This is a genomic window from Bartonella occidentalis (assembly GCF_037070875.1).
Classification (GTDB): domain Bacteria; phylum Pseudomonadota; class Alphaproteobacteria; order Rhizobiales; family Rhizobiaceae; genus Bartonella.
The window spans coordinates 74923-132593 of the sequence record NZ_JAYMZJ010000001.1 but is presented as its reverse complement, the minus strand read 5'-3'; the positions used below and the strand labels follow the sequence as shown (position 1 = coordinate 132593).

The following is a 57671-nucleotide window of genomic DNA, read 5'->3' as shown; positions in this document are numbered from 1 at the left end:
ACAGGTAAAGAGCTTCTGGTTGAATGGATGAATATGATTGATGCGTATGAGACTGGAGAGGTTAGTTGTTGCGTTTACCCCGCTAATTAATAGTCGCGAGCCAAATCCTTGTTGTAAAAGATCTAGTCCTGTCTTTATTCGATTTTCCCCACCTGTAAGAACAATGATCGCATCTGCTTTTAATAAAGGATTTGGTGGTTGAAGTTGTCCAGTTTTTTCAGAAAAAATAATAAAGCCGATGCAAAAGAGGAAGATGCCCACCAAAAGAGAAAGCGCTGTCGGTGGAAAATAGCAAAATAAACGACGAGGGCACCATATATTGAATATGGTTCTCTTTCGGGATGAAAACTCTAAATTGTTCTCTTTTAATGATTTTAGGTCATGTGAGTCGTGGGTCATAAATCAAAATAAGCCGTTTTCACATTGGTCGATGTTTTTCAGTTGTGCCAAAATTGTCATTCGATTTGTGAACATGGTAAGGCAAGAAACAAACAAAATAAGACAAATGATTTTCCCATAAGGAATGGAACTTATGGAAAGATGTCCAAACAAAGCAGTTACTTGGATGGCTTCAGCTTTGCTTAAGTTATAATTTGTCCAGAAAGAAAAAACACAAAATAGCAAGATGCTTGTGGCGCCGCCATATACTGCACCGCGTAGTGCAGTTTTAAAAAAATGCCAGTCAAATTGCCGAGCAATGAAAAGCGTTTCAGTGCCGAGGAAGTATAGTACATTGATAATATGAGAATTTTCTGCCAATGCGTTACACGTTGCAAAGATAATTGTGAGTATCAGAGATCCTAAAACCAGTATTAAAATTGAAAAACCGATAACAATAGTTGTATGTGCCATTGTTGTAAAACGATTTATCCAAACACGATGACTATCAAACTGAGCTCCTGGAATTTTTGTTTTGATTGCTTGAGTGATCTCGTGGAAATTAATCTTTTCATTCTTTTTCAGTGTGACGATGATGAGGCGCGGAATTGGCAATTCGTTTAAGTTAAGACCTGCTCCAAGCCATGGTTCAAGCAGTTTTTCAGTGGATTTTTCATCAACAATTGTAGCGTTTTGTACACCATGAAATGTTTTAACCAATTTAACTGCATCAAGAAGAGCTTTTTCGATATCAACATTTTCAATAGGGCGTATTTGGATTGTTGCCTCATGGCTAATTTGATTGCTCCAATTTTTGGCGGCATTTTGCACTAAATCAACACCGACCAATGTCAAACTGGATAGAAATGTCATAATCGCAATGACTGCAACCAATGCTTTTCCAGAAATGTTGTCTCTGGGAATAATAGCAGTTGCGGCTTTTGTATTTCTTGTAAAAATTGGAAAAATTTTATTCATGAATTGTCATCCGTCCGTTATGGAGAATCATACGTCGCGCTGCGACTTGTTCCATCAACGCGACATCATGAGTGGCAATGATGACAGCTGTTCCAAAGCGGTTTAATTCAATAAATAGACGCAACAAGCGTTTTGCTAAAGGTGGATCAACATTTCCTGTTGGTTCGTCAGCTAAAAGAATTTCTGGTTGATCAATGAGCGCTCTCGCAATTGCCACTCTTTGTTTTTCTCCACCAGAAAGAACTGGTGGTAAAACATGAATATGATTTCCAAGGCCGACCCAACGTAAAAGATCTTCCACTTCACTGCGATAAGTGGCCTCTTCTTGTCCTTTAATACGTAAAGGTAAAGCGACATTTTCATAAGTTGTCATGTGATCAAGCAAACGAAAATCTTGAAAAACAACTCCGATACGTTGCCGCAATGCAGGGAGCTCTTGTCGTCTAAGTAATGCTGTATCGGTTCCAAATAAATCAATATGACCTCTAGTTGGTCTGAGCGCCAAAAACATTAAGCGCATCAATGAGGTTTTACCTGCTCCAGAAACACCAGTTAAAAACTGAAACGATCCGGGAGGAATATAAAAGCTAATATCGCGTAAAATCTCAGGACCCATCCCATAGCGCAAACCGACGTTTTCAAAATGAATCACTTTTAGTTACCACTCCTGAATCTATATTGAATCATATTGTAGGGCATTTTGCTATCATTGCTTCAGATTCTTGTTAGTTTTTATTCAATTGTTTTCTGTTTATATTCAAAAACCCTGTTTATTTTACAAGACAGTGAAAATATTATTATTGCTCCGTTATTTTTTCACTCCACTGGCAATTTTAGCAGGAATATTAGGGCGATTCTAGCAAAAACACTTAAGATATTGTTAATACTTTGCATTAAACAGTACTCTCTTTGTTTTGGCGGTTGGCAATAAGATTGTCAATGACTTGTGGTTCGGAAATGGTTGAAATATCTCCTAAATTATCAAAATTATTTTCGGCAATTTTGCGCAGAATACGTCTCATAATTTTTCCTGATCGTGTTTTAGGTAGCTGTGGGCTAAACTGAATTTTATCCAAGATAGCAATGGATCCTATTTCCTTTTTGACATGCTGAATAAGATCTTGACGCAACTCTTCACTTGAGGTTGTGCCTTCCATTAAGGTCACAAAACTGTAAATACCCTGTCCTTTAATAGGATGAGGATAACCAACAACAGCTGCTTCTGAAACACTGGGATGAGAAACAAGTGCTGATTCAATTTCAGCTGTTCCTAATCTATGTCCAGAGACATTAAGGATGTCATCAACACGTCCTGTAATCCAGTAATAGCCATCCTTGTCTCGCTTACAACTATCGCCGGTAAAATATTTTCCTTTATACGTAGAAAAATAGGTTTGAATGAAGCGCTCATGGTCGTTATAAAGAGTGCGCATTTGGCCAGGCCATGAATCAATAATGCAGAGGTTTCCAGCTGCTTCGCCTTCCAGACTATTTCCTTTCGTATCAATAACTTGAGGTTGAATGCCAAAGAAAGGACGTGTCGCTGATCCTGCTTTAAGCGGTGTTGCACCGGGCAAGGGGGTAATCATATGTCCTCCCGTTTCTGTTTGCCACCATGTATCGAGAATGGGACAGCGACTGTTGCCAATCGTATGATAAAACCATTCCCATGCTTCTGGGTTAATAGGCTCGCCTACGGTGCCAAGAAGACGTAAGGATGTTCTTTGTGAGCGTTCAACAAAGGAATTTCCTGCACCCATTAAGGTGCGAATAGCAGTTGGTGCAGTATAGAGCGTATTGACTTGGTGTTTATCAACAATTTCCCAGAATCTGCTTGGGGTGGGAAAGGTTGGAGAACCTTCAAATATTAAAGTTGTCGTTCCATTACATAACGGTCCATAAATCAAGTAAGAATGGCCAGTAATCCAGCCAATATCAGCAGTGCACCAATAAATGTCTCCTAGATGAGAATCAAAAACATATTGATGTGTCATTGATGCGTAAACAAGATAGCCACCTGTTGTATGCAGAACACCTTTGGGTTTACCTGTTGAACCTGAGGTGTAAAGGATAAAAAGTGGATCTTCAGCGTTCATTTTTTCTGGTGGACAATCAGTTTTGGCATGGGGTATTTCTTCATGATACCAAAAATCACGTTTTTGAACCCAGTCAATTGCTCCACCGGTGCGTCGAATAACCATGACTTGATCTACATGTACGTGGTGGTGTGCTGCGATAGTGATAGCATGATCAATATTATCTTTTAACTTGATCAATTTTCCTCCACGCAACCCCTGATCAGCTGTAATGATGAAGGTTGATTCACAGTTGACAAGGCGTTCTGCTATTGCTTCAGGAGAAAAGCCGGCAAAAATAACTGAATGAATAGCACCAATGCGGGCGCAGGCCAGCATAGCATAGGCTGCTTCGGGGATCATTGGTAGGTAAATAGTTACTCTGTCACCTTTTTTTACACCGCGATCTTTTAAGATATTAGCAAAACGACAGACATGTTCATAAAGCTCGCGGTAGGTTATTTTTTTATCATGATAAGGATTATCTCCTTCCCAAATCAGTGCGATATGATCACCGTGGTTTTTTAAATGACGATCAATGCAGTTATAGGCAACATTTGTTACTCCATCTTCATACCATCGAATCGATACGTTATTGTTAAATGATGCGTTTTTTGCTTTTGTATAAGGTTTAAACCATGTAATGCGTTGGCCATGTTTTGCCCAAAAAGCTTCTGGATCATCGATGCTCTCCTGATACCATTGTTGATAGGTATCCTCATCGATTAAAGTATTTTTTTTGATATCAGCTAGGATTGGATAGATTTTTTCAGACATATTTCCCTCCCTAAATTTATTGTTTGAAAAAATGAACTATCGTATTTCTTGACAGAATCCTCTCGCAGGTTTCTCTTTGAAATCAAGGATTCACCTTTTAAATTAGGTTAAATTACCGCAGTTTGTACTGCCAATTTTCAAAATATTATGTTGATTATATCTAAAGGAATATTTTACGCTATCTTTTGGCGTTGCAACAATAATATTAGAAAAGAAAAATGAGATCAAGTAGAGCGTTTTCCAAATAAAGCTGAGCCAACGCGAAGAACATTAGAGCCGAATTGAAGAGCAGTTTCGAAATCGTTGGACATTCCCATAGACATTTTTGGTAGACAAGCTTTTTTTGCGAGCTTTGCTAACAAGGCAAAATAGGGGCCTGGGTTTTCTTGTGCTGGTGGTATGGCCATAAGGCCAATAATATCAAGCCCATATTGATTTTTGCATTGGGAGACGAAAGGGATCACTTCTTGTGGTGCAATGCCACTTTTTTGGGGCTCTAACCCAATATTGACTTGAACGTAGCAGGGAAGATACTTTTTTTGTTTTTGCATTTCTTCAGCTAAACACTTGGCTATTTTTTCACGATCAACAGTTTGAATGACATCAAAAATTTCAACGGCTTGTGCTGTTTTGTTGGATTGTAAAGAACCGATGAGATGAAGCTCAATGGAATTAAATTGTTGCCGCAAGCGAGGCCATTTTTCAGCGGCTTCTTGAACGCGATTTTCTGCAAAAAAAGATTGGCCTACTTGCAAAAGGGGGACAATGTTATCTGCAGATACAGTTTTTGAAACGGCGATAAGTTGAACTTCTTCTAAAGAACGGTGTAGATCTTGACATGTTTTAGCAATGTCTTTTTTAAGTTGTTTCCATGCTTCAATGGAAGATATGGGAGGAGTGGTGTGGAATGTACCCATGTTTTTATGCTTTCTGTTTTTGCTGAAAGATTGGCAATTCTTTGTAAAAGCTTTGAAATACTTAGTAAAATATTTACTGAAAATCTTGACGATGAGATTAATTCATGATGAATCATGAAACAAGTTTTTTGGTTCAATTTTATTTAAAAGAGTATCGCAGGAATGACAACCGAACGCTATAATCCACGTGTCCAAGAAAAAAAATGGCAAGCGATTTGGGATGAAAATAAAATTTTTCAGACCATACAGGGAGATCAGCGTGAAAAATATTATGTTTTAGAGATGTTTCCCTATCCTTCTGGTCGCATTCATATGGGGCATGTGCGCAATTACGCTATGGGAGATGTTGTTGCACGCTATAAAAGAGCAAAGGGGTTTAATGTGCTTCATCCCATGGGATGGGATGCTTTTGGTATGCCAGCTGAAAATGCTGCTATGCAAAATAAGGTGCATCCCAAAATTTGGACGTATCAAAATATTGAGGTGATGCGTGGACAATTAAAGCAGTTAGGGCTTTCTCTGGATTGGTCGCGTGAATTTGCGACGTGCGATGTGGAATATTACCATCGCCAACAAATGTTGTTCCTTGATTTGTATCAAAAGGGGTTAGTTGCACGCAAAGTGGCTAAAGTAAATTGGGATCCTGTTGATCACACTGTTTTGGCGAATGAGCAAGTTATCGATGGAAGGGGTTGGCGTTCTGGTGCATTGATTGAACAGCGTGAATTAACACAATGGTTTTTTAAAATTAGTGACTTTAGTGAAGACTTATTGGCAGGGCTTGAAGAACTTGAACAGTGGCCGGAAAAAGTCCGCATTATGCAAAAAAATTGGATCGGTAAGTCACAGGGTTTATTAATTCGCTGGGCTTTGAAGACAACAGATAGTGTTGATGGTATTTGTGAGGCATTTAAAGAAGTTGTCTGTTATTCGACACGACCTGATACGCTCTTTGGAGCTTCTTTTTTGGCGCTGTCTGTTGATCATCCTATTGCACAAGCCTTAGCGCAAAAAGATAAAGCTCTTAGTACTTTTATAAAAAATTGTCGGTGCGGTGGAGTGACAACTGAGGCACTTGAAACCGCTGAAAAACAAGGGTTTTGTACATCTCTTTTGGCTATTCATCCCTTTAATCCAACGGTGCATATTCCTGTTTATATTGCCAATTTTGTGCTCATGGATTACGGAACTGGAGCTATTTTTGGGTGTCCTGCTCATGATCAAAGAGATTTAGATTTTGCACGTAAATACAACCTTCCCATACGGCCAGTGGTTTTACCAGAAGGAATGGATGCTAAGGATTTCATCATTTCTGAAACAGCTTATACCGGTGATGGCGTGTTGATCAATTCAAGCTTTTTAGATGGTTTAACACCCAAACAGGCTTTTGAAATGGCAGCGAAACAGCTTGAAAAGCAAGTGCTAAATGGTCAACCTCAAGGAAAAAAAACAGTGCAATTTAGATTGCGTGATTGGGGTATTTCGCGTCAGCGTTACTGGGGATGTCCGATTCCTATGATCCATTGTACAACGTGTGGAGTCGTTCCTGTGCCGCGTGCCAATTTGCCCGTTATATTGCCTGATGATGTAACGTTTGATCAGCTTGGCAATCCTCTTTCACGTCATGAAGCGTGGCAAACGGTTGAGTGTCCTTCTTGTGGTCAGCCTGCTAAACGTGAAACCGATACCATGGATACATTTGTGGATTCTTCTTGGTATTATGCACGTTTTACTGATCCCTGGGCACAAGATCCTGTTGACAAAAATAGGGCAGTTGAATGGTTGCCTGTGCAACAATATATTGGCGGGGTTGAACACGCAATTTTACATCTGCTCTATGCTCGTTTTTTTATGCGAGCCATGAAAATAACTGGTCATGTAACTATCGATGAGCCTTTTAAGGGTCTTTTTACTCAAGGGATGGTTGTTCATGAAACTTATCGAGACGATAAGGGATGGGTTTCACCAGCAGAAATTGCAATTGTTGAAAAAGATGGAAAACGTCATGCTTATAAATTAACCGATCAAAGTGAAGTAACGATTGGTTTGATTGAAAAAATGTCAAAGTCAAAAAAGAATGTCGTTGATCCTGATGATATTATTGCGTCCTATGGAGCAGATACGGTGCGCTGGTTTGTGTTATCGGATTCTCCTCCTGATCGGGATGTTGTCTGGACAGAGGCTGGTGTTGAAGGAGCTCATCGTTTCATACAGCGTATTTGGCGTTGTGTGGCTTTGAGTGCTCCAGTTTTGAGAGAAGTGGTTCCATGTGCAGGGCGTCAAGGTGAAGCTTTGGAATTTTCAAAAGTAGTGCATCGGACGCTTTGCGCTGTGGAAGATGATTTGGAAAAGCTTGCATTTAATCGGGCGATTGCACGCCTTTATGAATTCTTGAATGTTATGACACCCTTATTAAATAAGGTGCAGAGTCTTGAAGATGAAATGAAAGCCTCTTTGCGTCAAGCAATCGATTTTTTTCTTGCTATGATCGCACCTATGATGCCTCACTTAGCAGAAGAATGTCATGTTGCTTTGGGAGGAAAAAAACTGATTTCTGAACTTCCTTGGCCTATTTATGATGCGGCGTTAACTATTGATGAGTTCTATACTTTGCCGGTACAGCTTAATGGGAAAAGACGTGGTGAAGTGACTGTTGCAGCAACGGCTAATGAGGCAGCAATTGAAGAAGCTGTTCTAGCTCTTGATTTTGTTCAAGTGCATCTGCTCGAAAAGCCAGTTAAAAAAATGATTATTGTTCCAAAAAGGATCGTTAATGTCGTTTTTTAAAAGTTGTATTTTTTCTCTTTTTGTTATCTTATTCACTTTATGCGGGTGTAAAGTTGAGCCGCTTTACCGTGAGGTGTCTGCTGTATCCCAGAATTCAACGGCGATGGATTCTGTTTCCTATGGTCAGCATTCAGGAAAGAATGCTTTGGGACTTTCTGCAAAGCTTGCGCAGATTGTCATTGAAGAGCCTTCAGATCATTTTAGCCAAATGGCACGCAATCATTTGTTATTTCTCTTATATGGCAACGGGAGTACACCTTCTGCACCAGCTTATAAATTAGCGCTGCAGACGTCAGTGTTCACACAGGCGTCTGTGCAGGTAGATATTGATAAAGAAAAGGGAGGACGCTCTTCTGTCGGAACTGTAATAGGCAGAGCTTTCTACACCTTACAAGATATAAAAAATGCACCTATTTCAAAGGGGCTGGAAACTGTAAGTGTATCTTTTGAGCGACTCCGTCAAGCATATGCGACGTTGCAGGCAGAAGAAGACGCACAAAGGCGTGCGGCTGAAGAATTAGCTGAACGGATTTTTATATCACTTTCAAGAGATCTGCTAAAGCACTAAGCGATATTTTGTCCGGTTTTTTTCCAATCATTTAAGAATATTTGTAAGCCTTTATCGGTTAAAGGATGATGGATCAAAGCTTTTAAAATTTTGGGTGGCATAGTTGCGACGTCTGCACCACTTAGCGCTGCTTCTTTGACGTGATTAATAGTACGAATTGAGGCGGCTAAAATTTGGGTTGTAAAGCCATAATTGTTATAAATTGTGCGAATTTCATGAATTAGTTTACTGCCATCTGTTCCGCAGTCGTCTATTCTACCGATAAAAGGTGAAATAAATGTCGCGCCTGCTTTTGCTGCTAATAAGGCTTGATTGGCAGAAAAACAGAGTGTGAGATTTGTTTTGACTCCTTGTGCTGTAAGAGCTTTACATGCTTTCAATCCATCAAGTGTTAAAGGAAGCTTGATACAAATATTATCAGCAATTTTTGCTAGCACAGCTGCTTCTTTCATAATGTTTTCAAATTCGGTTGCGGCAACTTCGGCAGAAATAGGTCCATTGACGAGGGTACAAATTTCTTTTGTAACATCAAGAATATTACGTCCCGATTTTAGGATGAGGGAAGGATTGGTGGTGACGCCATCAACCAAACCTAAATTTTGTAACTCGCGGATATCTTCAATATGAGCACTATCCACAAAAAATTTCATTTTAAATCTCCTTGGTTTTTAAGTCTCTTTTATTTAAAATCTTTGATGTTTCATTCGTGTTTTTATTATGCGCTTCTGTTTATCACAAAAGCAAGAGAAAGGAATAAGTGTGCTTGAATAATGAGTGGGAAAGGAAGAGTTTAAGTATTGGGAGTACGTAAAATGTGAGACGAATTTGTTTATGCTGCTTGTATTGAATGTGAAGTAAAAATGGTTACTGTCAATAGTGGTGTTATTGGGAAAAGACAAAATAATAGCTCATATAAAAGAGCTTTCTTACAAAGCGTAAGATGTCAAAGAATAAAGTGCAAGGGTAATGTTGCTATAAAAGGGCTTGTTAAGAAACTGATACAAAAGGTGAAGTAAAGCGTGACAGAGGAAAAAATTGTTTCGGTTTTGGTGCCCCTTCCTGTTGCTCATGCTTACAGTTATCAGGTTCCATTTCTTATGGAGATAGAAGTTGGCTCTTTTGTTCGTGTTCCAGTGATGGGACGTGAAGTTTGTGGTTTTGTGGTTGATGTTGGAGAGCAGACAGAAAAAGCTGGTAAAATGGTTGTTTCTGCGGGGAAGAAGTTACGTTCTATCCTCCATGTTTTTGATTGTCCTCCGTTAAAAGTGGAGACAATAAATTTCTTGCGGTTTGTTAGCCAGTATACAATGGCTCCTCTAGGTCTTGTTGCTCGATTAGTTTTGTGTGTACCAGCCGCTTTAGAACCAGAAGCGCAGACACCAGGATTGCGCTATTGTGGGGGAAATGTGGATCGTTTAACACCAGCACGGTCAAGGGTTTTGAAATTGGTGCGTGATGGTGAGGTTTGGACACGTTCTGGTCTTTCTCATGCAGCAGGCGTTTCTGGTTCTGTTGTTGATGGGCTAAAATCACTTGGAATTTTTGAAGAGGTTATGATACCAGCGCCTGACCTTGTGGCGAGACCTGATCCTGACTTTTGTCCTCCTGTGTTAGAAGGAAAACAGGGCGAAGCAGCAGCACTATTGCGGAAAGGTGTTTTATCTTTTCAGTTTCAAGTTTTTCTACTTGATGGTGTTACGGGATCAGGAAAGACGGAAGTTTATTTTGAAGCAATTGCTCAGGCGCTTATATGTGGCAAACAAGTTTTAATTTTATTGCCGGAAATTGCTTTAACACAGCAATTCTTAGATCGTTTTTATGCGCGCTTTGGAGCAGCAGCAGCAGAGTGGCATTCAGATTTAGCTCCGCGTCGTCGGGAGTGCGTGTGGCGGCAAGTTGCAGAAGGACGAGTGCGGGTTGTGGCAGGAGCACGTTCGGCGCTTTTTTTACCTTTTCAAGATCTTGGATTAATTGTTGTTGATGAGGAGCATGATGGTGCTTATAAACAAGAGGAGCGCATCTTCTATCATGCACGTGATATGGCGGTTGCGCGGGGATCTTTTGAGCATTTTCCTGTTATTTTATCTTCAGCTACACCATCAATTGAAAGTCAGGCAAATGTCTTATGGGGGCGTTATCAACAGGTAAATTTACCATCGCGTTTTAAGGCGGCAGAACTGCCACAATTGCAAGTGGTGGATATGCGTAAAGAAGCTATGCAACGGGGACGTTTTATTTCCTCTGTCCTTGAGAAGGCTTTAACACAAACCATCGAAAAGAGGGAGCAGGCACTCCTTTTTCTTAATCGGCGTGGTTATGCACCTTTAATTTTGTGCAGAGTTTGTGGACATCGTTTTCATTGTACAGATTGTTCAAGCTGGCTGGTTGAGCATCGTTTGCAAGGTCAGCTTAAATGCCACCATTGTGGTTATCATCAGCCAATTCCAGAAGCTTGTCCTAAGTGTGGGACTTTAGATCATCTCGTGGCTTGTGGACCCGGGGTAGAAAGAATTGCTGAGGAAGTACGGATGCTTTTTCCGCAGGTGCGATCGTTGATTCTGTCAACCGATCTTAAAGGTGGGATTCGTCAATTAAGAAGCGAATTGGAAGCTATTGCCAATGGGGATGTGGATATCATTATTGGAACCCAGCTAGTTGCTAAGGGACATCATTTTCCTGGGTTATCCTTAGTAGGAGTGATTGATGCTGATCTTGGTCTTGCTAATGGCGATTTACGTGCGGCTGAACGCACTTTTCAACTCTTGTCTCAGGTTACAGGTAGGGCAGGACGTATGGGATTAAAAAGTGTAGGGCTATTGCAAACCTACCAATCTGAGCATCCGGTGATACAGGCTTTGCTTTCACAACAACGTGAAGATTTTTATACGCATGAGCTTATAACGCGTCAGAATTATCATCTGCCACCTTATGGGCGACTTGCTTCTTTGATTATATCTTCAGAAAAGCGAGAAGACGCAGAGTATTATGCACGTACGTTACGCCGCACTGCACCACAAGAAAAAGCTGTTTCTGTGATGGGACCTGCGGAAGCGCAGTTGGCTCTTGTGCGGGGGCGTTATCGTTTTCGACTTTTGTTGCAAGGGCAGCGCTCTTTTGATATGCAGAGGTTTATTCGTGTAATGCTTGCAAATGCACCCAAAATGCCAAGTTCAGTTCGCATTCAAATTGATATTGATCCGCAAAGTTTTTTCTGAAAACAAAGCAATATAAGTGGAAATTTTTTCGTTTTACAAGTTGTTTTTAAGAGAAATATTTTTCTGTTTTGAATCATTTATAAAAAATAGAAATGTTTCAGAACTGCCAGATAGAGATACAGAAAAAACACTGTGATGACCTATATTCTAAGAAATTGTTTTCAAGAGTATTTTAAAATTTTATTTAGAATCTTTAGAAAGCTTCATTTGCGGTGTTGCGAGTCGGTTTTGTCTATGCTAAAAACCGAGAAGTTTTCTGTTCTGGGTTTTAAGAAAGATTCTTAAAACTTTGGATGTTTGGTTCATTTTATCTGGTAATTATCAGAGAGTTGCTCAAGGGAAAGAGGCGGTATTTCGTGTCGGATTCATTTTCTCTTATACCGCTGCCATTGGTATATCAACGCTATGCGCAGGCGCTTTTCGATTTTGTTCAAGAAGCTGGATCTGTTGGAAATGTTGAAAAAGCAATAGCGTCTTTTTTGGCTATGTTGGATCAAAATGAAGACTTAAAGCGCTTTGTTCAAAATCCATTTTCTTCAGTAAAAGAGCAAGTTGGGGTCATTCGTTCTGTCTGTAAAAGTTTCGGTTTTGCTGATAAGGATGCTGGACGGATTGTATGTGATTTTTTGTGTGTTATCGCGGCAAACCGTCGACTTTGTGCTTTGTCTGGTATTTTACACGCTTTTCAGCGTCGTGTTGCTTTTTCTCGTCGAGAAATTTCTGCACAGATTATTTCTGCGCGTGCGTTAAGTTCCGATCAAGAAGAGGAATTGCGGGTGACTTTGGAAGGTGTCGTAGGGGGAAAGGTTTTGCTATGTATTTCTGTTGATCCGACAATTCTTGGTGGACTGATCGTTCGCTTAGGATCATTTCAGATTGATACATCTCTTGTGGCGCAGTTATCTTCGCTTAAGCTTGCATTGAAAAAAGAGGTCAGCTGATGGACATTAGACCGTCTGAAATTTCAAAAATTCTAAAAGAGCAAATCGGAAACTTTGACCAAAAGGCTGAAGTTTCAGAGATTGGTTGGGTTTTATCTGTGGGTGATGGTATTGCTCGCGTTTATGGTTTGGATAATGTCCAGGCGGGTGAAATGGTTTCTTTTTCAAATGGCGTGCGCGGTATGGCATTGAATTTGGAAGTCGATAATGTTGGGGTTGTGATTTTTGGTTCGGATCGTGGTATTCGCGAAGGGGATTGTGTTAAAAGGTTGGGCACTATTGTGGATGTTCCTGTAGGTCCAGAACTTCTTGGACGTGTTGTAGATGCACTTGGAAATCCTATAGATGGTAAAGGGCCTATTAAGTCCGCAGAACGTCGTCGTGTTGATGTTAAGGCTCCAGGTATTATTCCGCGTCAGTCAGTGCATGAGTCAATGCCTACGGGATTAAAAGCTATTGATGCGCTTATTCCTATTGGACGTGGCCAACGTGAGTTAGTGATAGGTGACCGTCAAACAGGAAAAACAGCAATCTTGCTTGATACATTTTTAAACCAGAAACCTTTTCATCAAAAAGGTGCTGGGCGAGATCAGGATAAAGTGTATTGTATTTACGTTGCTATTGGTCAAAAACGTTCGACGGTTGCTCAATTTGTTAAAGTTTTGGAGGAACGTGGAGCACTTGAATATTCGATTATTGTAGCTGCTACGGCTTCTGATCCTGCTCCTATGCAGTTTATAGCGCCTCTTGCTGGTTGTGCAATGGGGGAGTATTTCCGTGATAATGGTCAACATGCTTTGATCGGTTATGATGACCTTTCAAAACAGGCCGTTGCTTATCGTCAAATGTCTCTTTTGCTTCGTCGTCCACCTGGTCGTGAAGCTTACCCAGGGGATGTATTCTATCTTCATTCTCGCCTCTTGGAGCGTGCTGCAAAGCTGAATGCTGAAAATGGTTCTGGATCTTTGACGGCTTTGCCGGTCATTGAAACACAGGCAAATGATGTTTCTGCTTATATTCCAACTAACGTTATTTCTATTACCGATGGACAAATTTTCCTAGAAACAAATCTATTTTATCAGGGAATTCGTCCTGCCGTGAATGTTGGTCTTTCTGTGTCACGTGTTGGTTCTGCTGCACAAATCAAAGCAATGAAGCAAGTTGCAGGATCTATCAAAGGTGAATTGGCGCAATATAGGGAAATGGCGTCTTTTGCGCAATTTGGTTCAGATTTGGATGCATCAACTCAGCACCTTTTAAATCGTGGTGCACGTTTGACTGAACTTTTGAAACAGCCGCAATTTTCTCCACTTAAAATAGAAGAACAAGTTGTTGTCATATTTGCTGGTGTGAATGGTTATCTTGATGCACTGGCTATTTCTGATGTTGGTCGGTTTGAGCAGGGTCTTTTGACACTTTTGCGGAGTGATCATCAAGACATTTTGCAAGAGATTGCTGGTCAAAAGCAATTAACAGATGTAATTAAAGAGAAATTGATTGCTATCCTTAATACTTATGCGAAAAAGTTTTCGTGATTATAATTGATGGAATGCTTAAATGGCGTCATTGAAGGATCTTAGAGACCGTATCGCCTCGGTTAAGGCAACGCAGAAAATTACGAAGGCCATGCAAATGGTTGCTGCTGCAAGGCTGCACCGTGCGCAAGAAGCTGCAGAGTCAGCACGGCCTTACGCTCAGCGGATGGCTACTATTCTGGCTAATGTTGCTGCTGATGTTGATGTTGTTGATTCTCCCCCTTTAATGCGTGGAACTGGGCGAGATGATGTGCATCTTTTAGTGGTTTGTACTGCTGAGCGTGGTTTATGTGGTGCTTTTAACGTGCAAATTGCGCGTCGTGCTCGCGAGCAGATTGAAACATTGCTTGCTGCTGGTAAAATAGTTAAGATATTAACTGTGGGCAAAAAGGGAGCAGATATTTTACTGCGTAATTATAAAGCTCTGATGGTTGATCACATTGATTTGCGTTTGGTAAAACGAGTTGGTTTCGCAGAAGCGGCAATGATTAGTCAGCGTATCGTTGACTTATTCAATGAAGGTGCTTTCGATGTGTGTACACTGTTTTACTCTGAATTTGTTTCAGTGATCAATCAGCGTCCAACGGCTTTTCGCTTAATCCCGACAATTTCTTCGACAGAACAGGTCGAAGAAAAGAATGTTGCTGAAAAAACAGGAAAAAATCAAGCTCTACAATCAACAGTTTATGATTATGAGCCTGATGAGGCCTTTCTCTTAGACGAGCTTGTGTCGCGTAATCTTTCAGCGCAGATTTTTCGGGCTTTGCTTGAGAATGTCGCTGGAGAGATGGGTGCTAAGATGAGCGCTATGGACAATGCATCACGTAATGCAGGTGAAATGATTAATAAATTAACCGTGACTTATAATCGTCAGCGTCAGGCACAGATCACTACAGAATTGGTCGAGATTATTGCGGGCGCGGAGGCGCTTTAAATTGAAAAGGTAAGGATTGATGGTAAAAGCAGTGACGTCAAGCAAAGGAACATCAAAAGCTGAAGAAAAGAAACCAGCTGCTCGTTCAAGCGTGAAGAAAACCGCCTCAAAATCTCAAGTTGGCGTAAAAGATTCTTCTACTTCTGTATACACTCCTCCTAAAGATGTGAAGGATAAAGGTTCAGTTGGTGAGATCAAGCAAATTATTGGTGCTGTTGTTGATGTGCAATTTGAAGGCGAGTTGCCAAATATTCTTAACGCGTTAGAAACAGACAATTTAGGGAATCGATTGGTATTGGAAGTTGCGCAGCATTTGGGTGAAAACACAGTGCGTACAATCGCTATGGATACGACCGATGGTCTTGTGCGAGGTCAAAAGGTTTTTGATACAGGAACACAAATTAGTGTTCCTGTTGGAGAAGAGACGCTCGGCCGTATTATGAATGTGATTGGAGAACCGGTTGACAATTTAGGACCAATCCCTTCAATAAAAAAACGTTCTATTCATCAAGAAGCTCCCCAGTATGTTGAACAGTCAACAGTATCAGAGATTCTTGTCACTGGGATTAAAGTGGTTGATTTATTAGCGCCTTATTCTAAAGGTGGTAAAGTTGGCTTATTTGGGGGAGCTGGTGTCGGTAAAACTGTTTTAATTATGGAGCTTATTAATAATATTGCAAAGGCTCATGGAGGTTATTCGGTATTTGCTGGAGTTGGAGAGCGCACGCGTGAGGGAAATGATCTTTATTATGAGATGATCGAAAGTCGTGTGAATGTAAATCCAAAAGAGAATGATGGTTCAACAAAGGGTTCAAAATGTGCACTTGTTTATGGGCAAATGAATGAACCACCAGGAGCTCGTGCGCGTGTTGCTCTTTCAGGTTTGACCATTGCGGAAAGTTTTCGTGATGAAGGTCAAGATGTTCTCTTTTTCGTGGATAATATTTTCCGTTTTACGCAGGCAGGTGCTGAAGTGTCTGCTCTTTTAGGACGTATCCCTTCTGCTGTGGGTTATCAGCCAACTTTGGCAACGGACATGGGAGCTTTACAGGAGCGCATTACCAGTACTAAAACAGGATCTATTACCTCTGTTCAGGCTATTTATGTTCCTGCTGATGATTTGACTGATCCAGCGCCCGCGACATCTTTTGCCCATTTGGATGCAACAACAGTTTTGTCTCGCTCAATTGCTGAAAAGGGTATTTATCCAGCAGTTGATCCACTTGATTCTTTTTCACGGATGTTAGATCCATTGATTGTAGGTGAAGAACATTATGCTGTTGCAAATCAGGTTCAAACTATTTTACAGCGGTATAGATCGTTGCAAGATATTATCGCTATTCTTGGAATGGATGAGCTTTCCGAAGATGATAAGTTGCTCGTAGGGCGGGCACGTAAAATTGAACGTTTTCTTTCACAACCTTTTCATGTGGCTGAGGCTTTTACTGGTTCGCCTGGAAAGCTTGTCTCTTTGGAAGATACAATCAAAGGGTTTAAAGGTCTTTGCATTGGTGATTATGATGATCTGCCGGAAGCAGCTTTTTATATGGTCGGTTCGATCGATGAGGCCATTGAAAAAGGAAAGCGACTTATTACAGAATCTTCTTCGTAAAAGAAAATTGATAATGATGCTACGATGAGAGATTCTCTTATATGGGTCTTTTTTTGGTCTTTGTGGAGGTCACCGTGGAAAACAATAGAGTAGAGTGTTTTTTGTTTGAGCTTATGTCGCCTGAAAAGCTAGTTTTTTCAGAGCAGGTGACATCTGTTGTTCTTCCTTCAGTTTCGGGTAATCTAACGGTTATGGCTCGTCATGCTCCTTTGGTAGCAAGCATTATGCTAGGAAGTATTCGCGTTTTATCTTCTTTAGGTGAAAAGTTGTTTGTCGTTAGTGGAGGTGTTGCTGATATTACTTCTTCAGGTTGCTTTATTTTGGCAGAAAAGGTTGTGGTTGTGGAGCATCTTACCTTTGATCTGTTAGAGCAGAAGGTTTTGCAAGTGCGTGCGGCATTAGAGGGAAAAACAAGCAATGAAGCAAATGGAAAAGTGGAAGAATTTTTGTGTCAATTGACAAATGTTGATGGTATTTCGATGAAGGCATGACGGATCTGTAGGAAGAAGCGACATGAGCGGTAAAAAAGATGCGGTTATGTCTGCTGAAAAATCTGAGCCTTTTCCTCATCCTAGGACTATTTTTGCGGGGTCTTTACCGAAGTGTTTTGTTTATATTTTCGCTTCGTTTATTTTGCAATGGGCTTATGGTCTAGGGGCGAATGTTGTTCAATCTAACATTATCCAGCTTACAGGAGATTTTCATGCAACCATGACTGAAACTATGTGGTTGGTTGCTGTCTATATGGCTCCAAATGTAAGTGTTGCAATTATGTTAATTAAAATTCGCTACCATTTTGGGCTTCGTGCTTTTGCAGAATTATCAATCCTTGGGTTTTTGCTGGTTTGTGTTTTGCAGTTATTTGTGACAGATTTGCGTTCTGCTTTGATCGTTCGTTTTTTTGCTGGTATTGCTGCGGCACCATTGGCTTCACTTGCCCTTCTTTATATGATGGAGGCTTTTGCACCAGCAAAGAAATTTACTGTTGGTCTTAGTTTAAATTATATGAATGCGAATTTAGCAGCGCCTTTGTCCCATTTAATTTCACCTAATTTGTTAGAAAATGGTGGATTTTTTGCTCTTTCAGCAGTGGAAATGGGATTAGTTCTTATCAGTTTAGGGTGTATTTTTTCTCTTCCACTTACCCCTGTTGCACGCAATAAGGTCATTATGAAATTGGACTGGGTGAGTTATGGTCTCATTGCACTTGGTCTTGGGTTAAATGCAGTGATTATGTCTGTTGGCTCATTGTATTGGTGGTATGAGGCTCCGTGGATTGGTTGGGGATTTGTACTTGTTATTTTGTCTTTAGTTACTGCAATTATTATTGAACTCAATAGAGAAAAACCATTAATTGATTTTCGTTGGCTTTTTAGTAAAGAAATGTTGCAACCCGTTCTTGTTTTACTAGTTTTTCGTGTTCTTTTATTGGAAAATTCAACTTTAGCACCGGCATTTTTTAATCTTTTTGGTCTGTTGAATTCTGAAATGGCTCCTATGTATCTTGCGGTTGTATTGGGGACTCTTGTAGGAGGGAGTATTTGTGTCTTTTTTTTACGTTCTGGCCGTGAAGATTATTTTTATCTTGTTTCTTTGAGTTGTTTGGCGCTTGGATCTTATTTGGACAGTTATGTAAGCCAGTTAACGCGTCCGCAAGATATGATGTTAAGTCAAGGATTGATTGGTTTTGCTTATACACTTTTTTTATCGCCTGCTCTTTTTAAGGGATTTATGATGTCCAGTGAAAGAGGACCTCGTTATGTTTTAAGTTTTATTACGATTTTTTTGCTGACGCAAATGACAGGCGGATTAATGAGTTCAGCCTTTTTTGGTAGTTTGCAGCTTTTTTTTGCTCACATGCATTTTGAGCGTTTAACGCAGAATATTGTTGTTACAGATCCTCTTATTTCAGGTGGTGGGATAGGTGCTTTATTTTCGCCTTTTTTTAGCGCTTCAGTCTCACATGCTTTTGGGGAGACTGGCCACGGCTTGTCTGAACTCATTGAGAAACTTAAGTTAACTGCGAATATCTTTGCCTATAATGATGTTTATCGACTTTATTTTTATATCTCAACAGTTGTATTTGTTATTTTTCTTACAAAAATGTGCTTAAAATCATGTTCTTTGATAACATTTAAACAGCAAAGTAATGTTAACAAAGAGGAGTAAAAATGATAAGATTAGTATTACGGTCGAAGAAAACAATTATTGCATTCTTATCAGGTGCGGCTGGCATTTTGTTGATTCTATGGGCTTGGAAATTGCCCCCTTTTGTCAGTGCAATTCAAATGACTGATAATGCTTCAATTAAGGGTAATGTTACTTTTGTTAGCCCGCAGATCGCCGGTGTAGTTGCACGGATTTATGTTCAAGATTATCAAAAAGTTGAACAGGGGATGCTCCTATTTGAGCTTGATGATTCTCTTTTTCAGCAACAACTTGCTCAGGCTCAGGCTGTTCTTAGTTCAAAAAATGCAAAACTTGCAAGTATTGTATTGCAGGATCAGATTTTGCAGGGAGAAATTAATATAGCTGAAATCGAGTTGGCTCGTTCCCAGACATTTTCTAATGCTCTTTCTGGAAACAAGAAGCAGAGCTTTGATGGTGCTTCTCGTCCTCTTTCACAATTATTGGCTGCCCTTGAAACAAAACGCCAATTGCAAAAGCAATTGAACCTTGAACGCCAAAGCTTACAGTCAGAAGTTGATGGAGCAAAAGTTGGTGTCGAATTGGCTAAACTTAATCTAAGGCATACTAAGATTTTATCTCCTCGAACGGGGCATGTTGGACTAGTTGGTGCACGGGTAGGACAGTATGTTTTGCCTGGTACACAATTGGTATCGGTTATTTCTGATGATATTTGGATTATTGCCAATTATAAAGAAACGCAACTTTATCAGATGCGTGTTGGGCAGCCTGTTGTTTTTTCTGTTGATGCATTGAATAATAAAAAATTAACAGGGCGGGTTGACCGTTTTGCTCCTGCAACAGGTTCAGAGTTCTCGTTGTTAAAAACAGATACTGCAATCGGTAACTTTATAAAAATTGCGCAACGTGTTTCTGTTCGTATCGTTTTAGATCCTGGACAATCTGGAACTGAGAAACTTATTCCTGGTATGTCTGTAGTTACATATGTGGATACAGCTAAACACGTTTTTGGAGGTTAAGTTCTTGTTTTTTTTAAATTTTCTTTTTATAAGTTTTTCTTACAACAAGTGGATTTTAACCTTAGAAGATTTTTTTTGGTTTTTTATGTTATATATCTTTAAGTACTGTTTGAATTACTTTTTTTGATGAAAAAAGAATGTGCTGTTTTGTAACGCTGATCTTAAGTATAGAAAATGCCCGCATTAGAGCGGGCGCTTGAAGATTTTGCGATTGGAATATTTTTAATTTTTGCGCGTTAACAAAAAACTAGCTAAAGCTATTCCTGCAGCTAATGCAATGGTTTTTTTAGGGTTTTCTTTTACTTGTTTTTTCAACTCTGTAGCATGTTTGTTTAAATGAGAGAGTGCGTGGCAGCTTTTTTGTTTCCATGTGTTAAGTATGCCAGATATGTTATCAAAATGCCAACTGTGCTCAGGGGTCAATTCATTTTTAAATTTTGTAATGCCTTTTTTAATTTCAGCATTTTGAGAATGGGTCAGAAATAGACGCATCTGTTTAGCTCCTTCATATTGTATACTGTTTGATGGCAGTTGGAATTGTATTTAGGTTTTGGTATAATAATGATTTTAAACTTGAAAAGTTGCATGGATTGCGCCGTGTATTGGCCAATGGTGGCAAGTCACGAACTCTGGTGAAATGAAGGAGTTTTCTTTAACATATTTCGCAAATTTTACTCTGACAAGCGTTGCCATAGTGATAATCGATAGCATAGATTTGAAAATTGAAGAATTTGGTGAATACAGTGTATTATTTATCTAGACCTTTGAAACGACGCCAATCTGTGGCTGTTTCTGTTGGCAATGTAATTGTTGGTGGTGATAGTCCAATTGTTGTTCAGTCGATGACCAATACGGATACTGCTGATGTTGAGGCGACAGTTACTCAAGTGGCTGCTCTTTGGCGGGCAGGTTCGCAATTAGTTCGGATTACTGTTGATCGTGATGAAGCTGCTGCTGCTGTACCAAAAATACATGAGCGACTGGAACAATTAGGTATGTCTATACCCTTGGTAGGAGACTTCCATTATATTGGTCATAAGCTCTTATCAGAGCATCCTGCATGTGCTGAGGCACTTGCAAAATATCGGATCAATCCTGGAAATGTAGGTTTTGGTGTAAAAAAGGATCGTCAATTTGCAGAAATTATTGAGTTTGCTTGTCGGTATCGTAAACCTATCCGAATTGGTGTCAATTGGGGATCTCTCGATAATGTCTTGTTGACACAACTTATGAATGAAAATGCTCAGAAGGAAAACCCTTTATCTGTCGTTGAGGTCATGCGGGAAGCTGTTATTCAGTCTGCTCTTCATTCGGCTCTTTTTGCTGAAGAAATAGGTCTGGGGCGTGACAAAATTATTCTTTCTGCTAAAGTAAGTGATGTACAAGATCTCATTGCTGTTTATAGCACTTTGGCAGAACGTTGTGATTATGCACTCCATTTGGGATTGACAGAAGCAGGGATGGGAACAAAAGGTATTGTTGCTTCTTCTGTAGCTTTGGGAGTTTTATTACAGCAAGGAATTGGGGATACGATCCGCATTTCATTAACACCTGAACCTGGCGGAGATCGAACACGGGAAGTAAAAGTTGGTCAAGAGCTTTTACAGGTAATGGGATTTCGACAGTTTTTACCCGTGGTTGCTGCTTGTCCTGGTTGTGGTCGAACGACTTCGACAGTTTTTCAGCAATTGGCACAGAAAATTGAATCAGATTTATATAAAAATATGCCAGTATGGCGTGAAAAATATCCTGGTGTTGAAGGGTTGAAGGTTGCAGTTATGGGGTGCATTGTGAACGGACCTGGGGAGTCCAAACATGCTGATATTGGGATCTCCTTGCCTGGGACAGGCGAAAGTCCAGCGGCGCCTGTTTTTGTTGAGGGAAAGAAGGTTAAGACTTTGCGTGGCGATCATATTGCTGAGGAATTTGAGGAAATATTGGGTGATTACATTCATACACGCTTTGGACAAGGCTAAAATAAAAAATGCTTTGTGTGGTTCTTATAGCTTTTATTTTGGTATTTAAAACACAGGTAAGCTATTAATTTTTGCGTGTTGCTATAAAATGGGTAGCTTGCCAGAGAGGTTTAGCTTTCTCTCCAAAGGGTTGTAACAGTGCTTCTGCTTGAGCGATGAGTTCGTCTCGTTTTTTTTGTGTTTCTTGGATGCCATACATATGAACAAAAGTGGCTTTGTGCGCTGCGACATCTTTACCTGCTGTTTTCCCCAGAACTTCAGTGCTAGAGGTGACATCAAGAAGGTCGTCTGATAGTTGAAAAGCAAGGCCAATGTATGTACCAAAATCAGCAAGTGTTTGAATAACTGTGTTGGATGCATTACCAATAATTGCGCCTGCTTGGCAAGCAAAGCTTATAAGAGCTGCTGTTTTCATGCGTTGCAGAGTGATAATACTGTTACAGTCTTGTGGTTTCTTTTCAGCTTCAAGATCGAGTAGTTGTCCACCTATCATACCACCAAGTCCTGCTGAGTGGGCAAGTGCTGTGATCAGATTGATTCTGGTTTCAAAGGAAAGCTCACAGGCTTTATGCGCAATGATTTCAAAGGCAAAAGTTAAAAGTGCATTGCCTGCCAGAATTGCTGTGGCTTCATCAAATGCTACGTGGACAGTTGGTTGTCCGCGGCGCAATATGTCGTTATCCATGGCGGGAAGATCATCGTGAATGAGAGAGTAACAGTGAACACATTCTAAAGCTGCTGCAACGTTGAGAGCGTGTTGAACAGGAACATCAAAAAGTGCTGCACTTTGAATAATAAGAAAAGGACGCAGACGTTTTCCACCATTCAGTGTACCGTGGCGCATGGCTTTGATTAATATTTCAGGGCGAGCAATTTCACCATTTTGGACTTTATCATTTAATAGCGTATCAAGTTGCTTTTCAATGCTGTGAGCATGATTTGCAAGAAGGGTTGTAAATTCATGCATTCTTGCTTCCCTTTGTATGTTTTATAAAATAAGACTTTGAGATCTATAGCATACAGCTGTGGTTTTTTGCTTATTTTGTTTGCACGGGCTTTAATTGCTTATTTTAGTTGATCAGCACTTTATGCGGAAGTCATATGAAAGCCAAACAAAAAATTAAATGAGAGTCTAGTCAAAAGGATTTAATCAGTGTATAGATAAATCAAGTTTTCTGATGTTTATTGATAAGGTTTGTGTCGTTTTGATGCTGCCTGTTTTTTAGTATATTTGGAGTATCTCTTTATGGCTGTACCTAAACGAAAAACCTCTCCATCAAAACGGGGTATGCGTCGTTCGGCTGATGCCCTTAAGGCGCCAGCTTATATCGAAGATAAAAATTCTGGTGAGTTGCGTCGTCCTCATCATATTGATTTGAAAACAGGAATGTATCGTGGACGTTCAGTTTTGCCAGCTAAGGACTAAATTTTGATCTATCATCGGTGATGGGTGAAATATTTGATTTCATAAGTGAGTTGCAAGGGGGGAAGGAAAGATTTTTCCTATCTTCTTTGGGCGTGTTCTTATTTGTGTAGAAGTTTGCTGATGATGTAGGAAATTTCTTGATCCGGTTATTGGCATTGTTTGCGATGGAAAGCTTAACAATTTTTTTAAAGCTTTTTATGGGATGCGGAAAAATTCGGTAAACTTCTATCGGAATCATTCAATCCGATTGATGATATGGTTTTTTATTGAGTAATATTTAATAGAGTGTTTTAAAATACATTTTATTAAAAGGATAAAATTGCGATCCAATTTTATCAGTGTATTTTTATACAGAAACCAAGTTAATCTATAAGCATTCTTCTATGTGATGGAGTTTCAAATAAAAAACCAGCTAGGCGCTGGTTTTTTATTTGTTATAATTACATCAATGCAATTTTATTATTATGCAGCATAGATAGTGTTGCTGTTTGCATTGGTATCCTTTATATCGGTTTTAAATTCGCGCTTCGATCTGTTAGAGAGATGCATTTCTATAAGATTAATAGTTTCTGTTTCAGAAAGACTATTGATAACAGCAATTTCGCGAGCCATCCGCTCAAGCGCAGCAGTATAAAGTTGACGTTCAGAATAAGATTGTTCGGGCTGCATATCGGAACGAAAAAGATCACGGACGACTTCAGCAATAGAGATGAGATCTCCTGAATTAATTTTAGCATCATATTCTTGAGCACGACGTGACCACATGGTACGCTTAACGCGTGCTTTTCCTTGTAAGATTTTTAGTGCTCTCTCAACAGAACCAACAGCAGATAGTTTGCGCATTCCAACAGAAATGGCTTTTGCAATTGGTACTTTGACATCCATTTTGTCTTTAGCAAAGTGAATAACAAAAAGCTTTAGTTTATGCCCTGCAACTTCTTGATCTTCAATAGCTATGATTTGTCCTACTCCATGGGTTGGATAGACAATGTATTCAAAGGTTGAGAATCCTTTAGCATCAGAAGAAGAAGTGCTATATTGGGATGCCATTTTAATTTACTCCCTTTATGACCAATAAATGCGCAAAAAAGCAGGCTAAAAGCCTAAATATGCTGAATATTCTTTGACCAAGTACATTATATTAATCTAGCGAGCATAAAAGTTGAGTAATTTTAAATGTAACAAAAAACACTCCGCTTTATAACTAAAAAGCAAAGAAAAAATACTTAGAAAGATAAATGTGTTAAAGCAACATTAGCATCAAAAATCAAAAAAATCAATCATTTCGCTTGGAATTTTTTATTTTTATACAACGCGATTTAAAGTTTTAAATGGTATATGGGTGTATGAGTATGCAATTATTATTCACCACTTCCTGGATTTTCTGAAAAATACTTCTCTAATTTATTAGGAACGCCGTCCATTTCTTTTGCTTGGGGAAGAGGATCTTTACGAATAGTTAAATTGGGCCATTTATTGGCGTAATGCAGATTAAGTTCCTGCCATTGTTCTAGCCCTGGCTCTGTATCTGGCTTAATGGCCTCGGCTGGGCACTCTGGTTCGCATACACCACAATCGATGCATTCATCGGGGTGAATAACAAGCATATTCTCACCTTCATAAAAACAATCAACGGGGCAAACTTCAACACAATCAGTATATTTGCAGTGAATGCAATTGTCGGTTACTACATAGGCCAAGATCAACCTCCATTTTTCACGCTAGTGATCTTTTTATAGAAAGTGTAGATGCGTCTTTTGTTATTTATTTGTAAGTTGGTGGCGTAGCTCCATTAGTTTTGCAAAAGGTGAATCAAGGTTAAGAGTTTTTTCTCTTTGAGATGATTTATTCTTTGGATACTTGTGGGGTTTGTTGTTAGACTTATAAGAATGGTGTGCATGTGATGCAGCTTTTTGAGAAGTATCTTCATTGGCAAATCCTTCTCTTTTAAAAGTCTTTCTGTTTTTGTTGTGCCATCCCTGTCCAGATTTATCACGGTTTTTGTGAGAATGATGGTGAAATTGATGATTATAACGCCATAGTAGAATAACTTTATCTTCTTGTGCGATAGGTTTTTGTTTAGCAAAATTGCCAACAGGTTCAGCTGCTGGTAAATAACCGGTAACATAAGACTGTTTTTCATCTAAAGCGTGTGATGTGTCATCTTTTTTAGTGATAGGCATTGCCTGCCATTGGTCTCCAACGCATTCAGCCTCTGGAATGTCTTTTCCCATTGTGTGTGCATGGGCAGAAGGTTTATTCTGGAGGAGGCTTTGTTCAAAAACAGTAATGTTACAAGGATGCGATTGGTAGCCTAGTCCTTTCAGAATTTCTTCCATATCAGTTCCGTTGGCACCAAGAATAGACATCATTGTTGGAGTGGAAAAGAAGCTTTTTCCATCATATGCTCCATCGGGTTTTGGTTCTGTTCCTTGCTTCCAATTAATCGCAGAGCGAATAAGGTTTGCAAGGCGTTCTAGAATATCAATCCGTACAGCACGGCGGCCTAAGATCCGATAACCGGCTAGTTGGTAAAAGCGGCGGTTATAAGTGGGGTCAACAGCAAGGGATGTTCGTCCAGCAGCTAGAGCAGCAAAAATTTCATGTAAACCAGTTTGATCGTGACCCTCATTTTGGAGATTCCACAAGAGAGTAATTGCTTGGACGGGGGCAGGTTTAAGCATTGCTGCAAGATAGATATGGAATGCACCAAAGCGAACACCTAACCGCCGCAACACTGCTCGTGATGCTTGATCAAGATTTTTGACAGTTTCAGCTATTTCTCGACGAGGCACAATTCCTAAAGAGTTGATGAGTTGTTGAGCCAGCCCCCTTGTTGAGTCTGTCAAGCTGTCGGCATTGCGTAAGTCAAATAATGGCTTTAAAGCCGTTTCCAAATGAAAAGTTACGAAACGTTCTAATCTTTTTACTACTTTATCGTGCGCTTCTCCCGTTAAGTACGTATCCGCTAAAAGAATAGATCTGGGGGTTAAAAAATCCTCTGTTGCAACTAGTTTTCCGACTGGTTGGCCAGTCCAGCGTACGATGCCATCAGAACTGAGTGTAAAGTCTCCATTCGCAGAAGCACAAAAACGCGTTGCACGTTTGTTAAAGGCAATGATGAGATTTTCATCGTTGGCTAAATTTTGCGTATTAGCTTCTTGATCGGTACTACTTTTGTTGTGGTAAAAACGAAAACCTTCAAATTTACCATTTCCATGTTTTTCAATAAGAATATCATCCTGAAGAATATCATTCTGTTGAATAATCTTGCTATCCATGATTATTTTCTTTCTTAAGTATTGTACCGGTAAAAGCTTATTGGCGACAATTCCATAATTGTGCTGCTCCTTTAACACGTTTGTTGTACCTGCTTCAATCATTCTTGTTGTTTTTTGATACTTCTTTAGACCAAATTAACCTTGATTTTTTCTTTTTTCTTCAATTTTGATGTTTCGTATGTATTTTACACGTGATAGTTGTGTTAAAGAATCAACAATAAAGACGTGTTGCTTACTTAAAGGATAAGCAAGCTGACTGTCAAATGAAACAGATGCTACTTTATTGATAGTATTGTTTTTTTACATTCATGTGTCAAAAAAATTATACAAAAAAGTTTTGACATACGTGATGACACGAATGCTGAAAATGCGGTTATGTTGTCGGTCAATATGCATCTTAAAGTAGTAACTTTTACGATTACACTAAAAAAACAATTGCGATTATAAAAATACACGCTAAAGTAGCGATTATTAAATAAACAACTTTTACGTTTTTTTTTAAAAACGGTGATGTCGTTGCCAAATTGATTTTGGTAATTTAAATCGCAAGGGGTTATTATGAGTAATCTTGTAAGCGCTGTTTATAAAAACGGCAAAAATTATGGCGATGCGGATAAAAGTTTGGGACGTGATATGGTGCGTTCTGCTATGCAAGCGCCTTATCTTGAACGACAAAAAGAGCATGATTTGGCTCTGCGATGGAAAGATAAACGTGATGACGATGCTATGCATCAAATTGCTGCGGCTCATATGCGTTTGGTGATTGCGATTGCTAATCGCTTTAAACGTTTCAAAATGCCATTAGGAGATTTAGTACAAGAAGGGTATGTAGGATTATTGGAAGCTGCAGCGCGTTTTGAACCTGATCGAGAGGTTCGCTTTTCTACTTATGCAACATGGTGGATACGTGCTTCTATTCAAGATTATATTTTACGAAATTGGTCAATTGTTCGAGGAGGAACAAGTTCTTCTCAAAAGGCGCTTTTCTTTAATCTCCGCAGGTTGCGAGCTAAATTGGTGCAAGATGATAGCGCTCTGACAAAGCAAGATATTTTTCGTACAATCGCCGATAAGCTTGGCGTTTCAGTTCGCGATGTTGAAACGATGGATTTTCGTTTTTCTGGTGCTGATAATTCATTGAGTGTTTCTATTTCTGATACCAGTGACAATTCCGTTGCGAAAATGGATGCCCTTGTGGATGAGAATCCCCTTCCAGATGCTTTAATTGAGCAAGTTATTGATAGCCAGAGACGGACACAATGGCTTTATGATGCTTTACAGATTCTTAATGAGCGGGAGCTTGAAATTATTCGTTTCCGCCGCTTAAATGAAGAGAGTGCTACTTTAGAAGTTTTGGGTGAAAAGTTGGGGATCTCTAAAGAAAGAGTACGGCAAATTGAAGCGCGAGCTTTGCAAAAGCTGCGCTCGGCGTTGCTGACTGCTAACCCGCTAGAAGCATACGAGGTGTAAAAACTCCTTTTAAGGAATCCTCAAAAATAAAATGAGAAGACGTATTTGCAAATGCGGCGTGAGCAATACATAATACCCCTTTTAGAAAGTTTATCATATCAGGGCTGAAAAATCATTGAGAATCAGAGAATGACAAGGATTTGTCATTCTGTATGATATTTTTATAAATATATCGGGACTTTCAAAAGAGCTGATTCTTTACTGTGTGATGATTTTAACACGTGTGCCTGCTGTTAAAGTTTGGGTTGGTGAAAGTTCATTAATAATACGAAACAGCTTTTCTTTATGCACTGTGCCTTGCATTTTATTAGCAAGGCTTGCAATGCTTTCTTGTGGTTTAACCCGTACGACACGGATCTTTAAGGGTTGCAGCTTTTTTAGTTGTAAAGATGAAAGAGGATGAAAACTTTGAACAGTGCTTTTTGCAACGGATTCAAAGTTTTTAAAATGATGGGGAGCAGCAGTGAGAAAGCGAAAGATATAATTATTGAACAAGATGACGACGACATCAAATTGCCATTGTTCATTGGCAGCGTGAGCATGGGCTCCATGCAAACTGTGTATCATAATTGGGTTAACAGATGATTCATCCAGTCCTATAATCCATCCGCTTTTTAAATAATCGCTTGCAGACATATTGGCAGGAAGCGGCACCGCATCAAAACGAATTGCAATTTTATTTGGATTACTGGCTAAAACAACGTTGGAGGAAGTGGTTATTTTAAAGCCATTGGGAACAGAAAAAGTGATGCCCAATTTGGGATGAATAAATTGGTTTTCTCGGACGTAACCTTCATGGGTATTTCCACCAAAAACTGTACCGTCAATGCTATTTAAGAAACTATCACGATCCTTAATTCCAGTATTTGGTGTACTGATTTCTTGAGCTTTTTTTATAGCAAGTTGAATTCGCTCAGGAGTTGTTGGGTGCGTTGCTAAGAAATCTAATGAAGCATTTATGGTTTCTGAAGTATTGCAGAAAGCATTATAGGCCTCGAGTGATTGTAAAAAACGTGGTGACGCAAAGGGATCATATCCAGCGCGGTTGAGTATTTCGATAGCGATCCAATCGGCTTGTAGTTCCTGGTTGCGCGAAAATTGCGCGAGTTGTTTCTCATCTTTAATGGTGTTTCGGTTGTTTGTTCTGGAATGTGATAATATATTTGTATAATTACGGTTTTTGAGTCTCAGTTCTGCTTTTTTTTGCAGACGCAAAATGCCATGATTGGCTATAATATGTGCTATTTCATGCGCTAAGACTGCTGCAACTTCTGAAGAATCATTGGCTAATGCCAGCATTCCACGTGTTACATAAATATAGCCACCTGGAAGAGCAAACGCATTGACACTTTTTGAATCTAAAGTTGTGACATGGTAGGTTTGATCAAAGCTTTTTGAGGCAATAGCAAGTTTATGCACAATTTTTTTTAACATGCTTTCAAGCTTTGGATTATTATATGCGCCGCCATATATTTGCAAAATGCGTGGGTGCTGTGTTGCACCTAAGGTATCATACACATTACTCTTGCCGTTGTGTTTGCTTGTTTTAGAAGAGAGCAAAGAGGAAGATATATCATTGGGGAGGGGTGTCGTGTGACAGGCAGAAAGAAAAAGCGTTAAGCCTATGAGAGGCGCTTGACAGATTCTGGCGTAAAAAAGGATTTTTTGTTGAAAAAATCTGATGCCTTGGATCACTGTATACCTCATTTGTTGATTGGATTTTGGGCAAATCTTGCGCATATTCTTTACAATGAAGAAGTTTTTTGGAAAAGATTCTTTTGGTTGTGCATGATTATTCTTTATAAAAAAATGAATATGAAAAAAGGATTACGAAAGGCATAATATGGCATGACAACATTTACAATATTGTTAAATGGAGAGATCTGTAGGACAGATCGTTTGCTCAACCAAATTCATAACAGTCGAGTTATTGCCGCCGATGGTGGAATGCGTCATGCTGCTGCATTGAATGTTATGCCTGAGTTATGGTTGGGTGATTTTGATTCATCCGACTCTGATTTAATGGCCAAATATAGCAATGTTCCCCGTGAAGTTTTTCCTTCTGATAAAGATAAGACTGATAGTGCATTAGCGTGTGAAAAAGCTCTACAAAATGGTGCTAAACGGCTTATTTTATGTGGTGCTTTTGGAGGTGAAAGGAATGATCACATTCTTTCTCATATGACTCAAGCACTCATTATGGCAGAAAAAAATATTTCAGTATTGTTAACAAATGGTTATGAAGAAGGATGGCCAATTTTGCCAAAGCCTTTTTCATGCGATTTACCTGATGGTTGTCTTTTTAGTATCATTGGTTTTTCTGATTTGCAAGGATTAACCTTATCGGGTGTTCAGTGGCCACTTGAGTGTAAAAATGTGCCTTTTGGATCTTCTTTAACACTTTCTAATCGTATTTGTGGAACTTTTTCTTGTTATTTATGTTCTGGAAAAGCTATATTGTTGGCGTCTGTACCTATTCCATGAAGCTATTCTGCTATGTTCGAGAAAAGTAAGGAAGAATGTTAAAGTGCTGACATGAATGATATACTTTATACTTTGATCTTTAATGATATATTTATTTTGATCTTTACAGGAAGAAAGGCTCTCATATGTTAAAATCAATTTTAAAAGTAACAGCTGTTTCAGCTGTCGGTGTCAGTTTAGTGGCTTGTTCGGTTAGTGAACAAAGAGTTGCACGGTATGGTGTTGGGGGAGCTGCAATAGGCGCTTTGGCAGGATCAGCAATTGGTGGAAGCACTCCTGATGCGGCACTTGCTGGTGCAGCAATTGGTGCTCTTACAGGGACAGTAACTGGCGTTGCTGTAAATCAAAAAAAGCAGGCTAAAGCGGCTGAAATTCAGCAAGCACCACTTTGTAATTATCGTAATCCTAGAGGATATGTTTACCAAGCACCTTGTTCTCAAGCGCCTCAGATGCCAAGATTGTGTACGTACCAAGGTAGAGGAGGTGTACTGTATCAGGCACCTTGTTCTCGACGTTGATAGGAGTACCATTACTGCGGCTTGATCGTGTTTTTCTAAGTTTTGGAAAAACACACTTGCTCAACGGAGTTTGCTTATCTGTAGAGCAAGGAGCGCGTATTGCGCTAGTGGGTCGTAATGGATGTGGTAAATCCACACTGTTAAAAATTGCCGCAGGGATGATAGATCCAAGCGAGGGGGAAGTTTTTCGTCATCCTGGGGTGATTATTCGTTATGTATCGCAAAGTCCTGATTGCTCAGGGGCTGAGGATGTACATACCTATGTGGAAGCTGGTTTGGATGACGTTCCTGATGTCCAATGGATTAATATGCTTCTCAGAAGTCTTGGTTTTTCAGGAACTGAGAAGTTGGCAACCCTTTCTGGTGGTGAAAAGCGGCGTGTTTCGTTATTACGAGCGATAGCTGTGAAACCAGATATTCTTCTCTTGGATGAACCAACCAATCATCTTGATTTACCAACCATTGAATGGCTTGAAAGTGTTTTATGTTCTTTGCGTTCGGCAGTCGTGGTGATTTCGCATGATCGGCGTTTTTTAGAAAATGTTACGCGTTCAACGGTATGGCTTGATCGAGGCACGACTAAACGGCTGGAAAAGCGTTTTTCTGAGTTTGAGCATTGGCGTGATAAGGTGCTGGAAGAGGAAGTGCAAAAACAGCATAAATTAGGTCGACAAATTGAACGTGAAGAACAATGGTTGCGCTATGGAGTGACGGCACGGCGTAAACGTAATGTGCGGCGTTTAGAGGCATTAAAAGAGCTGCGACAGATCCAGAAAACCTATAAACGACCACCTGGAACTGCACTTTTGGAAGCGGCTAAAAGTCAAAATTCTGGTCAATTGGTGCTTGAAGCTAAGAGAATTTCAAAATCCTATGGTGATCGCGTCATTGTGAAAGATTTATCCTTGCGTATTCAACGTGGTAGTAGGATTGGTCTTGTTGGTTCCAATGGGATAGGAAAAACAACATTGCTTTCCATGCTTATCAAGCAGGAATCAGTTGATAGTGGAATAGTGAAGCATGGATATAATCTATCCTTGGCATTGCTTGATCAGCAACGTATTTTAAATGAAGAAGAAACTTTAGCACAGTATTTAACAGGTTGTAGGGGTGATACGCTCGTAATAGATGGGCAAGAGCGGCATGTCACTTCCTATATGAAGGACTTTTTGTTTTCACCAGAGCAAATGCGAACCCCCCTCAAAGAATTGTCAGGTGGAGAAAGAGCGCGTTTAATGCTTGCTCGGCTTCTTTCACAACCTGCAAACTTTTTAGTTCTCGATGAACCAACCAATGATTTGGATATGGAAACATTGGATTTATTGCAAGAATTTGTTTCTGATTTTGCTGGTACAGTGTTGTTAGTCAGCCATGATAGAGATTTTTTAGATCGAACTGCGACCCATATATTGACACCCCAAGGCGATGGTCTTTGGATTTTATACGCTGGGGGGTATAGTGATATGATAGCACTACAAGCCAAGAACGAGATATCGTTACGGCATAAAGAACTGTCCAAACCTCGTGTAAAGAGCCATACAAAATCTATCTCATCGCGAGAAAGAAAGATCCTGCGCAAGTTGTCTTACAACCAGGTTTATGCACTGGAAAAACTGCCTGAACAAATTGCACTTTTGCAGAACCAAATTAAAAAAATTGAACAAGAACTCTCTGATCCAACGCTTTATCGCTGTGATAAAGAGCGTTTCGAGCGTTTATCAATAGCGCTGGAAGAAAAGAAAAGTCTTTGTATGCGAAAAGAAGAAGATTGGTTAGAACTTGAACTTTTACGCGAAGAAATAGAACAAGAAGCCCGTTCGTCTTAACTCATGCCAAGTGCATTTTTATAAAGTTGTATGATTGCTTCTTCTTCTAGCCGTTCATGATCTTCCTTTTTGCGCAATCTTATAATATTGCGGACAGCTTTACTATCAAAGCCAGACCCTTTAAGCTCAGTGTAAACTTCTTTAATATCATCAGAAATTGTTTTTTTTTCTTCTTCTAACCGTTCAATACGCTCTATAAAAGCACGCAATTGGTTTGCAGATATGGCGTGTATTTGATCTGTTACTGTGTCCATGTTTTTTTCTCCAGATTATATATTTTATGATGCTGTCAAGAAACGATAGGGGGATTTCTGAAAAACAGAAAATAAATCAAGACGTCTCATTTTTACAAATTGACTTTAAATATTTTGTAAAGGTTTATGGCTACATTGGCAAAAGAGCAATAAAAAGTGAAAATGTACCTGCATACAACATAAAAGCTCTAATAAATAAATGGGTGGGTGTTTTATTTTTGTAACTGACATCATAGGGGTGGATTTGTGATTTCTAAAAAACAAAAATGGGTATTGCAGAAAGGATTTTGGTTGCTTCTTTTGGGTACTCTTTGTTCGCTCTTGTTGGTTAATTTTGCAAAAGCTGACTTTCGTGTTTGTAATAGTACTCAACAGTCTGTTGGTGTTGCTCTTGGCTATCGTACATTCTCAGGTTGGGTGAGCGAAGGGTGGTGGGTGATCCCAGATGCAGAGTGTAAAACTTTGGTTGAGGGGGCGCTTTCTTCTCGGTTTTATTATTTTTATGCGGAAGGTGCTCACAAAAAGGAAATTTGGCCAGGCCCTGTAACAATGTGTGTGAAGGATGGTCAATTTACAATTAAAGGGGTTCATGACTGTTTTGCCAGAGGATTTCAAAAGGCTGGATTTAAAGAGATTGATACAGGGAATCAAACCAGTTGGATGTTGCAATTGACTGATAAATCATTATTTAATGATTCGGTCTTCCATCATTCTACTACTTTCCCGGGGGTTTCTTCGCCGTGAAATGTGCACGTAAAGTAAAAATTATTGCGACTCTGGGGCCTTCTTCTTCTTCAGTTTCGATGATTGAAAAACTGTTTAAAGCTGGGGCAGATGTTTTTCGGCTTAATATGAGCCATCTTGATCATGAGATGATGCGTATCCTGGTTAAGCGCATACGCGGTGTTGAAAAAGCTGTTCGTCGGCCAATTGGTATTTTGGTGGATATCCAAGGGCCAAAATTGCGGGTTGGTTGTTTTGCTAAGGGTCAAGAAGATTTAGTTATAGGGCAAAGCTTTACATTAGATGATCGTGATATTTTTGGCGATGGACAGCGTGTTTTTTTTCCGCATAAGGACGTTTTTTCTGCTGTTAAACCAGGAGATCGGCTGTTTATTAATGATGGAAAGCTGGAACTGTGTGCTGAGGTGTGCGACAGTCATTTTATTCAGTGTCGTGTGATTGCTGGAACCCATATTTCTGATAGAAAAGGAGTGAGTTTTCCCGATACAGTTTTACCTTTTGGCCCAATAACACCAAAGGATCAGGATGATCTGGAAGCTGTTTTGGAACAGCCAGTTGATTGGGTTGCTCTTTCTTTTATTCAGCGTCCAGAAGATATCATAGCAGTGCGTCAATTAACAAAGAGCAAAGTAGCTTTGATGGCTAAAATTGAAAAGCCTCAAGCTTTGGAGCATATAGAAAAAATTATTGATGTTTCTGATGGTGTGATGATTGCTCGGGGAGATCTTGGTGTGGAAATGCCATTGGAGAGAGTTCCTGCTATTCAAATGGAGCTCATAAAAGCGTGTCGTTTAGCGGGAAAGCCTGTAGTGGTTGCTACGCAAATGCTTGAATCAATGATCACATCACCTATTCCCACACGGGCAGAGGTTTCAGATGTGGCGACAGCTGTTTATGCAGGGACTGATGCAGTGATGTTGTCTGCTGAATCAGCGTCTGGTGACTATCCTGAAGAAGCAGTTCTTATGATGGATCGCATCGCGCGGCAAATTGAACAAGATCCTACATATACGACAATCGTTTGTGCGCAGCATCCTGTCCCAGAGTCAACAGGTACAGATGCTATTTCGCTTGCTGCACGCCAGATTGCTGCAACACTTCCATTATCAGTCATCGTTGCTTACACTGCTTCAGGGACAACAGGAATACGCGCATCTCGTGAGCGCCCAAGTAAACCAATTATTGCTTTATCGCCAATTGTGGAAACTGCACGGCGATTGGCTATTGTTTGGGGGCTTTATTGTGTTGTGACTGAAGATGCGCACGATTTGGAAGATATGGTTGATCGGGCAGCGGCAATTGCTTTTCAAGAGGGTTTTTGTCGTGGGGGAGATCAATTTATTGTTACAGCTGGAATCCCATTTGGAACGCCTGGTGCTACGAATTTATTGCGTATTGCTTCTATTTCTCGGGATGGAACGAAAAGTGCTTGATTTTTCTGTCTGATATTTTTTTTCTTTGACGGTATTTTAAATGTCTTGATTGTTTTTTGAAATTTGCACAGTTTTTTATGATCATCCAGATCGTTTGATAACGTGTCTTTCAAAAACAAGTCTGTATGCGATCATAAGTTGATGTAATGTTTGATTGACCTTATTTGTTCTTTCACCTTCAAAGCAGTTTTGTTGTTCTGTTAAGTGATACTCAAAAACATATGCAGTGTATGGTTGTTGTGATCTTCAATTGCTTGATGGATGCTTTCTATTATATTTTGACATTTTGTGTTTATCGCTATCATTTATAGTGGAATGAAAATGATGAGGAATTTTATAGAGATTTTTCAATGATCATGAATTTGTCATAAAATATTGTTCGTCTTTTAGATGGAATAGTAGTCTCTAGACATTCTACTTTTAAATTGAGTTTTCCTAGAGATCATTTTCACCCATAGTATATGTAATGTGACTTTTATTTTATCCTGTTTTGACAAGCATTTTTTCTGCAAAAAACACAACTCATCCATTTTTGTTCATGATAAGATTGAGGAATGGTTCTTTTTTAATAGATTTTATTTAGGCAAAAGGGCAATTACCATTTATAGCATGGCTTGACACTACGAATAACCATATGGATCTTTAAGTGCTTATGTGAACTTTGTATTTAATTTTCTTTAATGAATTCTTCTCCTCTAGTTTTTATTAGGATTGATTTCTTTTTATTTTTATAGAAAGTGAATTCCTTATACTGATGATTTTCTAAGTCGAAAAAATCAAAATAAGAATTGTACATAAATAGTGAGTTGCATAAGCATATTACACGTATACTATTATCGCTATCATGAAAAATTGTTTTGCATAGACCGATTAGTTTTTCAGATTCATAGATTTTCTTTTGCTGAAAGATCTATTGTATTATTCTCATTATCTTTGAGCAATTGGTGAGTGATCTTTTCAATTCGTTCAGTTGTGTCTCGCATAATTTTGCTCATGGTTCGCTCTTTTTCATGATGTTGTCGTAAAAGAGCATTATAATCTTCTTGCAATTTTTTATGTTCTTGTTTTATCTCCTCCATTTCATCGATAACCATAATGCCTGCCATAATCGATAAACGATTATCGCCGATTTCACCAAAATTTTCTTTTAGGTGTGCAATATATTTATCCAATTGAGCTGCAAGTCTTATGAGATGGTGTTCTTGTCCTTTATCACAAGCAATACGATAAATTTTACCATCAATTGTGACGGAAACGGTTTCCATGTGTTTAAACCCTTATCTATCAATGACGACGCGAATCGTTTCCATTGCTTTAATTAATCGTTTGGAAACTTCTTTATTGACTGCCTCTAGCCGCTCGATATGGGCTTCGGTTTTATCTAGTGCTTGGGCAAGACGGCTACGATCAGCGTTCATTTGTTGAATTTCTTCTTCCCATTCGTTGCTTTTATCAATAACAGCATTACGGTTTATAATAGCAATCTCTAAGGTTCTTAGTGCCTTTTCTAGTTGCTCTAAAGCATATGGCAGAACCGTAGTCTCTTGGTTCATGATGATTATATCCTTTGGATGATTATATCTTTATATCAGCACTTTATACAAAAAAGAATCATTTATTTTATTTTTAAGTATGTAAGATATTTTGGCAAGCAAAGCAGGGGATACATGTGAATTAAAAGCTGGATTTTTTAATATTGTTGGCATAAATGGTATGTGCGTGAAAATTTGTGAAGGCATTGTACTTATAAGTTGATCACAAAGGATAGACGCGAAAAACTGAAACATACTGAACACTATTCTTAAGTAAATAAAAAGCGCTAAAAATAACGAGTTTAATGAAATGGTTTATCATTCATGACAAATACCGAACAACAAAATCAGATGGCCAATGCTATCCGTTTCCTTGCTATTGATGCGATTGAAAAAGCAAATTCTGGTCATCCTGGTTTACCAATGGGGGCAGCTGATATTGCTACTGTTCTTTTCACAAAATTTCTTGCCCATGACCCTAAAAAACCTTGTTGGCCAAATCGTGATCGCTTTGTGTTATCTGCTGGGCATGGATCCATGTTGCTTTATGCTTTGCTGTATCTCTCTGGTTATGAAGATATCACCGTTGAGGATCTCAAAAACTTTCGCCAAATAAAGTCCAAAGTCGCTGGACATCCAGAATATGGGCATATCGCAGGAATAGAAACAACGACAGGACCGCTCGGGCAGGGGTTAGCTAATGCTGTGGGAATGGCTCTTGGAGAGCGTTTGTATAACGCGCGTTTTGGTGATTTAATCAGCCATTATACCTATGCGTTGGTTGGAGATGGATGCCTCATGGAAGGGATTTCCCAAGAAGCAATTTCACTCGCTGGCCATTTAAAATTAAGCAAGCTCATAGTGCTGTGGGATGATAATAATATTTCAATCGATGGAGATATCTCTCTTGTTGACAGTACAGATCAGATTGCTCGTTTTAAAGCATCGGGTTGGAATACGCTTGAAGTCAATGGGCATGACCAAGCAGCAATAGCGCAGGCTCTTGAAACTGCGCGAGATTCTGATAAACCAACTTTGATCGCCTGTAAAACAATTATTGGATTTGGTGCGCCAAATAAAGCGGGAACTAATAAAGCTCATGGTGCACCTTTGGGTGAACGGGAAATTGCTGTAACACGTGTTTCCTTAGGCTGGAATGCTGAGCCGTTCGTTGTCCCAGCTGATATTCTTGATAATTGGCGTTTGGCAGGTTTAAATGCCGCTAAAAAACGTCAAAAATGGGAAGAAAAATTAGCCAATATTCCCGTGTTAGAGAGGGTAGAATTTGAACGGTTGATGCGGGGCGATCTTGTGGGGGGGCTAGATAGCGCTATCGATGCTTATAAAAAGCAATTGGTTGAAGATTGTCCTTTCGTTGCGACGCGTAAAGCTTCTGAAATGGCTCTCGAGGTTATCAACGAGCTTGTGGTAGAAACTCTTGGTGGTTCTGCTGACTTAACTGGATCCAATAATACTAAAACTTCTCAGATGAAAGTTATTTCTGCTGATGACTTTTCAGGGCGCTATCTGCATTATGGAATTCGTGAACATGCTATGGCAGCGATGATGAATGGGCTTGCCCTTTATGGTGGCTTTATTCCTTATGGGGGAACTTTTTTATGCTTTTCTGACTATATGCGTCCTGCGATGCGTCTTTCTTCTCTCATGGGGTTGCGGGTTATTTATGTTATGACGCATGATTCAATTGGTCTTGGGGAAGATGGTCCTACACACCAGCCAGTGGAACATTTGGCTGCATTGCGGGCACTTCCTAACCATTTTGTTTTTAGACCCGCTGATGCTATGGAAACAGTAGAGTGTTGGCAGTTGGCTTTAAAATCACGCAAAACACCTTCTACTTTGGCTTTGAGCAGACAAAATTTACCGCTCTTGCGTCAAGAATATGAGGAAGAAAATTTATGTATGCTGGGGGCTTATGAATTATTGACAGCGAGTGATGATGCTCAAGTAACTCTGTTTGCTTCCGGTTCAGAATTGCAAATTGCTGTGAAAGCACATGCCGTGTTGGAAGCAAGCAGCATTCCAACACGTGTGGTTTCTGTACCTTGTTTTGAATTATTTGATCAACAGTCTCTTTCATATCAACGCGCTTTAATTGGTGATGCACCCATTAAAATTGCACTTGAAGCCGCAGTTCGGCAAGGATGGGATCGCTTTATTGGTCATAAAGGTATCTTTATCGGTATGGACGGATTTGGGGCGAGTGGAACAATTGACGAACTTTATACGCACTTTGGTATTACTTGTGAGCATGTGGTTTCTATCGTTGAAAATGAGCTTAAAAAAATGAATAAGGAAAATGTAAAATGACTGTTCGTGTTGCAATTAATGGGTTTGGTCGGATTGGGCGCAATATTTTGCGTGCTGTTGTGGAAAGTGGTCGACAAGATATTGAGATCGTGGCAATTAATGATTTGGGGGCGGTCGAGATAAATGCTCATTTATTGCGTTATGATTCAGTTCATGGGCGTTTCCCTGGAAGCGTTGAGGTTGCTGGGGATACAATTAATGTTGAGCGTCGCTTGATAAAGGTGACGTCAGAGAAAGACCCAACAAAACTACCTTGGAAAAATTTGGGTATTGATATTGCTTTGGAATGTACGGGTATTTTTACTGAACGTGATAAAGCCTGTGCTCATTTGGAAGCAGGTGCAAAGCGTGTTCTTGTTTCGGCACCTTCTAAAGGTGCAGACTTAACAGTGGTTTATGGGGTTAACCATCAGGATTTGAAAAAGCAACATTTGGTCGTTTCAAATGCTTCTTGCACAACAAATTGTTTAGCACCTGTCGCGCAAGTGTTGTGCAATACGGTTGGAATTGAAAGGGGCTTTATGACAACGATTCATTCTTATACAGGTGATCAACCTGTATTGGATACAATGCACCGCGACCTTTATCGTGCTCGTGCGGCAGCTCTTTCTATGATTCCTACCTCAACAGGGGCGGTGAAGGCTGTCGGACTGATCTTGCCAGAATTAAAAGAATTGCTCGATGGCGTGGCGATTCGTGTGCCAACCCCTAATGTTTCCGTTGTTGATTTTACATTTACAGCGAAAAAGTCCACAACCGTTGAAGAAATTAATGCGGCTATTGGTATAGCTGCACAGGGGTCGCTTAGGGGAGTTTTGGATTATACAGAAGAAAAACTTGTCAGTTCTGATTTTAATCATAATCCACATTCAGCTATTTTTCACAATGATCAAACGAAGGTAATCGATGGTAAATTCTGTCGTGTTTTGGTTTGGTACGATAATGAGTGGGGTTTTTCAAACCGCATGGCTGATACTGCTGTGGCTTTTGCTAAAACAATTTAAGAAAAAAGGCCTTTCTAAGCCTTTTATAGAAAAAACTAAAATGCGCTATTTTTAGGAAAAAAGCTTCTGTTATTTGTAAAGAGGGGGGATTTTCCTAAGAGAGTGATATACAGGATAAGGATTTAGAAGATACAAGCTATAATTTTAAGTAAAGAGAAAGTTGAACAGATACAGTTGTTGGAAACAACAGAAAGTGAAGAGGAGCAGTGATGGGTTTTCGTACACTTGATGATGTTGATGTTACTGGGAAACGTGTTCTCGTACGGGTGGATTTTAATGTGCCAATGGCGCAAGGCAAGGTCTGTGATGGAATGCGTCTTGAACGACATAAAGAGACAATCATGGAGCTGCAAAAACGTGGCGCTAAAATTATTCTTCTTTCTCATTGTGGTCGTCCCAACGGAAAGGTGAAACAGGAATTTTCATTGCGCCCTGTTGTTGAAGTTTTAGAAAAAATACTTAATCAACCGGTGATATTTACACCCGATTGTATTGGTTCTTCAGTGCAGACAGCAGTTGAAGGGTTGCAAAACGGTGCCGTTTTGCTGCTTGAAAATGTTCGCTTTCATCCAGGTGAAGAAAAGAATGATTGTTTTTTTGCCGAAGCTTTAGCTCATAATGCTGATCTTTATATCAATGATGCTTTTTCGGTTTCTCATCGTTCCCATGCTTCTGTGGACGGAATCACACGTTTATTACCCTCTTATGCGGGGCGTGCTCTGCAATGTGAATTGCGGGCATTAGAAAAAGGGCTTGGGAATCCAAAACGTCCAGTGGTCGCTATTGTTGGAGGAGCTAAAGTTTCAAGTAAGCTTTTTGTGCTCAATCATTTAGTTGAAAAGGTTGATCATTTGGTAATTGGCGGTGGCATGGCCAATAGTTTTTTAGCTGCACAAGGTATTTGTGTTGGAAAGTCCTTGTGTGAAAATGCTTTGGTGGAAACCACACTAAAGATCATGGAAAAAGCACGGAAATGCCAATGTTCACTTCTGTTACCGATTGATGCAGTGGTGGGGTTTCATTTTGAAAAAAATACGCCGCATCATCTTTATGAGATTGGTGATATTCCTGATAATGGAATGATTTTGGATATTGGTAAGCGCTCTGTTGATCGTGTTAATGCAGTGATTGATGAGGCTGAGACCCTTGTGTGGAATGGACCTATTGGTGTTTTTGAAATGTCGCCTTTTGATCAGGGAACGATTATGGTTGCGCGCCATGCAGCACAGCGCAGTAAACAAGGACAATTGGTTTCAATTGCTGGAGGAGGAGATACGGTTTTTGCACTTAACCATGCTGGTGTAGCTGATGATTTTACTTATCTCTCAACTGCAGGGGGAGCTTTTTTGGAATGGATGGAAGGAAAAGTGCTTCCTGGCATTCGTGCTCTTATGCAGAATTAAAGGGTAGATTTAAAGGGTAGTCCTATATTATGGGTATAAAAGCTGTGCTGTTGCGTTACTTACGTTTGAAAATTAAGGTAAAAAAAGGAACTTTTTATGAATGAACGTCTTGAAGATATTGCACTTGCTTTAGTTTACCCAGGTAAAGGTATTTTGGCGGCGGATGAAAGTACCGCTACGATTGGAAAGCGTTTTGAAAGTATTGGTATTGAATCGAACGAAGATAATCGCCGTGCTTACCGTGAAATGCTTTTTACAGCAAAAGAAGCAATGAAAAGCGCTATTTCTGGCGTCATCTTATTTGATGAAACAATTCGTCAGAAAGCATCCACGGGGCAAATGTTGACAGATCTTATTCGTGATGCTGGTGCTTTGCCAGGTATTAAAGTTGATACTGGTGCAAAACCATTGGCAGCATTCCCTCAGGAAATGATTACAGAAGGGTTAGATGGTCTTCGTGAGCGTTTAAAAGATTATTATGCTTTAGGAGCACGTTTTGCTAAATGGCGGGCAGTAATCGCAATTGATGAGCATGCTCTGCCAACCAGAGGGGCAATCAGACAAAATGCACAAGCCTTAGCGCGTTATGCTGCTTTATGTCAGGAAGCAGGTCTTGTGCCGATTGTTGAGCCAGAAGTCCTGATGGATGGACAATCGTGCCAGCATTCAATCGCGCGCTGCTTTGAGGTGACAAAAGCTGTCTTAAACACCGTTTTTAAAGAATTATCTGGAGCACGTGTCCTTTTAGAGGGTATGATTTTGAAACCCAATATGGTGATTGATGGAAAAAATGCGAGGGTTGCTTCAGTTGAAGAGGTCGCTGAAAAAACAGTTCGTGTTCTTAAGCAAACTGTTCCTGCGGCTGTTCCTGGTATTGCTTTTCTTTCTGGAGGACAGCCCGATGAAGAAGCAACGGCTCATTTATCAGCTATGAATGCTTTGGGAGAAGTATTACCTTGGAAATTGACCTTTTCTTATGGACGAGCGTTGCAAGCAGCTGCATTAAAAGCGTGGGCTGGGAAACATGAAAATATTGCTATTGCACAAAAAGCTTTTTCACATCGTGCACGGATGAATCATCTTGCTTCTTTAGGAGAATGGGCCAAAGAACAAGAAAAGTCTTACGCTTAAATGATACAAGTCTTGTGTTCAAATGCTGTGATATATTGATTTTTAAGGATAAGCGTATATTGTCTTTAATAGTTTTTCTATCGTATGCGTGATTATCTTTCATAAAAATATTTAACTGTAAGCTATAAAAGAGAGATTACAAAAGGGAGCTTATAAGTGGATTAAGTTCCCAGCTTATGAATCGTTTGATTGTAAGGGTAGTGTGAAACACATTAGGTGTTGTTCAATAACAGATAAGATTTTTTGTAGATCAATAGGGCGATGACCTAATGGTTTCATGGATGTAGGTCGTCATTGTGGAGGTATCGAGAAATGGCCTTGGAACAAGGAGAGAGTTCTTGATGCAGCAAGTGTCTATTGCCTATAATAGGTTATGAGTTGTGATGACAATTTTGTAAAATGACTTAAGGGATACAGTTATGATCGTCATAAATACGGTTGTGATCGTTACAGTTTTACAAGGATAACCGATTTTATCTCTATGTTTTCTCCGAATGAGTTTAAAATGTTTTTTTTAAATTTGTAAAGTATGTTTTGTCGTTTTGAAAGCGATAATGTGTGTGTGTTCTTTATGCTTTTAAAATTGGTTTACGGAAATTCTCGAGCGCCCTTATTATAAATTATTGTGTCTAAAAGAAATGGTACATGCTCTCTCTTATATTTATTATGTTACCATTTATTTTATACGAGCTGGTTCAAATAAAATTTTTTATGAATTAAAAGCTTTTTGAACGGGAGCCTGTCATCGGTAAAATAGGATGCTAAAAAAGATGAGAGCTCGACGATTTCATATCCTGCTCTTCTTTATTAATATCAGATTATGCTTTTTATAGCGTATCTTTTAGATGCCAGCTGTACAATTTACTCAACAAATGGATATGTTGAACAATAAATCATCTCTCCTAATAAATAATTCGATTTACTCGATAATACGTTTGCTAACTGCTGCTCAAGCATTAATAAGGAGAATACAGTTAATTCTCATACACTTTAATTTTTTATCTAATATAGAAAAAAGATAGCTTCTATATTATTGAATAGAATGCATGGCAGTAATCCGTAACATTTCAATATATCTTCTAAGCTCAGCACTTATATGGGGTTTTTAAATTGCTCTCCAAAATAAATTATTGAATATTTATAGATACGGCTATTTTCTATGTTATTATTTGACATCTTATTTTATCACGTAAAATAATAGCGCAGATTTTATGGAATTGGTAGGTCGGTATCCAATCATGATTGAGGGAGTATGTGGAGCGTCTCAAAAATTGAATGGTTTTCTTTGCAAGGATAAATAATAACGTTTGGAATAATCCTTTTAAAATAGTGTACCAGTTTGTTGATAGAACATGAGTATTTCGTATAATATTCATTAATGTTGCATGCATATCTTCATGGAAATCAGAAGAATTAATCATATGATGCGCAACGCAATTTCAATTTTTATATAGTCTTCCACAGTCTAAAATGAATTTTGTTTCAGGTGTCATCAGATAAGTTTGAAATTCATTTTGGAGAACGTTATCATAACATTCTTGAGCAAATGAAACTCTTCAACAGCGTTGAGAAAGCTTACCGCGAAAAATTCTCTTCATTCCTTTACATTTTTGAGTAAATAAAACCTAAAAAGGCTTGGCGGGTACGTGGTATGAGCTCTTCATTAGTTGATATTCTCGAGAAAATGAAACCCAACAGCACATTGCAATTCTATACATTTCTCTAGGTGTATGTGTACTAAAATAAGTACTCATGAGGCGGTGTATTTTCATGATTTTTTCAGAATTTTTGGGAATTGTTCGTTTTTTTTTAGCTAAAGTAGAACTTTCTTGTTCAATAAAATAATAGCTGTTTGAACGCTATTTGATTCAACTGCTGGAACTGCATGAGTCCGCTAATCCTTTGCTTAAATAACCTTCCCATTTATATGCATGACTTAATCAATGCAAGAATAAACATTTAAGTAATCAAGAAGAGGGAATAAAAAAGCTTATACCAAAAGCTGGAAAAAATCCAAGAAAACCTTTCAGCATAGCAAATTAACGTAAAAACTATCAAAATTAAAAGGAGGAACAGGTATTGTCTCCTTTTAATTAACATACAGATCTATAAATAATTTTTAAGGAATAAGCAGTGATTTTGAAATAAAAAAGTACTGCATGAGAGAAGACAGAACTTTATTGATCAGATCTATCTTCTTAAGAGCATATAAAAAAACACCTTGTTCCTAAATTACACTCTTCTTTAAGAGCAGAACACAAACCCTTCACGTTTCTAAAACGCGCTCTTCTCTCAGCCTTTTGCCATTCACGATTAAAAATAAAACTTTAAATACCAAGATTGCCAAAACGATTCTTGAACTTAGAAACACGTCCACCACGATCTACCAATGTTTGGGATCCTCCGATCCATGCTGGGTGTGTCTTGGGATCAATATCCAAATTAAGAGTATCCCCTTCTTTTCCCCAAGTGGAACGCGTTGTATATTGTGTACCATCTGTCATAACAACGTTAATTCTGTGATAGTCAGGATGAATATTCGCTTTCATACGGACAAACCTTCTGCTTTTATAGAACGAAATAGCGCATATTCTATTTTTTAAGTGCGTTCTCTTCGTCTTTTTGATAAGTTGATTACAATATTGTTCTTATATTGATATTGTTCCTATAACTGACCACGTGCTAAAAAACAAGTGTTCAAGGTGTATCATTAACTTTGAGAGTTAAAAAATCTAATATAATGAGAGACATTTAATGAAGCTATCTAATCATTCAGAAAAATCCGTGAATTCTCGTCATTCCAAGCTGTCTTTTTCCTCACTTTCAAGTCTTGTCCCTTATATTATACGGTACCGTTGGCTCATTATTTTTGCTTGTTTGGCTTTGCTTGTTGCTGCTCTTGTTACTCTGGCTTTACCTGTTGCTATTCGTCAAATGCTTGATCATGGTTTTTCCACTTCAAGTCGTGGCAATATCAATTTTTATTTCGGCATTTTGTTTTTATTAGCTTTGCTTCTCGCGCTTTCTTCGGCTTGCCGTTATTATTGTGTCATTACTTTGGGAGAACGGGTTGTTGCTGATTTACGACGCGATGTTTTTGCGCATGTTATGCAACTTTCTCCTGCTTTTTTTGATAAATCTCATTCTGGTGAAATTGTTTCACGGCTTTTAACCGATACAACTCAAATAAAATCAGCCGTTGGTTCAACTGCCTCTACAGCTTTACGTCACCTAATCGTGGTGATTGGAGCAATTGTGATGATGGTTATTACCAATGCCAAATTATCTTTACTGGTTTTGCTTGCCATTCCCTGTGTTGCCATTCCCTTAATTATTTTTGGACGTAAGGTTCGTACACGAACACGCGCTGCGCAAGATCGTTTAGCCGATGCTAATGCTTTAGCAACTGAACAGGTAAGCGCTATGCGCATTGTTCAAGCTTTTACCGCTGAAAGACAAATTTCTGCACGTTTTTCAGAGTTAGTGGAACGTGCCTTTCGAACAGCACGCTCTTCTGTGATTTTACGCTCTTTTCTGACTGGCTTTGCAATTTTTTTGGTTTTTAGCAGTGTTGTTGCTGTTTTATGGATTGGATCCCACGACGTTTTAAATGGCACTATGTCTGGTGGAACATTAGGTCAGTTTATTCTTTATGCAGTTTTTGGGGCTTCAACTTTTGCACAATTATCAGAACTGGGTGCAGAATTAATACAAGCGGTGGGTGCTGCTGAACGGCTTGCTGAATTATTGCAAGAAAAACCGGCTATTGTTGCTCCCAAAGCTCCCACACCATTGGCGCAACCTGTTCAAGGAGAAATTGTTTTTGACCAAGTTGATTTTAGTTATCCTTCTCGGTCAGAAGAAAAGATTTTGCGTTCTCTTTCCTTTTCTGTCAAAGCCGGCGAAACTGTTGCATTTGTTGGGGCTTCAGGGGCAGGAAAAAGCACAATTTTTTCTTTACTTCTTCGTTTTTATGATCCGATAAGTGGTCAAATCCGATTTGATGGTGTTGAGATTGACCACCTTTCGCTTCGAGATTTACGCAGCTCAATTTCTTATGTCCCGCAAGATGCTGTTATTTTTGATGGTACGTTGCGCGACAATATTGCCTTTGGAACCGAAAATGTTGATGAAGATCAAATCATCATGGCAGCTAAAACGGCCAATGCACTTGAATTTATCGAAGCTTTACCAGGAGGCTTTAACACGCAAGTGGGGGAACGCGGTATCATGCTTTCTGGTGGCCAAAAACAACGTATTGGTATTGCACGAGCAATTTTAAAAAATGCTCCGCTCTTGTTACTTGATGAAGCAACATCAGCTTTAGATGCCAGCAGCGAAAAGTTGGTACAAGAGGCCTTAGAAGGGCTGATGCAAAACCGAACAACATTGGTGATTGCCCATCGTTTAGCAACAATTTTAAAAGCAGACCGTATCCTTGTTATGGAGAAAGGTGTTCTTGTTGAAGAGGGAACACATGCAGAACTTGTTGCTAAAAAGGGGGTTTATGCGCACTTGGCTAAACTACAATTTTCGCCGGAGTAAGTTATTTTTATCAAAGATTAGTATCATCACTGATTTATCAGTGATGATCTACGAGGGTTACAAAAAGAGTGCTTTGATATTATACTGTTTTTTGAGTAGCCTTTTAAAAGGTTCAAATGCTTTTTTTAAGGGTTTTTTCTAATTTGGTATGAATATATTCATTGCCAGCAATGATATTTTTTTTGCGAAATATATTGGAACCGCCTTCTTTATCAATGGTGAAACCACCAGCTTCACGAATGATCAGTATTCCGGCAGCCATATCCCAAATTTGAAGATTTTCGCTCCAAAATCCATCTGTTCGTCCCGCTGCGACATAAGCTAAATCAAGAGAAGCGGCTCCAAAACAGCGAATACCAGCAACTTTAGCCATCACATTGCGCAATTCAACAAGATAGTCTCCATGGTTGGGGTGGCTTAAATGGGGAACTCCTGTCGCAATGACACAATCTTCTAATTTTCGCCTTGCCGAAACGCGGCAGCGTCTGTCATTAAAGAAAGCACCTCCACCGCGTTCAGCAGTAAATAGCTCATCACCAATGGGATTATAGACCACACCCGCAACGATCTGTCCTTGACTTTCTAAGGCAATGGAAACAGCAAAAAAAGGAATGCCATGTAAAAAATTCGTTGTTCCATCCAAAGGATCTACAATGAAACGATGTTGAGAATCTTCACCAATAATTTCTTCTGATTCTTCCATTAAAAAACCAAATTTTGGTCGTGCTTTGCTCAATTCATTGAAAATAATTTTCTCAGCCTTGCGATCTGCTTGACTGACGTAATTTGCAGGTCCTTTCAAAGACACTTGTAAATTTTGTACTTCACCATAATCGCGCACCAATGAGCGGCCAGCTTTCATTGCAGCTTGAACCATGACATTTATGATTGCAGAATGAGCCATGTTTTATCCCTTTATTTACCCTTTATCATTTGCACGGCGTAAATAAGTTAACTCGTTGGTATCAACAATGATACGTTCACCAGCATTAATAAAAGGTGGCACGAGAATTCGGATACCATTTTCAAGAATTGCTGGTTTATAGGAAGATGTAACCGTTTGTCCTTTTATTGCAGGGTCAGCCTCAGAAATTGTTACGCTTACTTGATCTGGCAGCGATATGCCAATGGGTTTTTCTTGATAAAGTTCAACGGTTACGGTCATGCCGTCTTGTAAAAAAGCGGCGCGTTCACCGACAAAGTCTTTTTGTAATTCAAGTTGTTCATAGGATTGTGAATCCATGAAAATCAAAGCATCACCTTGTTGATAAAGGAAAGTAAAGTCCTTTTGTTCAAGGCGCACCCTTTCAACAGTTTCAGCCGCGCGAAATCGTTCATTGAGCTTTGTCCCATCAATTAAATTTTTCATTTCGACTTGATTAAATGCCCCGCCTTTTCCTGGTTTCACAGCGTTGCATTTCACTGCGACCCATAAGCTTCCCTGATGCTCTAGTACGTTACCAGGTCGAATTTCATTACCATTAATTTTCATAATTTATGTCCAATTCTGTTCTTGCAAAAAAGCTTGCTTGTTGTCCTTATAGAGAAATTCCCTATTGTCTTTGTAGAGAGAAAAGCTAAAAAGGATTTTTTGTATCTTATTTTTGGTTCTTGGCAAGATCATAAAAACAATTCAAATACAAGCCCTTTAAAAATTTTCACAAATATTTTTGTGATTATTTATGTCATGAAATCCAAGAACATCACTTAACGTTGAGCACGTCTCTAAAGAACCGGAAGTAACTTTATTGCTTCTTTGCGTGCTTCATCTAATTGCGCATTATCCATACCTTGAAGCATAATTTCAAGGTCAGGTATTTGAGCTTTTGCTTGTTTTGCGACCATATACCATGCAGCGGCTGTCACAAGATTGCCTTGGGTTCCTATTCCATCTCGATAAAGTCTTGCAAGAAAAATCTGTGCTGGTGTAATCATATTAATAGCATTGGGAAGAAGTAACTGAAACGCACGTTGAAAATCATGCTCTCCTCCACGGCCTTGCACAAGCCACTGTGCTAAAATGATTTGAGCCATGGGATGTTTATTTTGAGCCGCAACTTCTAAGAGTCTGCGTGCATTTCGATCATCTTTTGGTCGTGTCATTGTCCCCAAGGAGAGAATTTTTGCAGCAGCAAAAGCTGCTTCGGGATCGCCTAGGGCAGCGCCTTTTAAGAACCATTTTAAGGCTTGTTCTGCTGCTTCGCTGTCTCGGCTTGGTGAGGAGACACCTGCTAAAACTTGTTTTTCGCTCTCAGCTTTGTAAAGAAACAATTGCCCATAATAAAAATAGGCTTCTTTTACACCAGCTTCTGCTGATTTGCGAATAAATTCTTCACCAAGCTTTTGATTTTGTGTAACAAAATTACCATCAAACAACATAAGACCATAACGCAGTTGCGCTTTTGGTTCTCCTTGTTTTGCTGCACGTCCAAACCATAAAGCAGCACGTGCTCCATCAGTGGGAACGGCACAGCCTTCCATATACAGTCGAGCAACCAAGGTTTGAGCGATAGGATCATTTTGTTCAGCACGTCTGAGTGCTTCACGGAAGGCTTTCAAATAATAGCCTTGGACGTAATAATCGTAGGCCTGATCATATTGTCCAGCTTTTAAAGGTTGAAAAGATTTTTCATTATGGCTTGAAGTATCTTGAATGGTATTGAAAGAATGTTCAAAATCTGAGATTTCCTCGGCGTTAACAGAATTTGCACAAGCTATGGTAAACCAAATAACTTTTAAGATTAGTAGTTTAACGCCTTTCTTTAGCATGGATGTTTCCTCTTCTCCAATAGGGGAAAATTTTTGCATTTTTCTTTTATCAATTTAAGTATGGTTAAAGGGTTATTATGGGTAAAAATTATTTCTTCAACAGCAATAAATTCGCATGCAGTGTTTATGACCTCATCAAAGGTTTCAAAATCACTTCCGGCTTGGATAATTGCTGGGGTTTCCATAATTTCTGCCCACCATTGGGCTAACTGAAGATTGCGGGCGTGTGCATGTGGTTTTTTATCAGCGCCTAATTTTCCAAATAACAGATAATCAGCATTAGCTTCTGCTGCAACCATTGCGCAATGGCGATCGCGTACATTTCCAAACCCTCTTATTTTTTGTTTATTGTTCTGATTTTTTAGGTTTTTAAGTGCGTCAAGATCTCTCTCTAGATGTAAGCCATCTGCTTTTATCCGTTCAGCAACTCTGTTCTCCCCAGCGATGAGAAGGGCAGCATCATTATGCTGAATGTCGTCAGCATAAGTTTGTGCTTGTTTTTGCAAAAAAGCATCATCACCTTGAGAGTCGTAAACGATAACACACGCAAAAGACTTTGTTTGCATAATTTGGCGCAAAGAGATGAGATGTAAAGGACGTCGAACATCCAGTGTCAAAATCAATTGAGGAAATGCATAAGGCTCAGTGGACTGATTCTTTTGGTGTGTCATACAAAATCCTTGACTCTTAAAGATAAAGATAATCTTATTAAGCGTTTTTTTTAACTATGCTACTCTTTTATGACTGATGGGAGTCTATTAATGAGATACCATGGTGTTTTAGGTCATGATACACGTCTTTCTAGCCGCAATACATGCATTGATGTTTTTCGCTCCTTCGCTTTGCTAACGATTTTCATTAACCATATTCCTGGAACTTTATACGAATATATAACACATAAAAATTTTGGTTTCTCTGATTCAACAGAAGTATTTGTTTTACTTTCAGGTGTTTCTCTTGGCCTTAGTTATCATGCTCACTTACATCGGCAGTCTTTCACATTTGTTGTCCGTAAACTTTGGAAGAGAGCTTTTCAGCTTTATGGGGCATATCTTTTCACGACTTTTGCAACTTTAAGCATTTTTTTGGGAGCTTTTTTATTATGGCATGTAGAACAGCTGTTATCGATGAACAATATTAAGTTATTTATAACGCAACCCTTCATTGCGCTTTTGAGTACATTAAGCTTTGGGCACCAATTGGGCTACAATAATATTCTTCCGCTTTATATTGTGCTCATGATTTTTGCGCCTTTTGTTCTTTATCTGGGCTGCAAACAGAAAAAACTACTGCTTTTAGGTTCGTTCATGCTCTACCTCGTCTGTGGATTTTATAAAATTGCTCCACCTTCTTATCCGTTACCGGGCAAGTGGTTTTTGAATCCTTTGTCATGGCAATTTCTTTTTATCATAGGGTTGACGAGTACTTTATATCTTCAACAAGAAAAAACAATTGCTTTTAAGCCTTTTTTGGTTATTTTTTCAGCGGGTTATCTTTTGGTTGCGCTGTTATGGGTTCGTTTAAGCTGGTGGGGGGTTTTGGGTTGGTTTCAGTGGTCTTCTCCGCTGATTAATTTTAATAAAACTTTTTTAAGCCTTCCTCGTTTGTTCCATATTATTGCTTTATCGTCTATTATCCTTTGCTTGCCTAGCTTGCACAATTGGTTTCGTGTATCGCCAAATCATCCCTTAGCAGTTTTGGGCAGACACAGTTTACCAGTTTTTGTGACCGGAACTGTTTTTGCGATGTTGGGACAAGTTTTGAAAACAGTGATGACGGGAACATTTTTTTTCGATAGTATATTGATTGTAAGTGGTATTGTTATGCAGTTTGCTGTTGCCTATTATTGTGAAAGACAAAGACACCGATTTTTTTATCGGGTTTATTCAAGAAGGCTTATTCCTTCATAATGTCTTTCTATGGGATATTAACCTTAGCGTAAAAAGCAGATTGCGCAGAAGTTTTAAGAGTTTTAAAAAGCATTTACACAATGAGGAAAGAAACTTTTTTCTGCTTTATTCGTTAAGTGTTATAATTTTTGTGCTGATATTGGAGTGTAAAGGCGTGAGCGCAAATAAACATCCATATGATCAAGATGAACCTATTATCATGATTGAGCACGGTGCTTTCGAAAATGCGTTCAATCGTCTCTATAAAGAGACGATGGCTTTGATTGAAGAAACCGCAGTTTATATTGATACAGAAGGGAAATTGGCTGCGCGTTCTCTTTCAGCAGAAGTTTCTGCAGTTTATGCAAAAGAAGCAATGTATTTAAGTACACGGCTTATGCAAATAGCCTCTCAACTCCTTCTTCTTCGTGCAGAACGTGAAGGAGAAATGACCCCAGAACAAATACAAAAAGAAATCGCAAAAGTATCTCTGCATACACCAACCTTACAATTTAAAAGTGTTTATTGGCAAGAATTGCCAGAAGCTTTTCGCCATTTTGTGGTTTGTTCACTTCGTCTAGAAGAGCGAATGCACTATATGAGTTACAGTAAAGAACGCCTTTCTTCCCGTGTTTTGGATGATGATAATCCCGTGGGAAAACAAATCGAATTGCTTAAAACCGCTTTTCAGGGTTCTTAAAGGATTTGAAAGTTCACTTTTTGCTCTTTTTTATTTATTTTGCTTTTCTTCTCTTCTCTTTTCATGGAGAGCCAGTTTTGAGACATTTCTCGTATGTTGTATCACTTTTATTGTTTTGTATCCTTCTTTTATCCCGTTTGCTTAAACCAGTCTCTATTCAAATATAAAAAAATAGCATAAAGTTACGTTTATGGCAGAGACGATTCGTATTATAGGTATTGATCCCGGGTTACGGCGAACAGGGTGGGGCGTTATTGATCTTTCTGGCAATCGTCTTCAATTTGTTGCAGCAGGGACTGTTACTTCTGATGCAAAGCGTGATCTTTCTTCTAGACTGTCTCAGCTTTATCAAGGGCTGTCAGATATTTTGCATAAATTTATGCCCCATGAGGCTTCTGTCGAGCATGTTTTTGTCAATAAAGATGCGACGGCAACTTTAAAGCTCGGTCAAGCACGGGCTATTGCATTGCTTGTTCCAGCGCAAGCAAATCTTCCAGTTTTTGAATATGCTCCAAATAAAGTTAAAAAGTCGGTTATTGGTGTTGGTCATGGAGATAAGCAACAAATTCACATGATGGTGAAAGTTCTTCTTCCACGCGCTGAATTTGACAGCAATGATGCAGCTGATGCTCTTGCCCTTGCTCTTTGTCATTCTTCCTACCGTTCTCATTTATATTCTCGTTCAGGTCTTATAGCATGATCGGTAAATTAAAAGGTATTCTTGAACATATTTTTGAAGATCATATCATTTTGAATGTTAACGGTGTGGGCTATATTGTTTTTATCTCAAATCGGCTTCATTCTTCGCTACCATCTCTTGGTGAAACTTTAAGCTTATTTATTGAAACATATGTTCGTGAAGATGCCATCCGCCTTTTTGGTTTTGCAGCAAAAGCTGAACAAGAATGGTTTTGTTTTCTGCAAAATGTTCCAGGTGTAGGGGCAAAAGTTGCTTTGACAGTTTTGGGCATTTTATCTCCAGAGGAATTGGCACGAGCAATTGCATTAAATGATGTTGCCATGATTAGTCGTGCTCCAGGGGTTGGCAAGAAAGTCAGTGAAAGAATTGTGAGGGAACTCAAAAGTAAAGCTCCGAAATTGGGTGAAAATACGCTTCATTCTACTTCTGCTCCTTCTCATCTGGAAGAGACAAACCAACCTATCAATGATGCACTCTCTGCTTTGATTAAGCTCGGTTTTGATCGTGATAAAGCAGCTGGTGCACTTTCTTCAGCGATGAATGATCTTGAAGGGGAAACGATTTCCTCAGCATTGCTCATTCGTCATAGTCTCAAATTGCTTTCTCTCCCACTTAATTCAAGGTAAAAATGTATAAAGATGATGAAGATCAACGCCTTCTTGGTAGTGTTCCCTTTCCTGATGATCCCGATCGTTCCTTAAGGCCACAAGTCCTTGATGATTTTATTGGTCAAGAGGCTGTACGGGCAAATTTAAAAATATTTATTGAAGCTGCAAAGACACGTCAAGAAGCGCTAGATCATGTTTTATTTGTGGGACCACCTGGATTGGGGAAAACAACCCTTTCACAGATTATGGCTAAAGAATTAGGAGTTAATTTTCGCTCTACCTCGGGTCCTGTTATTGCTAAGGCAGGAGATTTGGCAGCTCTTTTAACCAATCTAGAAGAACGTGATGTTCTTTTTATTGATGAAATTCATCGTTTAAGTCCGGCAATCGAAGAAATTCTTTATCCAGCGATGGAGGATTACCAGCTTGACCTTATCATTGGTGAGGGGCCAGCAGCACGCTCGGTTAAAATTGACTTAGCAAAATTTACCTTGGTTGCGGCAACGACGCGTTTGGGTCTTTTGACGACACCATTACGGGATCGTTTTGGAATTCCAATTCGGTTAAATTTTTATACCATAGAGGAATTGGAATATATTGTTCAGCGTAATGCGCGCATTTTTTCGGTGCAGATTAGTGATGATGGTGCCCATGAAATTGCACGCCGTGCACGTGGTACTCCACGGATTGCAGGGAGACTTTTACGCCGTGTTTGTGATTTTGCTCTGGTTAAACGTGCAGCAAAAATTGACCGTGCCGTTGCAGATGAGGCACTTTCTCGTCTTGAAGTTGATCATTTAGGACTCGACCCGCTTGATCATCGCTATTTGTTGCTGATTGCGGAAACTTTTTTAGGCGGACCAGTAGGTATTGAAACGATTGCTGCTGCCTTATCAGAACCGCGTGATGCTATTGAAGATATTATTGAACCCTATCTTTTACAACAGGGTTTTATTCAGCGAACTGCTCGCGGGCGAATTCTTACAGAAAAATCTTGGGGTCATTTAGGACTTTGTCCTCCAGCTACAGCAAATTCAATACAAAAACGTGCTCAGCTATCTGGTACACAAGATCATTTACCAATACAAACAACATTATGGGAGGGAGAAGATGATTAAAGTTGTTTTTTATCCAAAAGCTTGAACTTATTTGGAAATTTGTGTTTAACTTTCCACGATTTTAACACAAAAACACGCTCAATTGCTTAGTATACAAGATAATCCTTTGATATAAATAACTTTATGGGACAGGCAGATGATTGGAGAAACTCCTTTCGATAGTAATAATACAAGCCATTTTTGTGATGTTCAGGCGCGCGTTTATGTTGCTGATACTGATTTTTCAGGTATAGTGTATCATGCACGCTATCTAGAATTTTTTGAGCGGGGACGTTCAGAATTTTTGCGGGATATGGGTTTTAATAATGATGTGTTAGCAGCAGGCTCCCAGGGTGAAAAGGTGTTTTTTGTCGTGCGTCATATGGAAATTCATTTTTCCAAACCAGCTCAAATCGACAATCTTTTGACAATTAAAACACGAGTCAATCGCATTCAAGGAGCACGTTTTTTCATGGATCAACATATTCTTCATGATAAGATAATGTTGGTTACTGCAAAAGTTGAAATTGCTCTTATTAATGAGGAAGGAAAACCACGACGTTTGCCCAACGATTTTTTGTCAAAAGTCTTTGCTTAAGAGTACCATCCGTTTAAAAAACAAGATTGTGTGATCCAGTTGTAGACAAACTGAAATTTGTTTTTTTTATAATTTTAAAACTGTTATTTTAATAGATGAATTTTTCATTTAGAGGGACAAAATTATGCCGCACGTAGAACTGACGAATCCAGAAACGATTGGAGTTTTGCACTTGTTTATGCAAGCCAATTGGATTGTTAAAGCTGTTATGATTGGGTTACTTTTGGCTTCTATATGGAGTTGGGCAATTATTTTTGATAAGATATTGACTTATCGGAAAATACGGTATGATATAAAAGAATTTGAGCGTGCATTTTGGTCTGGAAGGTCGCTGGAGGACATTTATGTCGCTTATAAAAGTCAGAAAACCAGTAGCATAGCAACGGTTTTTATCGCAGCAATGGGAGAGTGGAAAAAATCCCTTGCGAAAGGAATCCATACATCAATCAGTCTCCAGAGCAGAATTGAGAAGGCCATGGATCTTGCTTTAGGACGTGAAAGTGCAAAAATAGAATCAAAATTAGGATTTTTAGCAACGCTTGGGTCAGCTGGTCCGTTTATCGGGCTTTTTGGAACGGTTATTGGTATTATGGGTTCGTTTCTGTCTATTTCGGCATCTCAAAATACTTCCCTTGCGATTGTCGCACCAGGTATTGCAGAGGCTCTTTTGGCGACCGCTATTGGGTTGTTTGCGGCAATCCCAGCAGTTATTTCTTATAACAAGTTGATTCATGAAAGTGCCCAGATCATCGCACAAATAGAAGGTTTTGCTGATGAATTTTTGACAATTATGTCACGGCGGATTGATGAAATACGAACACCTCAGTCACCATCATAAAGGAGAATATCTATGGGATTTTCTGTTGCTTCTTCTTCTCGAAAAAATATGCGCAAGCGGAATCATTCGCATAGTCAATTAATGAGCGAAATTAACGTAACACCTTTTGTTGATGTAATGCTGGTTTTATTGATTATTTTTATGGTTTCTGCTCCGCTTTTGGTCAATGGTGTTCCCCTTGATTTACCCCATAGTCATGCTGGATCTGTGCAAATGGATAGACCTCCACTGACGGTTTCTCTTGATGAACAAGGACGCTTAGCTATTGACCAAGATTATTACGATACGCCAGACGCTTTAATTGCGCAGCTCAAAGTAGAGTTGACGGCCGATCCTGCACGAAAAGGACAACGTATCTTTGTGCGTGCTGCTAAAACTATTGAGTATCAACGTGTCTTACAACTACTTGCCGATATTCAAAAAGCTGGTTTTTCACAGGTTGCTTTGGCCAGTTTGGCACAGTGATTAACAATAAAAAGTGCAAGGTATAGAGATGGAAAAAAATTCTCATCATGGTATGAAACGAGGGCTGCTTTTATCCCTTATCATCCATACAGTTTTTTTTGGCCTTGCCATTGTTCATTTTCACAGTCCCGTCTCTTTGCCGCAACAACCTCTAGATGCCATTTCTGTCACTATCGCTCCTCTTGATCAGGAGTTTTCTTCTCAACAAGGGGTGTTAGATGCTCATGTAGGTGTCATCCCTGTGGTAAAACCAACTTCAAAACCACAAGAACAAGAAGAGGCGCATCATTTTGGTGATGGACAGGTCGATGTTCTTACACCCTTAAATCCGAAAGAAAAACCGCGTTATGTTGAGGTAACGCCTATGCTATCGGGGAAAGAAAATGGACTAGAAACCAATCCGGAAGCTCCACAAGAGACTGTTGAAGAGGTCACGCCAGAGGCACCCCCAGAAGCTCCACAAGAGGCTGCTGAAGAGGTCACGCCAGAGGCATCCCCAGAAGCTCCACAAGAGACTGTTGAAGAGGTCACGCCAGAGGCATCCCCAGAAGCTCCACAAGAGGCTGCTGAAGAGGTCACGCCAGAGGCACCCCCAGAAGCTCCACAAGAGACTGTTGAAGAGGTCACGCCAGAGGCATCCCCAGAAGCTCCACAAGAGACTGTTGAAGAGGTCACGCCAGAGGCACCCCCAGAAGCTCCACAAGAGACTGTTGAAGAGGTCACGCCAGAGGCACCCCTAGAAGCTCCACAAGAGACTGTTGAAGA

The 57671-nt window shown here is 39.4% G+C and carries 51 protein-coding genes and 1 pseudogene (1 of these 52 running past the window's edge); 32 read left to right on the top strand and 20 right to left on the bottom strand.

The window, feature by feature from the left end; translation table 11 throughout:
- The 5 genes from WCP78_RS00600 to WCP78_RS00580 form a co-directional block, all read right to left on the bottom strand.
- Positions 1 to 399 carry the 5' portion of a YdcF family protein gene (locus WCP78_RS00600; protein WP_336278581.1) on the bottom strand. 285 nt of this gene lie to the left of the window's left edge, so 399 of the gene's 684 nt are visible here — the first part of the coding sequence; it begins with the start codon at positions 397 to 399; its stop codon lies beyond the left edge, outside the window.
- 3 nt (positions 400 to 402) lie between these two features.
- Positions 403 to 1356 carry a cell division protein FtsX gene (locus WCP78_RS00595; protein WP_336278580.1) on the bottom strand — a complete coding sequence of 318 codons (954 nt, stop codon included), beginning with the start codon at positions 1354 to 1356 and terminating at the stop codon, positions 403 to 405.
- Entirely contained in the window at positions 1349 to 2008 is a 660-nt protein-coding gene (gene ftsE, locus WCP78_RS00590; RefSeq protein WP_336278579.1) for a cell division ATP-binding protein FtsE, read from the bottom strand. Before ftsE ends, WCP78_RS00595 begins: the two co-directional genes overlap by 8 nt.
- A gap of 241 nt (positions 2009 to 2249) precedes the next feature.
- Positions 2250 to 4208, bottom strand: coding sequence for an acetate--CoA ligase (gene acs / locus WCP78_RS00585; RefSeq protein WP_336278578.1), 1959 nt, complete (start codon positions 4206 to 4208; stop codon positions 2250 to 2252).
- 224 nt (positions 4209 to 4432) lie between these two features.
- Positions 4433 to 5125: a YggS family pyridoxal phosphate-dependent enzyme gene (locus tag WCP78_RS00580; RefSeq protein ID WP_336278577.1), complete on the bottom strand. Its 693-nt coding sequence runs from the start codon at positions 5123 to 5125 to the stop codon at positions 4433 to 4435.
- A 162-nt stretch (positions 5126 to 5287) separates the two neighbouring features.
- Here WCP78_RS00580 and leuS point away from each other — a divergent pair, with 162 nt between their 5' ends.
- Complete coding sequence (gene leuS / locus WCP78_RS00575) at positions 5288 to 7912, top strand: leucine--tRNA ligase (RefSeq protein ID WP_336278576.1); 2625 nt, start codon at positions 5288 to 5290, stop codon at positions 7910 to 7912.
- On the top strand, positions 7899 to 8480 hold the full coding sequence (lptE, locus tag WCP78_RS00570) for an LPS assembly lipoprotein LptE (RefSeq protein WP_336278575.1): 582 nt from the start codon (positions 7899 to 7901) through the stop codon (positions 8478 to 8480). The genes leuS and lptE overlap by 14 nt, the downstream gene beginning before the upstream one ends.
- Here the strand turns inward: lptE and fsa are convergent.
- Positions 8477 to 9130: a fructose-6-phosphate aldolase gene (gene fsa, locus WCP78_RS00565; RefSeq protein WP_336278574.1), complete on the bottom strand. Its 654-nt coding sequence runs from the start codon at positions 9128 to 9130 to the stop codon at positions 8477 to 8479. The two genes, lptE and fsa, sit on opposite strands and share 4 nt — an antisense overlap.
- Before the next feature lie 369 nt (positions 9131 to 9499).
- On the opposite strand from fsa, the gene WCP78_RS00560 reads away from it, so the two are divergent.
- The 8 genes from WCP78_RS00560 to WCP78_RS00525 all read left to right on the top strand — a co-directional run bounded on the left by WCP78_RS00560 (position 9500) and on the right by WCP78_RS00525 (position 19884).
- Entirely contained in the window at positions 9500 to 11695 is a 2196-nt protein-coding gene (locus WCP78_RS00560; protein WP_336278573.1) for a primosomal protein N', read from the top strand.
- A gap of 356 nt (positions 11696 to 12051) precedes the next feature.
- Positions 12052 to 12636 (top strand): ATP synthase F1 subunit delta, encoded by a 585-nt coding sequence (gene atpH / locus WCP78_RS00555; protein ID WP_336278572.1) that lies wholly within the window; start codon positions 12052 to 12054, stop codon positions 12634 to 12636.
- On the top strand, positions 12636 to 14171 hold the full coding sequence (atpA, locus tag WCP78_RS00550) for a F0F1 ATP synthase subunit alpha (protein ID WP_336278571.1): 1536 nt from the start codon (positions 12636 to 12638) through the stop codon (positions 14169 to 14171). Before atpH ends, atpA begins: the two co-directional genes overlap by 1 nt.
- Positions 14172 to 14193: 22 nt before the next feature.
- Positions 14194 to 15105: a F0F1 ATP synthase subunit gamma gene (locus WCP78_RS00545; protein ID WP_336278570.1), complete on the top strand. Its 912-nt coding sequence runs from the start codon at positions 14194 to 14196 to the stop codon at positions 15103 to 15105.
- Positions 15106 to 15124: 19 nt separating this feature from the next.
- Positions 15125 to 16717 carry a F0F1 ATP synthase subunit beta gene (atpD, locus tag WCP78_RS00540; RefSeq protein WP_336278569.1) on the top strand — a complete coding sequence of 531 codons (1593 nt, stop codon included), beginning with the start codon at positions 15125 to 15127 and terminating at the stop codon, positions 16715 to 16717.
- A 74-nt stretch (positions 16718 to 16791) separates the two neighbouring features.
- The gene (gene atpC, locus WCP78_RS00535) at positions 16792 to 17208 is read left to right on the top strand and encodes an ATP synthase F1 subunit epsilon (protein ID WP_336278568.1); all 417 of its coding nucleotides are present in this window, start codon (positions 16792 to 16794) and stop codon (positions 17206 to 17208) included.
- 22 nt (positions 17209 to 17230) lie between these two features.
- Positions 17231 to 18886, top strand: a complete 1656-nt coding sequence (locus WCP78_RS00530) for an MFS transporter (RefSeq protein ID WP_336278567.1) — start codon at positions 17231 to 17233, stop codon at positions 18884 to 18886.
- A 2-nt stretch (positions 18887 to 18888) separates the two neighbouring features.
- A complete protein-coding gene (locus tag WCP78_RS00525; protein WP_336278566.1) occupies positions 18889 to 19884 on the top strand; it encodes an HlyD family secretion protein in 996 nt (331 codons plus the stop codon).
- A gap of 222 nt (positions 19885 to 20106) precedes the next feature.
- Here the strand turns inward: WCP78_RS00525 and WCP78_RS00520 are convergent, their stop codons facing one another.
- Positions 20107 to 20376: a hypothetical protein gene (locus WCP78_RS00520; RefSeq protein WP_336278565.1), complete on the bottom strand. Its 270-nt coding sequence runs from the start codon at positions 20374 to 20376 to the stop codon at positions 20107 to 20109.
- A gap of 242 nt (positions 20377 to 20618) precedes the next feature.
- Here WCP78_RS00520 and ispG point away from each other — a divergent pair, with 242 nt between their 5' ends.
- Entirely contained in the window at positions 20619 to 21860 is a 1242-nt protein-coding gene (gene ispG, locus WCP78_RS00515; protein ID WP_336278564.1) for a flavodoxin-dependent (E)-4-hydroxy-3-methylbut-2-enyl-diphosphate synthase, read from the top strand.
- Positions 21861 to 21924: 64 nt separating this feature from the next.
- On the opposite strand, the gene WCP78_RS00510 is transcribed toward ispG, so the two are convergent.
- The gene (locus WCP78_RS00510; protein WP_336278563.1) at positions 21925 to 22827 is read right to left on the bottom strand and encodes a polyprenyl synthetase family protein; all 903 of its coding nucleotides are present in this window, start codon (positions 22825 to 22827) and stop codon (positions 21925 to 21927) included.
- A 279-nt stretch (positions 22828 to 23106) separates the two neighbouring features.
- Here WCP78_RS00510 and rpmF point away from each other — a divergent pair, with 279 nt between their 5' ends.
- Complete coding sequence (gene rpmF / locus WCP78_RS00505; protein WP_336278562.1) at positions 23107 to 23286, top strand: 50S ribosomal protein L32; 180 nt, start codon at positions 23107 to 23109, stop codon at positions 23284 to 23286.
- Between the two features lie 462 nt (positions 23287 to 23748).
- Here the strand turns inward: rpmF and WCP78_RS00500 are convergent, their stop codons facing one another.
- The 3 genes from WCP78_RS00500 to WCP78_RS00490 form a co-directional block, all read right to left on the bottom strand.
- Positions 23749 to 24336, bottom strand: coding sequence for a CarD family transcriptional regulator (locus tag WCP78_RS00500; protein WP_336278561.1), 588 nt, complete (start codon positions 24334 to 24336; stop codon positions 23749 to 23751).
- A gap of 311 nt (positions 24337 to 24647) precedes the next feature.
- Positions 24648 to 24986, bottom strand: coding sequence for a ferredoxin FdxA (gene fdxA / locus WCP78_RS00495; RefSeq protein WP_336278560.1), 339 nt, complete (start codon positions 24984 to 24986; stop codon positions 24648 to 24650).
- Positions 24987 to 25046: 60 nt separating this feature from the next.
- Positions 25047 to 26567 (bottom strand): hypothetical protein, encoded by a 1521-nt coding sequence (locus WCP78_RS00490; RefSeq protein ID WP_336278559.1) that lies wholly within the window; start codon positions 26565 to 26567, stop codon positions 25047 to 25049.
- A gap of 558 nt (positions 26568 to 27125) precedes the next feature.
- Between WCP78_RS00490 and WCP78_RS00485 the strand changes: the two genes are divergently transcribed.
- Positions 27126 to 28037, top strand: coding sequence for an RNA polymerase factor sigma-32 (locus tag WCP78_RS00485; protein WP_336278558.1), 912 nt, complete (start codon positions 27126 to 27128; stop codon positions 28035 to 28037).
- A 198-nt stretch (positions 28038 to 28235) separates the two neighbouring features.
- On the opposite strand, the gene WCP78_RS00480 is transcribed toward WCP78_RS00485, so the two are convergent.
- Positions 28236 to 29555, bottom strand: a complete 1320-nt coding sequence (locus WCP78_RS00480; protein ID WP_503619184.1) for a M48 family metalloprotease — start codon at positions 29553 to 29555, stop codon at positions 28236 to 28238.
- A gap of 330 nt (positions 29556 to 29885) precedes the next feature.
- Here WCP78_RS00480 and WCP78_RS00475 point away from each other — a divergent pair, with 330 nt between their 5' ends.
- The 3 genes from WCP78_RS00475 (at position 29886) to WCP78_RS00465 (ending at position 32865) form a co-directional block, all read left to right on the top strand.
- Positions 29886 to 30521, top strand: coding sequence for a thiamine diphosphokinase (locus WCP78_RS00475; RefSeq protein ID WP_336278557.1), 636 nt, complete (start codon positions 29886 to 29888; stop codon positions 30519 to 30521).
- Positions 30522 to 30646: 125 nt separating this feature from the next.
- The gene (locus WCP78_RS00470; protein WP_336278556.1) at positions 30647 to 31039 is read left to right on the top strand and encodes a YMGG-like glycine zipper-containing protein; all 393 of its coding nucleotides are present in this window, start codon (positions 30647 to 30649) and stop codon (positions 31037 to 31039) included.
- Positions 31039 to 32865, top strand: a complete 1827-nt coding sequence (locus WCP78_RS00465) for an ABC-F family ATP-binding cassette domain-containing protein (protein WP_336279099.1) — start codon at positions 31039 to 31041, stop codon at positions 32863 to 32865. Before WCP78_RS00470 ends, WCP78_RS00465 begins: the two co-directional genes overlap by 1 nt.
- On the opposite strand, the gene WCP78_RS00460 is transcribed toward WCP78_RS00465, so the two are convergent.
- Positions 32862 to 33119 carry a DUF2312 domain-containing protein gene (locus tag WCP78_RS00460; RefSeq protein ID WP_336278555.1) on the bottom strand — a complete coding sequence of 86 codons (258 nt, stop codon included), beginning with the start codon at positions 33117 to 33119 and terminating at the stop codon, positions 32862 to 32864. The two genes, WCP78_RS00465 and WCP78_RS00460, sit on opposite strands and share 4 nt — an antisense overlap.
- Positions 33120 to 33365: 246 nt before the next feature.
- Here WCP78_RS00460 and WCP78_RS00455 point away from each other — a divergent pair, with 246 nt between their 5' ends.
- Together WCP78_RS00455 and pyk are read left to right on the top strand one after the other, a co-directional pair.
- A complete protein-coding gene (locus WCP78_RS00455; RefSeq protein ID WP_336278554.1) occupies positions 33366 to 33863 on the top strand; it encodes a DUF1036 domain-containing protein in 498 nt (165 codons plus the stop codon).
- Complete coding sequence (gene pyk, locus WCP78_RS00450) at positions 33860 to 35296, top strand: pyruvate kinase (RefSeq protein WP_336278553.1); 1437 nt, start codon at positions 33860 to 33862, stop codon at positions 35294 to 35296. The genes WCP78_RS00455 and pyk overlap by 4 nt, the downstream gene beginning before the upstream one ends.
- Positions 35297 to 36180: 884 nt before the next feature.
- On the opposite strand, the gene WCP78_RS00445 is transcribed toward pyk, so the two are convergent.
- Together WCP78_RS00445 and WCP78_RS00440 are read right to left on the bottom strand one after the other, a co-directional pair.
- Positions 36181 to 36561, bottom strand: coding sequence for a cell division protein ZapA (locus tag WCP78_RS00445; RefSeq protein WP_336278552.1), 381 nt, complete (start codon positions 36559 to 36561; stop codon positions 36181 to 36183).
- Positions 36562 to 36573: 12 nt separating this feature from the next.
- On the bottom strand, positions 36574 to 36849 hold the full coding sequence (locus WCP78_RS00440) for a DUF4164 domain-containing protein (RefSeq protein WP_336278551.1): 276 nt from the start codon (positions 36847 to 36849) through the stop codon (positions 36574 to 36576).
- A gap of 303 nt (positions 36850 to 37152) precedes the next feature.
- On the opposite strand from WCP78_RS00440, the gene tkt reads away from it, so the two are divergent.
- The 4 genes from tkt to WCP78_RS00420 all read left to right on the top strand — a co-directional run bounded on the left by tkt (position 37153) and on the right by WCP78_RS00420 (position 42697).
- The gene (tkt, locus tag WCP78_RS00435; RefSeq protein ID WP_336278550.1) at positions 37153 to 39159 is read left to right on the top strand and encodes a transketolase; all 2007 of its coding nucleotides are present in this window, start codon (positions 37153 to 37155) and stop codon (positions 39157 to 39159) included.
- On the top strand, positions 39156 to 40163 hold the full coding sequence (gene gap / locus WCP78_RS00430) for a type I glyceraldehyde-3-phosphate dehydrogenase (protein WP_336278549.1): 1008 nt from the start codon (positions 39156 to 39158) through the stop codon (positions 40161 to 40163). The genes tkt and gap overlap by 4 nt, the downstream gene beginning before the upstream one ends.
- A gap of 209 nt (positions 40164 to 40372) precedes the next feature.
- Entirely contained in the window at positions 40373 to 41566 is a 1194-nt protein-coding gene (locus WCP78_RS00425; RefSeq protein ID WP_336278548.1) for a phosphoglycerate kinase, read from the top strand.
- Positions 41567 to 41662: 96 nt separating this feature from the next.
- On the top strand, positions 41663 to 42697 hold the full coding sequence (locus WCP78_RS00420) for a class I fructose-bisphosphate aldolase (RefSeq protein ID WP_336278547.1): 1035 nt from the start codon (positions 41663 to 41665) through the stop codon (positions 42695 to 42697).
- Positions 42698 to 45024: 2327 nt separating this feature from the next.
- Here the strand turns inward: WCP78_RS00420 and rpmE are convergent.
- Positions 45025 to 45246 (bottom strand): 50S ribosomal protein L31, encoded by a 222-nt coding sequence (gene rpmE, locus WCP78_RS00415; protein WP_336278546.1) that lies wholly within the window; start codon positions 45244 to 45246, stop codon positions 45025 to 45027.
- Positions 45247 to 45451: 205 nt separating this feature from the next.
- On the opposite strand from rpmE, the gene WCP78_RS00410 reads away from it, so the two are divergent.
- Positions 45452 to 47242 (top strand): ABC transporter transmembrane domain-containing protein, encoded by a 1791-nt coding sequence (locus WCP78_RS00410; protein WP_336278545.1) that lies wholly within the window; start codon positions 45452 to 45454, stop codon positions 47240 to 47242.
- Positions 47243 to 47354: 112 nt separating this feature from the next.
- Here the strand turns inward: WCP78_RS00410 and WCP78_RS00405 are convergent, their stop codons facing one another.
- From WCP78_RS00405 to WCP78_RS00390, 4 genes are all read right to left on the bottom strand, one after another.
- Positions 47355 to 48146 (bottom strand): inositol monophosphatase family protein, encoded by a 792-nt coding sequence (locus WCP78_RS00405; RefSeq protein ID WP_336278544.1) that lies wholly within the window; start codon positions 48144 to 48146, stop codon positions 47355 to 47357.
- A gap of 15 nt (positions 48147 to 48161) precedes the next feature.
- On the bottom strand, positions 48162 to 48734 hold the full coding sequence (gene efp, locus WCP78_RS00400) for an elongation factor P (RefSeq protein WP_336278543.1): 573 nt from the start codon (positions 48732 to 48734) through the stop codon (positions 48162 to 48164).
- 233 nt (positions 48735 to 48967) lie between these two features.
- Positions 48968 to 50011: a tetratricopeptide repeat protein gene (locus tag WCP78_RS00395; RefSeq protein WP_336278542.1), complete on the bottom strand. Its 1044-nt coding sequence runs from the start codon at positions 50009 to 50011 to the stop codon at positions 48968 to 48970.
- Complete coding sequence (locus WCP78_RS00390; protein ID WP_336278541.1) at positions 50005 to 50682, bottom strand: thiamine phosphate synthase; 678 nt, start codon at positions 50680 to 50682, stop codon at positions 50005 to 50007. The genes WCP78_RS00395 and WCP78_RS00390 overlap by 7 nt, the downstream gene beginning before the upstream one ends.
- Positions 50683 to 50772: 90 nt before the next feature.
- Here WCP78_RS00390 and WCP78_RS00385 point away from each other — a divergent pair, with 90 nt between their 5' ends.
- From WCP78_RS00385 to WCP78_RS00345, 9 genes and pseudogenes are all read left to right on the top strand, one after another.
- The gene (locus WCP78_RS00385) at positions 50773 to 51921 is read left to right on the top strand and encodes an OpgC family protein (protein WP_336278540.1); all 1149 of its coding nucleotides are present in this window, start codon (positions 50773 to 50775) and stop codon (positions 51919 to 51921) included.
- A 154-nt stretch (positions 51922 to 52075) separates the two neighbouring features.
- Positions 52076 to 52600, top strand: coding sequence for a DUF1465 family protein (locus WCP78_RS00380; RefSeq protein WP_336278539.1), 525 nt, complete (start codon positions 52076 to 52078; stop codon positions 52598 to 52600).
- A 190-nt stretch (positions 52601 to 52790) separates the two neighbouring features.
- Positions 52791 to 53300, top strand: coding sequence for a crossover junction endodeoxyribonuclease RuvC (ruvC, locus tag WCP78_RS00375; protein ID WP_336278538.1), 510 nt, complete (start codon positions 52791 to 52793; stop codon positions 53298 to 53300).
- Positions 53297 to 53926, top strand: a complete 630-nt coding sequence (gene ruvA / locus WCP78_RS00370) for a Holliday junction branch migration protein RuvA (RefSeq protein ID WP_336278537.1) — start codon at positions 53297 to 53299, stop codon at positions 53924 to 53926. The genes ruvC and ruvA overlap by 4 nt, the downstream gene beginning before the upstream one ends.
- 2 nt (positions 53927 to 53928) lie before the next feature.
- Positions 53929 to 55026 carry a Holliday junction branch migration DNA helicase RuvB gene (gene ruvB, locus WCP78_RS00365; protein ID WP_336278536.1) on the top strand — a complete coding sequence of 366 codons (1098 nt, stop codon included), beginning with the start codon at positions 53929 to 53931 and terminating at the stop codon, positions 55024 to 55026.
- Positions 55027 to 55162: 136 nt separating this feature from the next.
- Positions 55163 to 55603, top strand: coding sequence for a tol-pal system-associated acyl-CoA thioesterase (gene ybgC / locus WCP78_RS00360; protein WP_336278535.1), 441 nt, complete (start codon positions 55163 to 55165; stop codon positions 55601 to 55603).
- A 124-nt stretch (positions 55604 to 55727) separates the two neighbouring features.
- Positions 55728 to 56441 (top strand): protein TolQ, encoded by a 714-nt coding sequence (gene tolQ, locus WCP78_RS00355; protein ID WP_336278534.1) that lies wholly within the window; start codon positions 55728 to 55730, stop codon positions 56439 to 56441.
- 12 nt (positions 56442 to 56453) lie between these two features.
- Entirely contained in the window at positions 56454 to 56906 is a 453-nt protein-coding gene (gene tolR, locus WCP78_RS00350; RefSeq protein ID WP_336278533.1) for a protein TolR, read from the top strand.
- A 28-nt stretch (positions 56907 to 56934) separates the two neighbouring features.
- Positions 56935 to 57671, top strand: a pseudogene (locus tag WCP78_RS00345) (hypothetical protein); the annotation flags it as partial.

Excerpts from the sequence above, each read along its gene's own strand:
- ruvB (WP_336278536.1), top strand. The coding sequence starts at position 53,929 with ATGTATAAAGATGATGAAGATCAACGCCTTCTTGGTAGTGTTCCCTTT.
- WCP78_RS00460 (WP_336278555.1), bottom strand. The coding sequence starts at position 33,119 with ATGGACACAGTAACAGATCAAATACACGCCATATCTGCAAACCAATTG.
- tolQ (WP_336278534.1), top strand. The coding sequence starts at position 55,728 with ATGCCGCACGTAGAACTGACGAATCCAGAAACGATTGGAGTTTTGCAC.
- efp (WP_336278543.1), bottom strand. The coding sequence starts at position 48,734 with ATGAAAATTAATGGTAATGAAATTCGACCTGGTAACGTACTAGAGCAT.
- WCP78_RS00530 (WP_336278567.1), top strand. The coding sequence starts at position 17,231 with ATGAGCGGTAAAAAAGATGCGGTTATGTCTGCTGAAAAATCTGAGCCT.
- atpA (WP_336278571.1), top strand. The coding sequence starts at position 12,636 with ATGGACATTAGACCGTCTGAAATTTCAAAAATTCTAAAAGAGCAAATC.
- WCP78_RS00510 (WP_336278563.1), bottom strand. The coding sequence starts at position 22,827 with ATGCATGAATTTACAACCCTTCTTGCAAATCATGCTCACAGCATTGAA.
- tkt (WP_336278550.1), top strand. The coding sequence starts at position 37,153 with ATGACAAATACCGAACAACAAAATCAGATGGCCAATGCTATCCGTTTC.
- WCP78_RS00525 (WP_336278566.1), top strand. The coding sequence starts at position 18,889 with ATGATAAGATTAGTATTACGGTCGAAGAAAACAATTATTGCATTCTTA.
- WCP78_RS00490 (WP_336278559.1), bottom strand. The coding sequence starts at position 26,567 with ATGGATAGCAAGATTATTCAACAGAATGATATTCTTCAGGATGATATT.
- WCP78_RS00425 (WP_336278548.1), top strand. The coding sequence starts at position 40,373 with ATGGGTTTTCGTACACTTGATGATGTTGATGTTACTGGGAAACGTGTT.
- ybgC (WP_336278535.1), top strand. The coding sequence starts at position 55,163 with ATGATTGGAGAAACTCCTTTCGATAGTAATAATACAAGCCATTTTTGT.
- atpD (WP_336278569.1), top strand. The coding sequence starts at position 15,125 with ATGGTAAAAGCAGTGACGTCAAGCAAAGGAACATCAAAAGCTGAAGAA.
- WCP78_RS00385 (WP_336278540.1), top strand. The coding sequence starts at position 50,773 with ATGAGATACCATGGTGTTTTAGGTCATGATACACGTCTTTCTAGCCGC.
- WCP78_RS00395 (WP_336278542.1), bottom strand. The coding sequence starts at position 50,011 with ATGCTAAAGAAAGGCGTTAAACTACTAATCTTAAAAGTTATTTGGTTT.
- WCP78_RS00485 (WP_336278558.1), top strand. The coding sequence starts at position 27,126 with ATGAGTAATCTTGTAAGCGCTGTTTATAAAAACGGCAAAAATTATGGC.
- fsa (WP_336278574.1), bottom strand. The coding sequence starts at position 9,130 with ATGAAATTTTTTGTGGATAGTGCTCATATTGAAGATATCCGCGAGTTA.
- ruvC (WP_336278538.1), top strand. The coding sequence starts at position 52,791 with ATGGCAGAGACGATTCGTATTATAGGTATTGATCCCGGGTTACGGCGA.
- WCP78_RS00405 (WP_336278544.1), bottom strand. The coding sequence starts at position 48,146 with ATGGCTCATTCTGCAATCATAAATGTCATGGTTCAAGCTGCAATGAAA.
- WCP78_RS00410 (WP_336278545.1), top strand. The coding sequence starts at position 45,452 with ATGAAGCTATCTAATCATTCAGAAAAATCCGTGAATTCTCGTCATTCC.
- leuS (WP_336278576.1), top strand. The coding sequence starts at position 5,288 with ATGACAACCGAACGCTATAATCCACGTGTCCAAGAAAAAAAATGGCAA.
- WCP78_RS00445 (WP_336278552.1), bottom strand. The coding sequence starts at position 36,561 with ATGGAAACCGTTTCCGTCACAATTGATGGTAAAATTTATCGTATTGCT.
- WCP78_RS00520 (WP_336278565.1), bottom strand. The coding sequence starts at position 20,376 with ATGCGTCTATTTCTGACCCATTCTCAAAATGCTGAAATTAAAAAAGGC.
- gap (WP_336278549.1), top strand. The coding sequence starts at position 39,156 with ATGACTGTTCGTGTTGCAATTAATGGGTTTGGTCGGATTGGGCGCAAT.
- tolR (WP_336278533.1), top strand. The coding sequence starts at position 56,454 with ATGGGATTTTCTGTTGCTTCTTCTTCTCGAAAAAATATGCGCAAGCGG.
- WCP78_RS00580 (WP_336278577.1), bottom strand. The coding sequence starts at position 5,125 with ATGGGTACATTCCACACCACTCCTCCCATATCTTCCATTGAAGCATGG.
- WCP78_RS00500 (WP_336278561.1), bottom strand. The coding sequence starts at position 24,336 with ATGGCATCCCAATATAGCACTTCTTCTTCTGATGCTAAAGGATTCTCA.
- WCP78_RS00470 (WP_336278556.1), top strand. The coding sequence starts at position 30,647 with ATGTTAAAATCAATTTTAAAAGTAACAGCTGTTTCAGCTGTCGGTGTC.
- rpmE (WP_336278546.1), bottom strand. The coding sequence starts at position 45,246 with ATGAAAGCGAATATTCATCCTGACTATCACAGAATTAACGTTGTTATG.
- ruvA (WP_336278537.1), top strand. The coding sequence starts at position 53,297 with ATGATCGGTAAATTAAAAGGTATTCTTGAACATATTTTTGAAGATCAT.
- acs (WP_336278578.1), bottom strand. The coding sequence starts at position 4,208 with ATGTCTGAAAAAATCTATCCAATCCTAGCTGATATCAAAAAAAATACT.
- lptE (WP_336278575.1), top strand. The coding sequence starts at position 7,899 with ATGTCGTTTTTTAAAAGTTGTATTTTTTCTCTTTTTGTTATCTTATTC.
- WCP78_RS00545 (WP_336278570.1), top strand. The coding sequence starts at position 14,194 with ATGGCGTCATTGAAGGATCTTAGAGACCGTATCGCCTCGGTTAAGGCA.
- WCP78_RS00440 (WP_336278551.1), bottom strand. The coding sequence starts at position 36,849 with ATGAACCAAGAGACTACGGTTCTGCCATATGCTTTAGAGCAACTAGAA.
- rpmF (WP_336278562.1), top strand. The coding sequence starts at position 23,107 with ATGGCTGTACCTAAACGAAAAACCTCTCCATCAAAACGGGGTATGCGT.
- WCP78_RS00475 (WP_336278557.1), top strand. The coding sequence starts at position 29,886 with ATGACAACATTTACAATATTGTTAAATGGAGAGATCTGTAGGACAGAT.
- WCP78_RS00595 (WP_336278580.1), bottom strand. The coding sequence starts at position 1,356 with ATGAATAAAATTTTTCCAATTTTTACAAGAAATACAAAAGCCGCAACT.
- WCP78_RS00420 (WP_336278547.1), top strand. The coding sequence starts at position 41,663 with ATGAATGAACGTCTTGAAGATATTGCACTTGCTTTAGTTTACCCAGGT.
- WCP78_RS00390 (WP_336278541.1), bottom strand. The coding sequence starts at position 50,682 with ATGACACACCAAAAGAATCAGTCCACTGAGCCTTATGCATTTCCTCAA.